54 protein-coding genes, 4 tRNA genes, 1 pseudogene and 1 riboswitch (1 of these 60 running past the window's edge) are annotated in these 55059 nt (G+C 61.4%); of the genes and pseudogenes, 32 read left to right on the forward strand and 27 right to left on the reverse strand.

Annotation, left to right across the window (positions count from 1 at the left end; genetic code table 11):
• Together PG879_RS03560 and dapA are read right to left on the reverse strand one after the other, a co-directional pair.
• On the reverse strand, nucleotides 1–628 hold the beginning of the coding sequence (locus PG879_RS03560; RefSeq protein WP_270829757.1) for a sensor domain-containing diguanylate cyclase. It extends 1019 nt beyond the left edge of the window; only the first 628 of its 1647 coding nucleotides appear in the window; its start codon is at nucleotides 626–628; its stop codon lies off the left edge, out of view.
• Nucleotides 629–723: 95 nt separating this feature from the next.
• Entirely contained in the window at nucleotides 724–1596 is an 873-nt protein-coding gene (gene dapA, locus PG879_RS03565; protein WP_039040606.1) for a 4-hydroxy-tetrahydrodipicolinate synthase, read from the reverse strand.
• Nucleotides 1597–1873: 277 nt separating this feature from the next.
• Between dapA and rsmC the strand changes: the two genes are divergently transcribed.
• The 8 genes and pseudogenes from rsmC to PG879_RS03605 all read left to right on the forward strand — a co-directional run bounded on the left by rsmC (nucleotide 1874) and on the right by PG879_RS03605 (nucleotide 6724).
• Complete coding sequence (gene rsmC, locus PG879_RS03570) at nucleotides 1874–2902, forward strand: 16S rRNA (guanine(1207)-N(2))-methyltransferase RsmC (RefSeq protein ID WP_270829758.1); 1029 nt, start codon at nucleotides 1874–1876, stop codon at nucleotides 2900–2902.
• A gap of 147 nt (nucleotides 2903–3049) precedes the next feature.
• Nucleotides 3050–4270: pseudogene (glgC, locus tag PG879_RS03575) on the forward strand (glucose-1-phosphate adenylyltransferase); the annotation flags it as partial.
• Complete coding sequence (glgA, locus tag PG879_RS03580) at nucleotides 4260–5720, forward strand: glycogen synthase GlgA (RefSeq protein ID WP_104452232.1); 1461 nt, start codon at nucleotides 4260–4262, stop codon at nucleotides 5718–5720. The pseudogene glgC and the gene glgA, both read left to right, overlap by 11 nt.
• 116 nt (nucleotides 5721–5836) lie before the next feature.
• A tRNA-Leu gene (locus tag PG879_RS03585) sits at nucleotides 5837–5922 on the forward strand.
• A gap of 55 nt (nucleotides 5923–5977) precedes the next feature.
• Nucleotides 5978–6063 (forward strand) — tRNA-Leu (locus PG879_RS03590).
• Between the two features lie 45 nt (nucleotides 6064–6108).
• A tRNA-Leu gene (locus PG879_RS03595) sits at nucleotides 6109–6194 on the forward strand.
• A 71-nt stretch (nucleotides 6195–6265) separates the two neighbouring features.
• Nucleotides 6266–6351, forward strand: a tRNA-Leu gene (locus tag PG879_RS03600).
• Between the two features lie 100 nt (nucleotides 6352–6451).
• Nucleotides 6452–6724, forward strand: a complete 273-nt coding sequence (locus PG879_RS03605; RefSeq protein ID WP_029314828.1) for a late competence development ComFB family protein — start codon at nucleotides 6452–6454, stop codon at nucleotides 6722–6724.
• Here PG879_RS03605 and PG879_RS03610 read toward each other — a convergent pair.
• Nucleotides 6721–6930 (reverse strand): hypothetical protein, encoded by a 210-nt coding sequence (locus PG879_RS03610; protein ID WP_010675758.1) that lies wholly within the window; start codon nucleotides 6928–6930, stop codon nucleotides 6721–6723. The genes PG879_RS03605 and PG879_RS03610 overlap by 4 nt on opposite strands.
• A gap of 299 nt (nucleotides 6931–7229) precedes the next feature.
• Here PG879_RS03610 and nhaC point away from each other — a divergent pair, with 299 nt between their 5' ends.
• The 7 genes from nhaC (at nucleotide 7230) to PG879_RS03645 (ending at nucleotide 15444) form a co-directional block, all read left to right on the forward strand.
• Complete coding sequence (gene nhaC / locus PG879_RS03615; RefSeq protein WP_010675759.1) at nucleotides 7230–8639, forward strand: Na+/H+ antiporter NhaC; 1410 nt, start codon at nucleotides 7230–7232, stop codon at nucleotides 8637–8639.
• Nucleotides 8640–8744: 105 nt separating this feature from the next.
• Nucleotides 8745–9668: a LysR family transcriptional regulator gene (locus tag PG879_RS03620; RefSeq protein WP_270829760.1), complete on the forward strand. Its 924-nt coding sequence runs from the start codon at nucleotides 8745–8747 to the stop codon at nucleotides 9666–9668.
• A 196-nt stretch (nucleotides 9669–9864) separates the two neighbouring features.
• Nucleotides 9865–11010: an ABC transporter substrate-binding protein gene (locus tag PG879_RS03625; RefSeq protein ID WP_039039701.1), complete on the forward strand. Its 1146-nt coding sequence runs from the start codon at nucleotides 9865–9867 to the stop codon at nucleotides 11008–11010.
• Nucleotides 11011–11182: 172 nt separating this feature from the next.
• Nucleotides 11183–12196 carry an ABC transporter ATP-binding protein gene (locus tag PG879_RS03630; protein WP_270829761.1) on the forward strand — a complete coding sequence of 338 codons (1014 nt, stop codon included), beginning with the start codon at nucleotides 11183–11185 and terminating at the stop codon, nucleotides 12194–12196.
• A complete protein-coding gene (locus tag PG879_RS03635; protein WP_045522103.1) occupies nucleotides 12193–13161 on the forward strand; it encodes an ABC transporter permease in 969 nt (322 codons plus the stop codon). The genes PG879_RS03630 and PG879_RS03635 overlap by 4 nt, the downstream gene beginning before the upstream one ends.
• 7 nt (nucleotides 13162–13168) lie before the next feature.
• Nucleotides 13169–13984: an ABC transporter permease gene (locus PG879_RS03640; protein ID WP_103259500.1), complete on the forward strand. Its 816-nt coding sequence runs from the start codon at nucleotides 13169–13171 to the stop codon at nucleotides 13982–13984.
• A gap of 29 nt (nucleotides 13985–14013) precedes the next feature.
• Nucleotides 14014–15444: a gamma-aminobutyraldehyde dehydrogenase gene (locus PG879_RS03645; protein ID WP_113069019.1), complete on the forward strand. Its 1431-nt coding sequence runs from the start codon at nucleotides 14014–14016 to the stop codon at nucleotides 15442–15444.
• 126 nt (nucleotides 15445–15570) lie between these two features.
• Here the strand turns inward: PG879_RS03645 and cyoE are convergent, their stop codons facing one another.
• The 4 genes from cyoE to PG879_RS03665 are packed head-to-tail and all read right to left on the reverse strand — an operon-like array spanning nucleotide 15571 to nucleotide 18687.
• On the reverse strand, nucleotides 15571–16476 hold the full coding sequence (gene cyoE / locus PG879_RS03650) for a heme o synthase (RefSeq protein WP_270829762.1): 906 nt from the start codon (nucleotides 16474–16476) through the stop codon (nucleotides 15571–15573).
• Nucleotides 16473–17483: a COX15/CtaA family protein gene (locus PG879_RS03655; protein WP_270829764.1), complete on the reverse strand. Its 1011-nt coding sequence runs from the start codon at nucleotides 17481–17483 to the stop codon at nucleotides 16473–16475. Before PG879_RS03655 ends, cyoE begins: the two co-directional genes overlap by 4 nt.
• A gap of 59 nt (nucleotides 17484–17542) precedes the next feature.
• Nucleotides 17543–18025, reverse strand: a complete 483-nt coding sequence (locus PG879_RS03660) for a hypothetical protein (protein WP_270829765.1) — start codon at nucleotides 18023–18025, stop codon at nucleotides 17543–17545.
• Entirely contained in the window at nucleotides 18022–18687 is a 666-nt protein-coding gene (locus tag PG879_RS03665) for an SURF1 family protein (RefSeq protein ID WP_270829766.1), read from the reverse strand. Before PG879_RS03665 ends, PG879_RS03660 begins: the two co-directional genes overlap by 4 nt.
• Before the next feature lie 78 nt (nucleotides 18688–18765).
• Here PG879_RS03665 and PG879_RS03670 point away from each other — a divergent pair, with 78 nt between their 5' ends.
• On the forward strand, nucleotides 18766–18972 hold the full coding sequence (locus tag PG879_RS03670; RefSeq protein ID WP_039039709.1) for a DUF2909 family protein: 207 nt from the start codon (nucleotides 18766–18768) through the stop codon (nucleotides 18970–18972).
• Nucleotides 18973–18980: 8 nt separating this feature from the next.
• On the opposite strand, the gene PG879_RS03675 is transcribed toward PG879_RS03670, so the two are convergent.
• From PG879_RS03675 to PG879_RS03700, 6 genes are all read right to left on the reverse strand, one after another.
• Nucleotides 18981–19862, reverse strand: a complete 882-nt coding sequence (locus tag PG879_RS03675; protein WP_270829767.1) for a cytochrome c oxidase subunit 3 — start codon at nucleotides 19860–19862, stop codon at nucleotides 18981–18983.
• Nucleotides 19863–19864: 2 nt separating this feature from the next.
• A complete protein-coding gene (locus PG879_RS03680; RefSeq protein ID WP_045522117.1) occupies nucleotides 19865–20419 on the reverse strand; it encodes a cytochrome c oxidase assembly protein in 555 nt (184 codons plus the stop codon).
• 9 nt (nucleotides 20420–20428) lie between these two features.
• Entirely contained in the window at nucleotides 20429–22027 is a 1599-nt protein-coding gene (gene ctaD, locus PG879_RS03685; RefSeq protein ID WP_270829768.1) for a cytochrome c oxidase subunit I, read from the reverse strand.
• 9 nt (nucleotides 22028–22036) lie between these two features.
• On the reverse strand, nucleotides 22037–23167 hold the full coding sequence (gene coxB, locus PG879_RS03690) for a cytochrome c oxidase subunit II (RefSeq protein WP_270829769.1): 1131 nt from the start codon (nucleotides 23165–23167) through the stop codon (nucleotides 22037–22039).
• Between the two features lie 368 nt (nucleotides 23168–23535).
• Nucleotides 23536–25608 carry a tRNA(Met) cytidine acetyltransferase TmcA gene (locus PG879_RS03695; RefSeq protein WP_270829770.1) on the reverse strand — a complete coding sequence of 691 codons (2073 nt, stop codon included), beginning with the start codon at nucleotides 25606–25608 and terminating at the stop codon, nucleotides 23536–23538.
• Nucleotides 25605–25919, reverse strand: coding sequence for an HlyU family transcriptional regulator (locus tag PG879_RS03700; RefSeq protein ID WP_048208524.1), 315 nt, complete (start codon nucleotides 25917–25919; stop codon nucleotides 25605–25607). Before PG879_RS03700 ends, PG879_RS03695 begins: the two co-directional genes overlap by 4 nt.
• A gap of 138 nt (nucleotides 25920–26057) precedes the next feature.
• Here PG879_RS03700 and PG879_RS03705 point away from each other — a divergent pair, with 138 nt between their 5' ends.
• From PG879_RS03705 to PG879_RS03715, 3 genes are all read left to right on the forward strand, one after another.
• A complete protein-coding gene (locus PG879_RS03705) occupies nucleotides 26058–26264 on the forward strand; it encodes a bacterioferritin-associated ferredoxin (RefSeq protein ID WP_039039715.1) in 207 nt (68 codons plus the stop codon).
• A 131-nt stretch (nucleotides 26265–26395) separates the two neighbouring features.
• Nucleotides 26396–26875, forward strand: a complete 480-nt coding sequence (gene bfr, locus PG879_RS03710; RefSeq protein WP_010675778.1) for a bacterioferritin — start codon at nucleotides 26396–26398, stop codon at nucleotides 26873–26875.
• A gap of 250 nt (nucleotides 26876–27125) precedes the next feature.
• Nucleotides 27126–27584 (forward strand): methylglyoxal synthase, encoded by a 459-nt coding sequence (locus tag PG879_RS03715; protein WP_041211864.1) that lies wholly within the window; start codon nucleotides 27126–27128, stop codon nucleotides 27582–27584.
• Nucleotides 27585–27648: 64 nt separating this feature from the next.
• On the opposite strand, the gene PG879_RS03720 is transcribed toward PG879_RS03715, so the two are convergent.
• Entirely contained in the window at nucleotides 27649–28236 is a 588-nt protein-coding gene (locus PG879_RS03720) for a superinfection exclusion B family protein (protein ID WP_041213974.1), read from the reverse strand.
• Nucleotides 28237–28427: 191 nt separating this feature from the next.
• Nucleotides 28428–28535, forward strand: a riboswitch (yybP-ykoY riboswitch).
• An 88-nt stretch (nucleotides 28536–28623) separates the two neighbouring features.
• Between PG879_RS03720 and PG879_RS03725 the strand changes: the two genes are divergently transcribed.
• Complete coding sequence (locus PG879_RS03725) at nucleotides 28624–29610, forward strand: sodium:calcium antiporter (RefSeq protein WP_270829771.1); 987 nt, start codon at nucleotides 28624–28626, stop codon at nucleotides 29608–29610.
• A 94-nt stretch (nucleotides 29611–29704) separates the two neighbouring features.
• Here PG879_RS03725 and ansB read toward each other — a convergent pair whose 3' ends face one another.
• The 3 genes from ansB to PG879_RS03740 form a co-directional block, all read right to left on the reverse strand.
• Nucleotides 29705–30763, reverse strand: coding sequence for an L-asparaginase 2 (gene ansB / locus PG879_RS03730; protein ID WP_010675782.1), 1059 nt, complete (start codon nucleotides 30761–30763; stop codon nucleotides 29705–29707).
• Nucleotides 30764–30892: 129 nt separating this feature from the next.
• Nucleotides 30893–31087 carry a heavy-metal-associated domain-containing protein gene (locus tag PG879_RS03735; RefSeq protein ID WP_042015137.1) on the reverse strand — a complete coding sequence of 65 codons (195 nt, stop codon included), beginning with the start codon at nucleotides 31085–31087 and terminating at the stop codon, nucleotides 30893–30895.
• A 111-nt stretch (nucleotides 31088–31198) separates the two neighbouring features.
• Complete coding sequence (locus PG879_RS03740) at nucleotides 31199–32149, reverse strand: AEC family transporter (RefSeq protein WP_270829772.1); 951 nt, start codon at nucleotides 32147–32149, stop codon at nucleotides 31199–31201.
• 134 nt (nucleotides 32150–32283) lie between these two features.
• On the opposite strand from PG879_RS03740, the gene treR reads away from it, so the two are divergent.
• The 4 genes from treR to PG879_RS03760 all read left to right on the forward strand — a co-directional run bounded on the left by treR (nucleotide 32284) and on the right by PG879_RS03760 (nucleotide 37221).
• Nucleotides 32284–33231: a trehalose operon repressor TreR gene (gene treR, locus PG879_RS03745; protein WP_041211765.1), complete on the forward strand. Its 948-nt coding sequence runs from the start codon at nucleotides 32284–32286 to the stop codon at nucleotides 33229–33231.
• 186 nt (nucleotides 33232–33417) lie between these two features.
• A complete protein-coding gene (gene treB / locus PG879_RS03750) occupies nucleotides 33418–34848 on the forward strand; it encodes a PTS trehalose transporter subunit IIBC (protein ID WP_039039721.1) in 1431 nt (476 codons plus the stop codon).
• Nucleotides 34849–34936: 88 nt separating this feature from the next.
• The gene (gene treC / locus PG879_RS03755; RefSeq protein ID WP_270829773.1) at nucleotides 34937–36601 is read left to right on the forward strand and encodes an alpha,alpha-phosphotrehalase; all 1665 of its coding nucleotides are present in this window, start codon (nucleotides 34937–34939) and stop codon (nucleotides 36599–36601) included.
• The gene (locus tag PG879_RS03760) at nucleotides 36601–37221 is read left to right on the forward strand and encodes a sugar O-acetyltransferase (protein WP_029314833.1); all 621 of its coding nucleotides are present in this window, start codon (nucleotides 36601–36603) and stop codon (nucleotides 37219–37221) included. The genes treC and PG879_RS03760 overlap by 1 nt, the downstream gene beginning before the upstream one ends.
• 87 nt (nucleotides 37222–37308) lie before the next feature.
• On the opposite strand, the gene PG879_RS03765 is transcribed toward PG879_RS03760, so the two are convergent.
• Nucleotides 37309–37767: an Lrp/AsnC family transcriptional regulator gene (locus PG879_RS03765; RefSeq protein WP_039039724.1), complete on the reverse strand. Its 459-nt coding sequence runs from the start codon at nucleotides 37765–37767 to the stop codon at nucleotides 37309–37311.
• Nucleotides 37768–37872: 105 nt separating this feature from the next.
• On the opposite strand from PG879_RS03765, the gene PG879_RS03770 reads away from it, so the two are divergent.
• Nucleotides 37873–38739, forward strand: coding sequence for an EamA family transporter (locus PG879_RS03770; protein ID WP_270829774.1), 867 nt, complete (start codon nucleotides 37873–37875; stop codon nucleotides 38737–38739).
• Nucleotides 38740–38791: 52 nt separating this feature from the next.
• On the opposite strand, the gene PG879_RS03775 is transcribed toward PG879_RS03770, so the two are convergent.
• Entirely contained in the window at nucleotides 38792–40285 is a 1494-nt protein-coding gene (locus tag PG879_RS03775) for a histidine-type phosphatase (protein WP_039039726.1), read from the reverse strand.
• Nucleotides 40286–40668: 383 nt separating this feature from the next.
• On the opposite strand from PG879_RS03775, the gene PG879_RS03780 reads away from it, so the two are divergent.
• Nucleotides 40669–41001: a hypothetical protein gene (locus PG879_RS03780; protein WP_270829776.1), complete on the forward strand. Its 333-nt coding sequence runs from the start codon at nucleotides 40669–40671 to the stop codon at nucleotides 40999–41001.
• A 111-nt stretch (nucleotides 41002–41112) separates the two neighbouring features.
• Here the strand turns inward: PG879_RS03780 and PG879_RS03785 are convergent, their stop codons facing one another.
• The 3 genes from PG879_RS03785 to PG879_RS03795 all read right to left on the reverse strand — a co-directional run bounded on the left by PG879_RS03785 (nucleotide 41113) and on the right by PG879_RS03795 (nucleotide 44101).
• A complete protein-coding gene (locus tag PG879_RS03785; protein WP_270829777.1) occupies nucleotides 41113–41712 on the reverse strand; it encodes a Yip1 family protein in 600 nt (199 codons plus the stop codon).
• Nucleotides 41713–41949: 237 nt separating this feature from the next.
• A complete protein-coding gene (locus tag PG879_RS03790) occupies nucleotides 41950–43293 on the reverse strand; it encodes a potassium channel family protein (RefSeq protein WP_270829778.1) in 1344 nt (447 codons plus the stop codon).
• Between the two features lie 226 nt (nucleotides 43294–43519).
• Complete coding sequence (locus PG879_RS03795) at nucleotides 43520–44101, reverse strand: YjaG family protein (RefSeq protein WP_042864483.1); 582 nt, start codon at nucleotides 44099–44101, stop codon at nucleotides 43520–43522.
• Between the two features lie 161 nt (nucleotides 44102–44262).
• Here PG879_RS03795 and PG879_RS03800 point away from each other — a divergent pair, with 161 nt between their 5' ends.
• Nucleotides 44263–45207 (forward strand): D-2-hydroxyacid dehydrogenase, encoded by a 945-nt coding sequence (locus tag PG879_RS03800; RefSeq protein ID WP_039039728.1) that lies wholly within the window; start codon nucleotides 44263–44265, stop codon nucleotides 45205–45207.
• A 63-nt stretch (nucleotides 45208–45270) separates the two neighbouring features.
• Here PG879_RS03800 and mepM read toward each other — a convergent pair whose 3' ends face one another.
• Nucleotides 45271–46608 (reverse strand): murein DD-endopeptidase MepM, encoded by a 1338-nt coding sequence (mepM, locus tag PG879_RS03805; RefSeq protein ID WP_010672809.1) that lies wholly within the window; start codon nucleotides 46606–46608, stop codon nucleotides 45271–45273.
• Nucleotides 46609–46878: 270 nt separating this feature from the next.
• Here mepM and PG879_RS03810 point away from each other — a divergent pair, with 270 nt between their 5' ends.
• The gene (locus PG879_RS03810) at nucleotides 46879–48180 is read left to right on the forward strand and encodes a LapD/MoxY N-terminal periplasmic domain-containing protein (protein WP_270829779.1); all 1302 of its coding nucleotides are present in this window, start codon (nucleotides 46879–46881) and stop codon (nucleotides 48178–48180) included.
• Nucleotides 48177–49118, forward strand: a complete 942-nt coding sequence (locus tag PG879_RS03815) for a TAXI family TRAP transporter solute-binding subunit (RefSeq protein WP_270829781.1) — start codon at nucleotides 48177–48179, stop codon at nucleotides 49116–49118. The genes PG879_RS03810 and PG879_RS03815 overlap by 4 nt, the downstream gene beginning before the upstream one ends.
• Here the strand turns inward: PG879_RS03815 and PG879_RS03820 are convergent.
• Together PG879_RS03820 and znuA are read right to left on the reverse strand one after the other, a co-directional pair.
• A complete protein-coding gene (locus PG879_RS03820) occupies nucleotides 49113–49787 on the reverse strand; it encodes a transglutaminase-like cysteine peptidase (protein ID WP_042878306.1) in 675 nt (224 codons plus the stop codon). The genes PG879_RS03815 and PG879_RS03820 overlap by 6 nt on opposite strands.
• A 76-nt stretch (nucleotides 49788–49863) precedes the next feature.
• Complete coding sequence (gene znuA, locus PG879_RS03825; protein ID WP_010672805.1) at nucleotides 49864–50802, reverse strand: zinc ABC transporter substrate-binding protein ZnuA; 939 nt, start codon at nucleotides 50800–50802, stop codon at nucleotides 49864–49866.
• A gap of 94 nt (nucleotides 50803–50896) precedes the next feature.
• Here znuA and znuC point away from each other — a divergent pair, with 94 nt between their 5' ends.
• Both znuC and znuB read left to right on the forward strand, forming a co-directional pair.
• A complete protein-coding gene (gene znuC, locus PG879_RS03830; protein WP_270829782.1) occupies nucleotides 50897–51661 on the forward strand; it encodes a zinc ABC transporter ATP-binding protein ZnuC in 765 nt (254 codons plus the stop codon).
• A gap of 9 nt (nucleotides 51662–51670) precedes the next feature.
• Complete coding sequence (znuB, locus tag PG879_RS03835; protein WP_270829783.1) at nucleotides 51671–52450, forward strand: zinc ABC transporter permease subunit ZnuB; 780 nt, start codon at nucleotides 51671–51673, stop codon at nucleotides 52448–52450.
• A gap of 105 nt (nucleotides 52451–52555) precedes the next feature.
• Here znuB and PG879_RS03840 read toward each other — a convergent pair whose 3' ends face one another.
• Nucleotides 52556–53473: a LysR substrate-binding domain-containing protein gene (locus PG879_RS03840; RefSeq protein WP_042014956.1), complete on the reverse strand. Its 918-nt coding sequence runs from the start codon at nucleotides 53471–53473 to the stop codon at nucleotides 52556–52558.
• A gap of 91 nt (nucleotides 53474–53564) precedes the next feature.
• Here PG879_RS03840 and PG879_RS03845 point away from each other — a divergent pair, with 91 nt between their 5' ends.
• Nucleotides 53565–54416, forward strand: coding sequence for a DMT family transporter (locus tag PG879_RS03845; RefSeq protein ID WP_104455200.1), 852 nt, complete (start codon nucleotides 53565–53567; stop codon nucleotides 54414–54416).
• Here PG879_RS03845 and PG879_RS03850 read toward each other — a convergent pair.
• Nucleotides 54413–55003 carry a uracil-DNA glycosylase family protein gene (locus PG879_RS03850; RefSeq protein WP_010672800.1) on the reverse strand — a complete coding sequence of 197 codons (591 nt, stop codon included), beginning with the start codon at nucleotides 55001–55003 and terminating at the stop codon, nucleotides 54413–54415. The two genes, PG879_RS03845 and PG879_RS03850, sit on opposite strands and share 4 nt — an antisense overlap.
• Nucleotides 55004–55059: the final 56 nt, after the last annotated feature.

Genomic DNA, 55059 nt, shown 5'->3' on the forward strand with positions numbered 1-55059 from the left:
CCGCGTCGTGCAGCAGACGATCCTCGCTCTCGCAGCGGGAGAGCTTGACCCCCACCTGATGCAGCGCCTGCAGCATGCTGAGGAAGGAGTCCTGCAGGGCCTGGCTGCGCATGAGGTCTGCCTGGGTGTGGAGCCGCTGATCCCGCTCCAGATCCACCTGTCCCGCGAGTCGCCGACTCTCGAGCTCGGCGGCGAGATAATGCATGAGCAGCTGGATGCTCTGCTGCTGGCGTCTTGGCAGGCGATCGAGACGACGGCGGGTTTCCAGATAGACCACGGCCTCCAGCCCCTTGTGACGCTTGAGGGGGAAGCTGGCGCGCAGGCGCGGGATCTCGGGTTCGACGCTCTCCCGCTCCCAGATGGCACGGGTCGGCGCGATGGGCTCCACCAGCAACTGGCCGAGCGCAAGGGAACGTTCGATGAAGAGGATGGGCAACTCGAGGGAAGAGAGGATGTCGGCGCTCAGGCAGAGCAGACCCTGTTCCGGGCGATAGTGATAGAGCTGGGGCGTCGGAGCACGCAGCCACAGATAGATCTGTTCAGCCTCTGTTTTTTCCCTGACCGCAGACAAGGTCACTTCACAGAGATGTTCAAAACTGGTGAAGTGCTCCGGATCCCATTCTTCCATGCCAAATCATCCTTGGTTGTATCCAAGCGAGTATATCGGCAAAGCCCGGCCATTAATTGACCGGGCAATCAAAAGCGAGATCCAGAGCCCAGTTTTTACAACAGATTCAATGCCTGCATGGCACTGCGGATGCGCTCGCGGGTGGCCTCGGAGAGCGGCATCACCGGCAGACGGCACTCTTCGCTGCACAGACCCAGCAGGGAGACCGCATACTTGGCCCCTGCGGGGCTCGGCTCGGCGAACATGGCCTGGTGCAGCGGAATGAGCTTGTCCTGCAATTCGCGGGCAGCTTGCCACTCACCGGCCAGCGCCAGGTTCTGCACCTCGGCCACCAGCTTGGGGGCCACGTTGGCCGTCACCGAGATGCAACCCTGGCCACCACCGATGTTGTAGGCCACGGCGGTGGCGTCTTCACCGGAGAGCCAGGCAAACGGCTTCTTGATGAGCTGGCGTTCAACCCAGGGGCGGGCCAGATCACCGGTGGCATCCTTCACGCCGGCAATGCGCGGCAACTCGGCCAGACGGGCCAGGGTCGCCGGCTGCACGTCAACGATGGCGCGGGGCGGAATGTTGTAGACGATGATGGGTTTGGTGGTGGCGTCGTGCACCGCCTTGAAGTGGTGGTAGAGCCCTTCCTGATTGGGGCGGTTGTAGTAACCGGCCACATGCAGGGTGGCATCCGCTCCCATCTGCTCGGCATAGCGGGTGTATTCAATGGCTTCAACCGGGTTGTTGGAGCCTGCACCTGCGATCACGGGAATGCGCCCGGCCACCAGCTTGACCACCAGCTCCACCACGCGGCAATGCTCATCGTGGGTCAGGGTCGGGCTCTCCCCGGTCGTGCCGACCGGCACTATGCCATGGGTTCCCTGCTCTATGTGCCACTCCACCAGGCGAGCCAGTGCGGCCTCGTCCAGCTGGCCCTGTCGAAATGGGGTGATCAGGGCAACTATCGAACCTTGAAACATGGGATTTCCTTCTCCTAAACAGATGGATTGGTCAATAAAAAGCCCCGGTACGGGAGTCGCTACCGGGGCTTGAATCGTCTCAGGGATGAGAGGTTACGCGCGCACGCCAGCAGGCCCGATTGTCAGGCTATGTTTATGCTTTCGTTTCGATACGCATGACCGCATTGCATCATCTCTGGGTAAATAGGCGTCTGGGCATATTTCGGGAACACGGCATAAATGTCAAGGCGAAAGCGGCCATGTATAATGGCCGCCCAAAAATGCGTGGAGAGACCCAATGAGCCGTCCTGTCAGTGCCCTCAGTCAGATGCTGGAACGTAACCAAGCCCTCTTTGTCGGCAAGCGGCTGTTGGTGTGCGGTGCCCTGGAGGATGATTATCCTCGTCAACTGGCCGAGCTGGCACAAAGCCTGACCGTCTTCACCACGGATTACTGCTATTACCGCAGCCAGCAGGCCGCTCTGGGAGACGCCATCCTGTTCGATCACCAGCTGGGTGGCGCCCCCCGATTCGATGCCCTGCTGCTGCTGATGCCCAAGGCCAAGGCCGAGGCGCAATACCTGCTGGCCATGATGACGCCGCTGCTCGAAAGCGGGGCCGACCTGTTCCTCGCCGGCGAGAACCGGGGCGGCATCAACGGGGCAGACAAGCTGCTGGCACCTTATGGCGAGAAACCGATCAAGCGCGACTCTGCGCGCCGCTGCTCTCTCTACCACGGCACGCTCGACAAACCGGTCGTCCCTTTCGAGCTGGACACCTGGCTCAGTCGCTATGAGTGCCAGGCGGGCGACACCACCCTGACCGTCATGGCCCTGCCCGGGGTCTTCAGTGCAGACGGCCTGGATCTCGGCACCCAGATGCTGCTGGCGAGCCTCCCCCCCGTGACGGGCAAGCTGCTCGACTTTGGCTGCGGCGCCGGCGTCATCGGTTCCGTGCTGGCCAAGCGCAACCCGGCCCTGGCCGTCACCATGGTGGATATCAATGCCCTGGCACTGGAGTCCAGCCGCCGAACCCTGGCGGTCAACGGTCTGAGCGGACGTGTTCATGCCTCCGATGTCTATTCCGACATTGCCGAAACATTCCAACAGATTGTCTCGAATCCCCCCTTCCATGCCGGGCTCAAGACCTTCTACGCCGCCACCGAAACCTTCCTGGCAAAGGCACCTGAGTACCTGACCGCAAATGGCGCCCTGACCATAGTCGCCAATGCCTTCCTGCGATACCAGCCTATACTGGATGCGCACTTCAAACAGACCGAGGTGATCGCGGGCGATGCCAAATTCAAGGTGTATCTGAGCAAAGCTTAAAGAAGTGCAACGGTTGTAATAAAACAAGTAGAGAGTGCCAGACGGGATCTGTTAAGGTACCAAGAAAACGTTTACCACCCCTTTAGGGGTGTTTTTTTCGCAGCGACATGAAAACCTTTTCAACATCATGATCTCAGGGAGAGAACGACGATGGCAGGCATACTCACCATGATACTGGCAGGCGGTGAAGGTACCCGACTGCAACCGCTGACCACCACCCGCAGCAAACCCTCCGTGCCCTTTGGCGGCAGTTACCGGTTGATCGACTTCGTGCTCAACAACTTCGTCAACGCCGACTTCCTGCGCATCTATGTACTCACCCAGTTCAAGTCCCAGTCCCTTTACCTGCACATGAAGAAGGGCTGGAACATCGTCGGCATCACGGATCGCTTCATCGACCCCATTCCGGCCCAGATGCGAATGGGCAAACGCTGGTATGACGGCACCGCAGACGCCATTTACCAGAACCTGCGCTTCATCGAGATCTCCGACCCCGAACATGTCTGCATCTTCGGCTCCGATCACATCTACAAGATGGACGTGAGCCAGATGGTGAGCTTCCACAAGCAGAAAGCGGCCGCCCTGACCGTCGCGGCCCTGCGCATGCCCATCGAGGAAGCAAGCGCCTTCGGGGTGATCGAGGTGGATCAGGAAGGGCGCATGATTGGCTTTGAAGAAAAGCCCCGTCACCCGAAACACATCCCCGGCGACCCCACCCAGGCCCTGGTCTCCATGGGCAACTACATCTTCGAGACCGAGGCCCTCTATCGGGAGCTCAAGCGGGATGCCGCCGAGGAGAACTCCAGTCACGATTTCGGCAAGGACATCATTCCCAGCCTGTTCCCCCGTGCCCCCGTCTATGTCTATGACTACAGCACCAACGTGATCCCGGGCGAGAAGCCCAACGTCTACTGGCGCGATGTGGGGACGCTCGACTCTTACTGGCAGGCGCACATGGACCTGGTGGCCGACGATGCCCCCTTCTCTCTCTACAATCGCAAGTGGCCGCTGCACACCCATTACCCGCCCCTGCCCCCCGCCACCTTCATCGATACCGACGACTGCAAGGTCAAGATCGCCAACTCCCTGATCTCCGGTGGCTGCTTCATTCAGGGCAGCCAGATCCAGCGATCCATACTGGGATTTCGCTGCAACATAGGCCCCTGCAGCCACATCAGTGAATCCGTGCTGCTGGGGGATGTGAAAATCGGCGAAGGTTGCTCCATTCGCCGCGCCATCATCGACAAAAACGTTGAAATTGCACCCGGCACCGTGATCGGTGAGAATCTGGACCATGACAGAGAGCGGTTTACCGTATCCGAAGGCGGTATCGTCGTGGTACCTAAGGGAGCAAGAGTTGGCTATTAACCCACTGAAAATCCTGTTTGTAGCCTCGGAGGTTGAGGGGCTGGTGAAGACCGGGGGCCTGGCGGATGTGGCCAAGGCCCTGCCGCAGCATCTCGCCCGTCAGGGGCACGATGTGCGCATCATTATGCCCTTCTACAAGACCATCAAGCGCCGGGACGAGGCCACCCTCCTCGCCTCGCGCTGGCTCCCCACCCCCCAGGATCGCAGTGATATCAGCTATCGCATCCATCAGCTGGAACTGGACGGGATCTGCGTCTATCTGCTCGATTGCCCGCACTATTTCGACCGCCCCCAGCTTTATGCCGAGAACAACCAGGCCTATCCCGACAACGGTGAACGCTTTGCCTTTCTGGCCGCGGCGGCCCTGCATGCGTGCGAACAGCTGGGTTTCGCTCCCGACATCGCCCACTGCAACGACTGGCACACCGGTCTGCTGCCGCTGCTGCTGAAAACCCGTCATGCCCACAACCCCTTCTTCCAGCGCACCCGGTCGGTCATCAGCATTCACAACGCGGCCTTTCAGGGCGTGTTCGATCGCCAGCAGTTCTGGGCCGTGCCGGAAATCCACGACTACGAGCAGCGCATCAACTACGACTATGGTCACATCAATCTGCTCAAGTGCGGTGTGCTCTACGCAGACAAGATCAATGCGGTCAGCCCCAACTACGCCAGCGAGCTGCTGACACACCTGGGCGCTCACGGCATGGCCAGCGTATTCCAGCAGCGGGCAGCTGACCTGCGTGGCATCCTCAACGGCTGTGACTATCAGGACTGGGATCCCGCCTTCGATCCCCTGTTGCCCGCCACCTATGATGCCGACAACCTGGATGGCAAACACACCTGCAAGCGCATCCTGCAGCAGGAAACGGGGCTCCCCGTTGGCAACCTCCCCATCTATGGCATGGTGTGTCGACTGACCGAGCAGAAAGGAGTACACCTGCTCATCCCTGCACTGGACAAATTCTTGCAGCACCAGGTTCAGGTAGTGATCGTGGGCTCCGGTGATCCCTCTCTCGCCGCCCAGTTGCAAAGCATTGCCCAGCAGCATCCCGACAAGTTTGCCTTCATCAATGCCTATGACGACCGTCTGGCCCACCTGGTGGAGGCTGGCGCCGACTTCTTCCTGATGCCTTCTCTGTTCGAGCCATGCGGGCTCAACCAGATGTACAGTCTGGCCTATGGCACACTGCCCCTGGTGCGGGCCGTCGGCGGATTGAAAGATACCGTCGTGGACTGGGATGCTGACCCGGCGCACGCGACCGGTTTCTGCTTCAACGATCCCACTGCCAGCACCTTGCTCGATGCCATGCGCCGCAGCCTGCTCCATTATCTGCAGGAACCGGCACGCTTTGCCCGTGTGCAGCACCACGCCATGAACACCCGCTTCGACTGGGCAGACTCCGTCATCCTGTACGAACAGATGTATCAGGATGCGCTGGCCACCGTCTGACGCCGATTGCTGAAGTTTTATGCCCTTGGCACGCCTTTATCCGTCAACAGCGAAAAAAGTCCCCTTTGGCTGTTGACGCCCCCCCAAAACTCTATAGAATCCCCCACCGCAGTGATGCGAAGGTGGCGGAATTGGTAGACGCGCTAGCTTCAGGTGTTAGTGTCCCACGGATGTGAGGGTTCGAGTCCCTCTCTTCGCACCATACTGCAACATGCTCTTATCAGACGGCATGTAAATTCAGACTGATAACCCGATGTGCGAAGGTGGCGGAATTGGTAGACGCGCTAGCTTCAGGTGTTAGTGCCCCCCGGGTGTTAGGGTTCGAGTCCCTCTCTTCGCACCATGCTTTTGTCAGACAGCATGTAAATCCAGACTGATAACCCGATGTGCGAAGGTGGCGGAATTGGTAGACGCGCTAGCTTCAGGTGTTAGTGCCCCCCGGGTGTGAGGGTTCGAGTCCCTCTCTTCGCACCATGCTTCTGGCATGTAAAACACAGAAAATGCGCTCCAACCGCATTTAAAAACCAGCTGGAGAAAATCAGTGTGCGAAGGTGGCGGAATTGGTAGACGCGCTAGCTTCAGGTGTTAGTGTCCCACGGATGTGAGGGTTCGAGTCCCTCTCTTCGCACCATCATTCTGCAAAGGCCCGTTACGAGAGTAACGGGCCTTTTGTGTTTTCATGCCCCATGGCTATGCTGTTGAAGATGCTGCGCCACCACGGGGGTTTTCTCATGATCCTGGATACCGATATTCACAACTTCTATGAGCATCTGGTGCTCAAGGAGATAGAAAAACAGGGGTTGGCTCGAACATTGACCCCCTATCAGCTGGCAGACCTCTGCTGCCTGACACTCAACCAGCTTCCTTCCCACTACATCCGCCACGATGTCGACATGATCTACTTCACGACAGACGCCGAACGCAGCGAGATGGAGAAGAAGGTCATCGCCTCCCTGCGCCAGGCCTACGACAAGATCCAGGCCGTCCCCACTCGCCAGGCTTAATGCCAGCCCTGCTGCCAGAGCAGAGTGACGACCCCTGTCATTCCCGCAACCGGCAGCAGGATCAACACCGGTCTCAGCCTGGGTTCCAGCATGACCCAGGCAGCCAGCAAGAACCCCAGACTCCAGAACCCGTATTCCTTCTCCTGACCCCAGACCAGCACCGCCAGAAGGGCGGCCAAGAGCAGAGCGCGTGCTATCCAGTTCATTGGCATTAGTCCGAAAAACATTAATGATAACCATTATCATCTTTGGTGTCGCCATCTGCAATCGAACTTGCCTATGGATCTCCGGCTATCAAACGGTGTCGATTGAACAGTGAAAAATGCCGATTAGATCAACTATTTTGTGGGATTTTAAAATTTTAAAGCTGTTTTGCCGAATGAGCAGGGATTTTACACCTCCGCTTTATGGTAGATTGCGCCCTCTTTTGGTAAGCCTCTCGGGATCGACGCATCCGCAGGACGAGAGGGGCTGACCTTGGCGAGCAAGAGTTTAGGGAGCGTCTATGCAAAACCAACAACACCACATCCGATTGCCGGGCATGTCGCAAGTATTTGCCTGCCTGGCCATTTTCCTGGCCCTGGCCTTCTCCTTCACCAGCGTGCTGGATCTGCCAATCCAGCTGGCACTGTTCATCGCCTGGTTCGTCATCATGGGACTCGGCATCAAGCTCGGCCACGATTACAAATCCCTGGAACAGGCGGCAGTCGACGGCGTCGCCAAGGGGATGGGGGCCATCCTGATACTGATCTCCGTCGGTGCCCTGGTGGGCACCTGGATTGCCGGCGGCATCGTCCCCAGCATCATCTACTTCGGCCTCAAGGTGATACACCCCTCCATCTTCCTGCTGGCGACCCTGATCATCTGCTCTCTCACCTCGCTGGCCACCGGCACCTCCTGGGGCTCGGCGGCCACCGCCGGCATCGCCATGATGGGCATAGGCCACAGCCTGGGGGTACCCGCGCCGCTGGTAGCCGGTGCCGTGCTCTCCGGCGTCTACTTCGGTGACAAGCTCTCCCCGCTCTCCGACTCCGTGGTGCTGGCCTCGACCATGTCCAACGTCGACGTGATGGAACACATCAAGGGGATGCTGCCCATCAGCCTGTTCTCCTACGTCATCACCGCCGCCCTGTTCACCGTGGTCGGCATGCAGTACTCCGGCAACGTCAGCCTGGAGCAGGTCAACCTGGTGATGGACGCCCTCGACAAGCAGTTCAACATCACCCCCATGGCCATAGTGCCCGTGGTGCTGGTGCTGGGCCTGTTGGCCAACCGCAAGCCCGCCTTCCCGGTGATAAGCTTCGGCGCCTTGCTGGGTCTTGTCTGGGCCATCGTCTTCCAGGACATGGATCCGGTGAAGGCGATGCACTCCGCCTACAGCCCGTTTGCCATCACCTCCGGCGTCGATTTCATCGACAACATCCTGGGCCGTGGCGGCATGGAGTCCATGCTGGGTTCCGTGGCCGTCATCATCTTCGGCTTGGGCTTCGGCGGTCTGCTGGAGAAGGTCGGCATCCTGGAAGTGATCGCCAGCGCCTTCGAGAAGCGCATCAACAGCGCCGGCAGCCTGACCAGCCACACCATAGGCACCGCCTTCCTGGCCAACGTGTTCGGTTCCGCCATGTATGTATCGCTGATCCTGACCCCCAAGATCATGGCCAAGAACTACGACCGGCTGGGGCTTGCGCGCAAGAACCTCTCCCGCAACGCTGAGTTTGGCGGCACCCTCACCTGCGGCATGGTGCCCTGGAGCGACAACGGCATCTTCATGGCCGGGGTACTGGGGGTGGCGACCCTCGACTACCTGCCCTACATGTGGCTCAGCTTCACCTGCATCATAGTGACCATCACCCTCGCCTATCTGGGCAAGGGAGTGAACCGTGTACCGGTCACAGAGGCGGTGACAGCCCGCTAATTTCCGTAAAAACAACGACAAAGGCGCCATCACGGCGCCTTTTGTCTGGGTATGATTCGAGGTTAAGCTGGCACTCACCTTGATCGCACGTGGCAGGACGCCCAGATGAACTTCACCTTTCGCCAGATCCGCTATTTCGTGGCGGTGGCCGACAGCTTCTCGGTCAGCCGGGCAGCCGCCGAGCTGCACATCTCCCAGTCGGCGGTCACCAGCGCCATCCGCGAGCTGGAGACCGAGCTCGGCGCCGCCCTGTTCGAGCGCAATCCGCGCGGGGTCAGCCTCACCACTCAGGGCCACCAGTTTCTGCTGCACGCCCGTCGCATCCTAAGCGCCATGACCGAAGCCGGCCAGTCCCTCAAGGCGGTGGCCCAGCAGGATCAGGGGCGGCTTACTATAGGCGTAACCACGCTGGTGGCAGGCTACTACCTCTCGGAGGCCCTCGGCCGCTTTCGCCGCGCCTTCCCGGCGGTACAGATCGAGGTGAAGGAGGATGAGCAGCCCTATCTCGAACACCAGATCGTCAACGGCGAGGTGGATGTGGGGATCCTGATGACCAACCGCACCATCCGCCAGGAGGCGTTCGATACCGAGCTGCTGACCCGCTCGCCGCTGCGGGTCTGGCTCGCCGCCAGCCACCCCCTCTGCGCCGAGTCGACCCTCTCCCTCAAGGCGCTCGGCGAGGAGCCCATGATCTCGCTGACCGCCGACCAGCTTGACCAGATCATCGGCGGCGGCCTGCGCCGCTACGGCATCGCGCCGCGCATCGTGCTGCGGACCGCCTCGGTAGAAGCGGTGCGCAGCCTGGTGGCGAGCCAGCTCGGGCTCGCCCTGCTGCCGGACTTTGCCTACCGCCCCTGGTCGCTGGAGCAAGAGCGGGTCGAGGCCCGCGCCATCAAGGAGCCCATCCCCGCCATCGACATCGGTCTGGTGTGGCGGCGCGGCTCGCGCCTTGACTGGGCCGCACGCGAGTTCATCGACATCGCCAGAGATCAGAGCCGGCTACGGGCCCGCCAGCACCTCCCCCGCTAGGACTGAGCCTGAACAGCCGTGACTCCGGCAAAAAAATCAGATTCATCCGCACTCGATATCGATTTTACAGATACCCAAGCCGTTAAAAATTGAAATTCTCATTGCTCCCGGCTTCTCCTACGCTCATGACTGGTTAACAGGATGTTAATGCCTACTGTGGCGCCGCCACGGTTGCCAATCATGCAAGGAGAGCAAGATGAAATTGACCCCTCTGACCCTGGCCCTGATCCCGGCGCTGCTGGCAAGCCAGGTCCAGGCTGCCCCCACCACCCTCGGCAAGGGTGAAGGCCAGCTCAACATCGTGGCCTGGGCCGGCTACGTGGAGCGCGGCGAGACCGACAAGAACTACGACTGGGTGACCGGCTTCGAGAAAGAGACCGGCTGCAAGGTCAACGTCAAGACGGCCGCCACCTCGGACGAGATGGTGGCGCTGATGAACGAGGGGGGCTTCGATCTGGTGACCGCCTCCGGCGACGCCAGCCTGCGTCTGATTGCCGGTGGCAAGGTGCAGGCACTCAACCTGGCGCTCATCCCGAGCTACGGCAAGATAGACCCCCGCCTGCAGAATGCCCCCTGGCACACGGTGGACGGCAAGCACTATGGCGTGCCCTACCAGTGGGGCGGCAACATATTGATGTACAACACCAAGGTGTTCCCCAAGGCGCCCGACTCCTGGAACGTGGTGTTCGAGGAGCAGACCCTGCCGGACGGCAAGTCCAACAAGGGTCGGGTGCAGGCATTTGACGGCCCGATCCACATCGCCGATGCCGCCCTCTATCTGATGAGCCACCAGCCGGCGCTCGGCATCAAGGATCCCTACGAGCTGAACGAGGATCAGTACAAGGCCGCCCTCGACCTCCTGCGCCAGCAGCGCAAGCTGGTGGGACGCTACTGGCACGACGCCTTCGTCCAGATCGATGACTTCAAGAACGAGGGGGTGGTGGCCTCCGGCTCCTGGCCGTTCCAGGCCAATACCCTGATCGCCGACAAGCAGCCCATCGCCACTACCGTGCCCAAGGAAGGGGTCACCGGCTGGGCCGACACCAGCATGGTGCACAGCGAGGCCAAGAACCTCACCTGTGCCTACAAATGGCTGGAGCACTCCCTCAACAACAAGCTGCAGGGGGATCTCGCCTCCTGGTTCGGCTCCGTGCCGGTGGTGCCGGCCGCCTGCGAAGGCAATGCCCTGCTCGGAAAAGAGGGGTGCAAGACCAACGGCATCGACAACTTCGATCGGGTTCACTTCTGGCGTACCCCTGTCTCCCAGTGCAAGAGCCAGGGAACCTGCGTGCCCTACTACCGCTGGGTCTCGGACTATATCGCTATTCTGGGTGGCCGCTGATGCTGGTAGAACAAGGCCATATCCCAGCGGCAGGGGACCTGCGTGTCCTCTGTGCTACCGCTGGGTTTCGGACTATATCGCCATCCTGGGTGGTCGCTGAGGTGCCTCAGTAAATGCCGATATGGGGCCGGACAGGAGTCCGGCCCGCTTCCCACACAGACAAGGACGCCCCATGAATGCCGTACAATTTGACCGGGTCAGCCGCCACTATGGCGAGGTGAAGGCGGTCGACGACATCTCCTTCCAGATCCCGTCCGGAGAATTTTTCACCCTGCTGGGGCCGAGCGGTTCCGGCAAGACCACCTGCCTGCGGATGATTGCGGGCTTCGAATACCCGAGCGAGGGGGAGATCCGGCTGTTCGGCGAGCCCTGCTCCACCGTGCCCCCCTACGATCGCAACCTCAATACCGTGTTTCAGGACTACGCCCTGTTTCCCAACATGGATGTGCGCGACAACATCGGCTATGGCCTGATGCTCAAGGGCGTCGCCAAGGCGGAGCGTTACCGCAAGGTGGACGAGATGCTGGAGCTGGTGCGTCTGCCCGGCGTCGGCAACCGCAAGCCGGGCCAGCTCTCCGGCGGCCAGCGCCAACGCATCGCCATCGCCCGGGCACTGATCAACCAGCCGCGCATCCTGCTGCTGGACGAACCGCTCGGGGCGCTCGACCTCAAGCTGCGCGAGCAGATGCAGCTCGAACTGAAAGCCTTGCAGCGCCAGCTCGGCATCACCTTCATCTTCGTCACCCACGATCAGCAGGAGGCGCTCTCCATGAGCGACCGCATCTGCATCTTCAATCAGGGCAAGATCGAGCAGATCGCCGCGCCGGATACTATCTACGACGCCCCCGCCACCCCCTTCGTCGCCCGCTTCGTCGGCACCGTCAACCTGTTCGAGGGGGAGCAGGCCAGGCGTCTGTGCGGCGATGAGCGCCAGATGATGGTGCGCCCGGAGCGGATCCGGCTCGCCGAGGCCGGCACGCCCGGCTGGTCAGGGGAAGTGCGCGAGGTTGAGTACCTCGGCCCCTTCGTGCGCTACCGGGTCGATCTCGGCGAGCAGCTCGAGCTTATCGTCAACTACCCCAACGAGGGCCAGGCCCGTCTGCCCCGTGGCGCCCGGGTCAGCCTCAGCTGGCCGAAGCAGGCGATCCATCGCCTGCACACCGCCCCTCAGGGAGCTCAACCATGAGCGCCCCCCACAGTGCGAGCCTTGCCATGAGCCAACCCACTGCCCCCCTCTCCTATCGGCCGCTGCGGCGCCTCTCCACCCTGCTCTACGGGCGGCCGGGTCTGTTGCTGGCCATCCTGCTCGGGCCCCCCCTGCTCTGGCTCGGCATCATCTATGTCGGCTCCCTGCTGATGCTGCTCTCCAACGCCTTCTTCGGGCTGGACGAATTCAGCGGCCAGATCCGCCACGAACTGGGCCTACAGAACTTCGTCGCCCTGCTGCGGGCGGAGAACCTGGACGTGATCCTGCGCACCGTCGGCATGTCGCTGCTGGTAACCCTGGCCTGCGCCCTGCTCGGTTTTCCGATCGCCTACTACATGGCGCGCTACACCAGCGGCAAGACCCGGGCCCTGTTCTACGTCGGCATCATGCTGCCGCTCTGGTCCAGCTATCTGGTGCGGGTCTACGCCTGGAAGCTGATCCTGGCCAAGGAGGGGGTCATCAGCTGGCTGGCAGATACTCTGGGACTGGACTGGCTGCTGGACGCCATCCTCTCGCTGCCGGTGATCGGGGGGCCGTCGCTCTCGTTCTCGCGCATCGGCACCTTCATCGTGTTCGTCTACGTCTGGCTGCCTTTCATGATCCTGCCCATCCAGGCGGCGGTGGAGCGGATCCCGCGCTCCCTGCTGGAAGCGAGCGGCGATCTCGGCGCCACCCCGGCCCAGACCTTTCGTACCCTGATCCTGCCGCTGGCCCTGCCCGGCGTGGTGGCGGGCTCCATCTTCACCTTCTCCCTGACGCTGGGGGACTACATCATCCCCGGCATCATAGGCAACTCCACCATGTACATAGGTCAGGTGGTCTACATGCAGCAGGGCACGGCGGGCAACCTGCCCTTCGCTGCCGCCTTCTCGCTGGTGCCGATCCTCATCATCGCCATCTACCTGACCATCGCGAAACGCTTGGGGGCCTTCGATGCGCTCTAATACTTCCATGAAACGGGACCATGGCAGCCAGCCCTCCGGCCTGCTCAAGTACGCGGCCATCGGCGGCCTCCTGTTCCTGCACTTTCCGATCCTGTTCATCTTCCTCTACGCCTTCACCAGCGAGAGCAAGAGCTACCAGTTCCCGCCCCCCGGGCTCACCTTCAAGTGGTTCGAGGTGACCCTCAACCGCCCCGACGTATGGCGCGCCATCCAGCTGTCGCTGGAAGTGGCCGGGCTCGCTACCCTGGTGGCCATGGTGCTCGGCACCCTGGCGGCGGGAGCCATCGCCCGCAGCCGCTTCTTCGGCCAGGAGGTGGTGTCGCTCTTGCTGGTGCTGCCCATCGCCCTGCCCGGCATCGTCACCGGTATCGCGCTGCGCTCCGCCTACGGGGTGATGGAGATCCCCTTCAGCTTCTGGACCATCGTGATCGGTCACGCCACCTTCTGCGTGGTGGTGGTCTACAACAATGCCCTGGCGCGCTTTCGCCGCACCAACCAGAGCCTCATCGAGGCGTCCATGGATCTCGGGGCCGACGGCTTCCAGACCCTGCGCTACGTGATCCTGCCCAACCTCGCCACCGCCCTGCTGGCGGGGGGCATGCTGGCGTTCGCCCTCAGCTTTGACGAGGTGATCGTCACCACCTTCACCGCTGGCCAGCAGACCACGCTGCCGATCTGGATGTATCAGGAGCTGATCCGGCCACGGGACAGGCCGGTCACCAACGTGGTGGCGCTCATCATAGTGGCCTTCACCACCATTCCCATTCTGCTTGCCTACTACCTCACCCGCGACGGCCAGGACGTCGCCGGCAGTGGCAAATAACGACTCAACGCGTGCGCAAGGATGCAACCATGAAACTCTCTACCCAACTTTTGATCGACGGTCAGTTCGTCACCGGTGACGGCCAGGCCGAGCCCATCCTCAACCCGGCCACCGGCGAGCTGCTCGCCTCGGTGCCCGAAGCCTCGTTCGAGCAGGTGAACCGGGCGGTGAACGGCGCCCAACGCGCCTTCGCCCAGTGGAGCCGCACCACGCCAGCCCAGCGCAGTACCCTGCTGCTGCGCCTGGCCGATGCCATCGAGCGCCACGCCGAGGAGTTTGCGGCGCTCGAATCCCTCAACTGCGGCAAGCCCTATCTGGCAGTGCTCAATGACGAGCTGCCGGCGGTGGTTGACTGCTTCCGCTTCTTCGCTGGCGCCGCCCGCTGCCTGCAGGGGCCGCTGGCGGGGGAGTATATCGAGGGGCACACCAGCATGATCCGCCGCGATCCCATCGGTGTGGTGGGCAGTATCGCCCCCTGGAACTATCCGTTGATGATGGCGGCCTGGAAGATGGCCCCGGTGCTCGCCGCCGGCAATACGGTAGTGCTCAAACCCTCCGAGCAGACCCCGCTCACCGCCCTGCGCCTGGCGGAGCTCGCCAGCGAGCTCTTCCCCCGCGGCGTCATTAACATCGTCTGCGGCCGGGGCGAGAGCGTGGGGGCGCCGCTGGTGGAGCACCCGCTGGTGCGCATGGTGTCGCTCACCGGTGACATCGCCACCGGCCAGAAGATCCTGCAAAGCGCCGCCCGCACCATGAAGCGCACCCACCTGGAGCTGGGGGGCAAGGCGCCAGTCATCATCTTCGACGATGCAGACCTGGAGGCCGTAGTGGCCGGCATTCGCACCTTCGGTTTCTACAACGCCGGCCAGGATTGCACCGCCGCCTGCCGCATCTATGCCCAAGGCAAGATCTACGACAAGTTCGTCGCCGCCATGACCGAGGCGGTCGCCTCCATCAAGGTGGGCGGTCCGCGCGAGGAGGGGGTGGAGATGGGGCCGCTCATTTCGGACCGGCAGCGCAACCGGGTGGCCAGCTTCGTGGAGCGGGCCCAGAGCAGCGGCCACGTGGAGGTGACGGCGGGAGGCAAGATCCGCCCCGGCAACGGCTTCTTCTTCGAGCCGACCCTGATCGCCCATGCCCGTCAGGAGGATGAAATCGTGCGCCGGGAGGTGTTCGGCCCGGTGGTGTCGGTGACCCGCTTCGGCGACGCCGAGCAGGTGGTGCAGTGGGCCAACGACTCGGATTACGGCCTCGCCAGCTCGGTCTGGACCCGGGATCTCGGCCTTGCCAGCAAGGTGGCCAGCCACCTGCAGTACGGCTGCACCTGGATCAACACCCACTTCATGCTCACCTCCGAGATGCCCCACGGCGGCATGAAGATGTCAGGCTACGGCAAGGATCTCTCCCTCTACGCACTGGAGGACTACACGGTGCCGCGCCATATCATGGTCAAGCTCTAGGCTCCACTCCGTCCCCCTGAAAACAAGATGGCCCCTTGGGGCCATCTTGTTTTGCATCAGGTCTGTGCATCCCTGCTGTGCACCGACGCAGCGTCACCATTCACCCGACCTCGACCCGCATCAACGTCATGACAACCGCCACAGCCAGTGGTGATCCAAAATAAGCAGACCAAACAGCAGCATCAGGTGATAGATGGAGAAACGGAAGGTGCGCATCGCCTGGCCGGGGCGCTCCTCATATTTCAACAACCAGCCATGCCAGCAGAATCCAAGGTTCAGCCCCAGACTGCCGACCAGGTAGACAAGCCCCGACATACCGATCAGATAGGGCAGCAGGCAGACGAGCGTCAGGATCAGCAGATAAAGCAGGATGGCGGTCTTGGTGAAATCGGTGCCGTGGGTGACGGGCAGCATGGGAATGTCGGCACCGGCATAGTCATCGCGCCGGTGGATGGCCAAAGACCAGAAATGGGGCGGCGTCCAGGTAAAGATGATCATCACCAGCAGCCAGGGCTCGGGCGAAAGCTGCCCCGTGATACTGGTCCAGCCCAAGAGCGGTGGCATGGCTCCCGCCAATCCGCCGATAACGATATTCTGCGGCGTGGCCCGCTTCAGCAGCAGGGTATAGATGACCGCATAGCCGAACAGGCTGGCCAGAGTTAGCCAGGCAGTCAGGGGATTCACGCCCCAATGGAGCAGAACAAACCCCGACAGTGCCAGACAGATCGCAAAATTCATCGCCTGCCCCGGCGAGATCCGTCCCATGGCGACCGGGCGCCAGCGCGTTCTGCGCATCCGGGCATCGATGCCGCTATCCAGAGAATGGTTCATGGCCGCCGCCCCGGCAGCGAGCAGCCCAATCCCCGCCAGGCCCAGTATCATCTCGTCCAGAGAGGCGCGTGTCGGCTCGGCCAGCAGCATGCCCACCCAGGCGGTCAGGAGCAGCAGGGCGACCACCTTTGGTTTGGTCAACTGACAATAATCGTGCACCCGACGGAGGGCAAAGCGCTGTGCCCACCCTCTCCCATTCATGTCCGGCTCCTGACCATCCCAGGGGGTCGCAAGGGGTCGTGATGAGGCAAAGAGAGTCTCCCGCGCGCCAGCACACAACAGGCCAGCAGGTGGGCGGCCACCAGATTGTGCGCAAGGGCGTTGGCCAGCGGCAGGGCCAGATGGACGTTCGCCAATCCCAAGGCAATCTGCACGGTCAGCAGACCCAGCAACAACCAGCCAAACCCTCTCAGGGGGGTCCGCTGGCGGAGCAGCGCGAGGGCGAAAGCCCCCACCAGCAAGGCCGTGGTCAGCGCTCCCAGGCGATGGGCGATGTGAATGGTCTGGCGCGCCTCCTTGCCCAGCACGCCGAACTCATAGCTGGCGTGCCCCAGAGGGAGATGAAAGGCTTGCGCCCAATTCAGCTCTGCCTGCCAGTTGCCCTGGCACAAGGGAAACTCCACACACGCCATGGCCGCATAGTTCGCCGATGTCCAGCCCCCCAGCGCGATCTGCAGCAGCAGCACGCCACAGGCCATGCTGCCAAGCCAGGTCACACCCTGGTGTACGGGCGGGGATACAGTGAAGCCTGCCAATTCGGCCCGATAGAGCCAAAGCAAGGCCAGGATGGCGAAGCCGCCCAGCAGATGAGTGGTCACCACCAGGGGATGCAGGGCCAGGGTCACCGTCCACATACCCAGCGCCGCCTGGCCTGCAACCAGCACCAGCAAGATGAGCGAGAGGTGACGCAGTCGGCCGCCTGTACGCCAGCCCAAGCCGGACAGGAGCACAATCACGCCTCCCAGCACCCCGGCGAAGTAGCGATGCACCATCTCGCTGCGCGCCTTGTGAGGAACAAGCGGGCTGGCCGGATAGCGCTGTGCGGCCAGTTCCGCATGCTCGGCGCGGGGAATGGCAAGGGAACCATAGCAACCTGGCCAATCGGGGCAAGCCAGCCCGGCATCCGTCAACCGGGTATAAGCACCGAGCGCGATGACCAGTACTGCCAGCGCAATGGCTACGGAGGCCAGCCTCTTGTGCATCTTCATATGCCGCCTCGTTGACCGTGCAGTCACCAGAAGATGCGAGTTCCATGCCGGCGGCATCGTTACTGCACCCCACGCTGATATTTGAGCAGTTGCTGCAGATCCGACAGTACCGCCTTGCCAAGCAATGGCCAGGTCGTCGTGCTGCCGGGTACCTCGTAACGCAAGATAGCCAGCCCGCGGGCGTCCACCAGCAGTATATCCCCCTCCCTCATTTCACTGTTTGCCTCGTGAGGTGGCGTCAACTGGACCAGCTCCAGCTTGTCCAGATTACGGCCAAGTGCGGCCTGGATACGTGCCATCAGCGCGGGGACCTGCCGGCATTGCCCCTCGCAGCGAGAGGCCACCAGATAGACCAGTCGCCATTGGTGCTGATGGGCAGGAAGCGGTTGCAACAGGTAGATCTCCTGGTGCAGCCAGTGCCCCTTGCTGCGCGTGCCGGGCTCATACCAGCCCTGGTGAAGCGTCAGAGCCGCCAGCACCACAGGCAGCAGGATCACCGCAGCAAAGAGCACTGGCACCCGCCAGCGTCGCCATCCGCTCATGGGGAGCACCTCCTTGTCAGCATGACCCCCCCTGACAGAACCACCAGCGCCAAGCCGAGCCATTGCACCGCATAGGCCCGGTGTTTTTCGGGCGGCATGACATTGTGCTGGTAGTGATAGAGGAATGGGGTTCGTCTTTGATACAACACGGCGTCTGCAAGCGGGGCTCCGATTGCCTGTCGCAGGGTCTCGACCCTGATGGATTGCAGCCGGTTCGGGTAGGGGCCTGGTTCTATGTTCTGTCCCAACAGGAAGCCGCCGGGAGCCATGCGCAGAACACCTTCAAGGGTCATTGCGGCGGGAATGGCGGGATTGGGCAATTGCGACCTGTCGGATGGCGCGGGCACCCATCCCAGGTTGACCAGCAACTGTGAGGATCCCTCCTCTCTGCGTACCGGGATGAGCACGTCATAGCCAACCTCCCCGTTGACGATCTGGTTGTCCAGCAACCAGACATAAGGGCTGACCCACTCGGCTTTCCCTTGCAGAGGCTGGCCATCCAGTGACTCCGGGTGTTGCCAGTCGATCTGGGCCAATGTCCTTGGCCCGGCCTGCTGCATCTTTGCCATCTGCGCCAGCCAGGCCGTTTTTTCTATTCCGCGCTGCCACTGCCAGAACGCCAGCTTGCACAAACCGGCCGTCACCACCAGAGTGAACAACAAGACGAACCAGCGTCTGTGATGCCATGGTCGTCGCTTGTCTCGTGCAGCCGAATCGCGCATATCGAGGAGGATCCCAAGATGTTGATCAAGGTCGTGCTGGTACTCATGCTGCTGCTCATCATCGGCCAGCTGTTTCACGCCCTCTGGCTGATGCTCAGTGCAGGCAATACGCAAAAGATGTCGGTACCTCTGGGCCGGCGCGTCTTCTTCTCCCTGCTGGTGGTCATCATACTGCTGCTCTCTCTCGCGATGGGCTGGCTGGAGCCCAACCCGCGTCCCTACTGAGCTCGGCATCAAAGCAGGTAGACAAAGATGAACAGACAGAGCCAGACCACATCGACGAAGTGCCAGTACCAGGCCGCAGCCTGGAAAGCGAAATGACGCTGTGGGGTGAAATGATCCCTCAACATGATTCGCAGCCAGATGATGGTCAGGAAAAGGGTGCCCAGCAGCACGTGCAGTCCATGGAACCCGGTCAGAATGAAGAAGGTATTGCCATAGATGCCGGAATCCAGCCGCAGCCCGAGATCCCGATAGGCATGCAGATACTCATAGCCTTGAAACCACAGGAATATCAGCCCGAGCACCACGGTGGCCAGCAACATCCCCTTGAGCCGCATGCGTCTGCCGTTTTCCAGACTCATGTGTGCAAACAGCAGGGTCACGGAGGAGCCGAGCAGGATCAGGGTATTGATGAGGGGGATCCCCTGCCAGGGCATGGCCTGGGTCGTGGTCCCGCCGGGTGTCTTGAGCAGAGGCCAGTGAGCGGTGAAATCCGGCCACAGCAGCTGGCCCGTCATCACCCTGTGGCCCGCACCATCCAGCCAGGGCACCGCAAGCTGGCGTGCATAGAACAGCACTCCGAAAAAAGCCAGAAAGAACATCACTTCAGAAAAGATGAACCAGACCATGCCCTGCCTGAAGGATCTGTCCATCTGGGCGCTGTAGAGCCCGGTCATGGACTCCCGGATGATGTGACGGAACCAGCCAAACAACATGAATGCCAGCAGGGCGACACCGGCCATCATCAGATACCGGCCGAAACCGGTCTGCCCACTCGCCACTTCATTGACCAGATGTCCCGCCCCCAACGCCAGGAAAAACAGTGCAATGGCACCAATGATGGGCCAGCGACTCTGGTCCGGGACATAATAGGTCTGGTTCACCTTGGCCATGGTCATTTCCTCTGTGCGAGTGCCGGTGCAGGTACGGACTCCGTGATGTCATAGAGCGAGTAGGAAAGCGTGATGGTATTGATGCTGTCCGGTAGTGCCGGATCGATATAGAACTTGAGCGGCATCAGCTTGCTCTGCCCTGCCCTCAGCTCCTGGCGATTGAAGCAGAAACACTCCACTTTCTTCAGATAGGCTGCGGCGGGACCGGGAGAGACCGACGGGACCGCCTGACCCACCATGGCCCGCTCCGTGGGATTGAACACCCGAAAGTTGACCATTTTCACCTCCCCCGGCCGCACCGACAGCCGAGCCGTTTCACCACTGAACTCCCACGGCATCCGGGTATCCGCATGAGCAAGAAACTCGATCTGGATGCTCCGCTTGCTGTCGATCACCGCCCGCTCCGTACTGGCCGCTTGATCAGACGTCTTGCCATTGAGGCCGGTGATCCGGCAGAAGACGTCATAAAGCGGCACCAGCGCAAAGGCAAAACCAAACATGACGAGCACGACCAGAGCCAGTTTTCTGAGCAAGGGGGCATGACTGACCTGGGTCATATGACCTCCCTAACGCTCTTCCGACCGGACATCCGGCGGAGTCTGGAAACTGTGATAAGGAGGGGGAGAAGAGAGCGTCCATTCCAGCCCCTCGGCCCCCTCCCATACCCGATCGCTCGCCTTGGCTCCGCCTCTGATGCATTTGACCACGCCCCAGACAAACAGCAGTTGGGACAGGCCGAAGGCAACCCCCCCCAAGCTGATCAGCATGTTGAAGTCGGCAAATTGCAGGGCGTAATCGGGAATGCGGCGAGGCATGCCCGCCAGCCCGACAAAATGCATGGGGAAAAACAGCACATTGACCGAGACGAGCGAACACCAGAAATGCCATTGGCCGAGCCGCTCGTCATACATGTGTCCCGTCCATTTCGGCAACCAGTAGTAGGCCGCAGCCAGGATCGAGAAGACGGCACCGGTCACCAGCACATAGTGGAAATGGGCCACTACGAAATAGGTGTCGTGATACTGAAAATCAGCCGGCGTCATGGCCAGCATCAGCCCGGAGAAACCGCCAATGGTGAACAGGGTGATGAAGGCGATGGCAAACAGCATGGGGGTCTCGAATGTCAGAGAACCACGCCACATGGTGGCAAGCCAGTTGAATACCTTTACCCCTGTCGGCACCGCGATCAGCATGGTGGTGTACATGAAGAACAGCTCCGCCACCACGGGCAATCCGGTGGTGAACATGTGGTGAGCCCAGACCATGAAGGAGAGCAAGGCGATGCTGCTGGTGGCATAGACCATGGAGCGATAACCGAACAGCTTCTTGCGGGAGAAGGTCGGAATGATGCTGGAGACGATGCCGAAAGCCGGCAATATCATGATGTAGACTTCCGGGTGCCCGAAGAACCAGAAAATGTGCTGAAACAGGACAGGATCCCCCCCACCGGCCGCATCGAAGAAACTGGTCCCGAAATACTTGTCCGTCAGCACCATGGTCACCGCAGCCGCCAGCACCGGCATGACAGCGATGAGCAGAAACGCCGTGATGAGCCAGGTCCAGACAAACAGCGGCATCTCCATCCAGCCCATGCCCGGCGCCCGCAGGTTGAAGATGGTCACGATGACGTTGATGGCCCCCATGATGGAGGAGATCCCCATGATGTGAATGGCAAAGACAAACAGGGCCGTGCTGTTGCCGCTGTACTGGGTAGACAGGGGGGCATAGAAGGTCCAGCCAGAACTGGGGCCGCCTCCCTCCATAAACAGGCTCGACAGGAGGATGAGGAAAGCAAACGGCAGGATCCAGAAGCTCCAGTTGTTCATGCGGGGCAGTGCCATGTCAGGGGCCCCAATCATGATGGGGATCAGCCAGTTGGCGAGGCCGGTGAAGGCGGGCATGACGGCACCAAAGACCATGATGAGGCCGTGTACTGTGGTCATCTGGTTGAAAAACAGGGGTTCCACCAGTTGCAGTCCGGGCTGGAACAGTTCTGCCCGGATCACCATGGCCATGGCGCCACCAGTAAAGAACATGGTGAGGGCAAAGCACAGATAGAGGGTACCGATGTCCTTGTGATTGGTGGTGTAGAGCCAGCGCCTCAGACCGGCCGCTGGCTGGTGGACATGTTCGCTGTGCGGGGTATCCGTGATTCCATCACTCATGCCGACGCCTCACTTGTCCTTGTCCGGATTGGCCGGGTTGAGAAGGGACTGCACCTCGGCTGGCTGCACAAGGTCACCGGTCTTGTTATCCCAGGCATTGCGTTCATAGGTGATGACGGCGGCCAGTTCCTGCGCCGTCAACTGTTTGCCAAAAGGTTGCATCGCCGTACCACTCCGGCCGTGCAACACCGTATCCAGATGCTGGGCACGATGCTCAGCCTGTGTGGTCACCTTGCTGCCATTGAGCGCCGGGAAGATGCCGGGCAATCCGGTACCCGCGGGCTGATGACAGGCCGCACAGTGGCCCAGATAGACTTTCTCCCCCAGCGCCATGGCTTGTGGCAACGTCATGGTCTCCGCTGCCTGCGCCTGTTGCTGTGACTTGGCGGTTGCCTGCTCGTCTCCCTTCCTGGCAATCCACGCCTCGAACTCCTCTGCGGATTTGGCCACCACAACCACGGGCATGAAACCGTGATCCTTTCCGCACAGCTCGGCGCACTGCCCACGATAGGTGCCCGGCTTGTCGATCCGCGTCCAGGATTCGTTGATGTAGCCAGGATTGGCATCTTTTTTCACGGCGAAGGCGGGAACCCACCAGGAGTGGATGACATCGTCCGAGGTCATCAGGAAACGGATCTTCTTGCCGACCGGCAACACCAGAGGGTTATCCACCTCCAGCAGATAATTGCCGCCCTTGGGGGCATCGCCCGAGATCTGCTGTTTGCTGGTCGCCAGCAGGGAATAAAACGCCACCGGATACTCGAGGTATTTGTAATGCCATTTCCATTGCGAGCCCGTGACGAGGACGGTGAGATCGGCCTTGGAGGTATCTTCCATCTTCAACAGGGTCGAGGTTGCCGGTGCCGCCATCGCGATCAGTATCAACACGGGGATGGCCGTCCACAGCAACTCGATGCGAGTGCTTTCGTGAAACTGGGCGGCTTTGGCACCGCGCGATTTTCGATGGTGCACGATGGACCAGAACATGATGCCGAAGACGAGCAGACCGATGACGCAACAGATATAGAAAATCGTCATGTGCAGGTCATAGACCTGCTGGCTGATGGCGGTCGCCCCGCGCGTCATGTTGAACCGGATCTCATTGGCAAAGGCGCTGCTGCTGATGAACCACATCATCATTCCGGCACCTGCCTGAGCTGCATCGTTTCTCACATTGCACTCCCTGTGCACGTTGGAGAAGATGGCCTGCATTCCATACACCAAAAGCTAACCATCTGAAAATAATGCATTTATTAAAATTCATTTCACATTCAAGTATTAGTCCATATTCAGAAAAAACCAAAATGCAGACAGCCCTGACCAGGCTCATCAGAGCAGTGGCAATAGGCAAAACGCGAGCAGGGAAGAGGGAGAAACGGGTCCCGGGGTGGCCACGTCTTGAACGGGGAGAGCTTCAGCCATGGTGAGTCGAATCGATGTGCAGAACCCGGGAGGGGCCATGGGTTCCTCCCGGGCTCCGCGGTTTTCTGCCGTGCCAGAGGCGGGTGTCAGCCCGCTGGTGCTTGCTGAGCCAGCAGTCTGGCCAGCAGGGAGCGCAATGCTTTTATCAGGGCGGGTTTGCCCGCGACACCCTGTCGGGCAGCCAGCTCTGACCAGGGCGCATATTGCCAGATGGTGGCGATCAGCAACCGTCGTTCGTCCTGACTCAACGCATCCAGCATCATCACTTGCCGGAGCAGCCAGCGTTGCAGTGTCGCCTGGCACAATTCGAATGGCTTGTGATGGTGGGCAAAGCAATCGAGTTCCCGATGCTCGAATTCATCCAGATCCGGCACATGAGTGACAGGTCCGCCCCTGAGGGATAGCCAGACCAGTTCGGTATCCAGCCTCTTGAGCTCACCCGCCAGCAGGGCCGGCAACTGGCTCATGAAACGCTGTCGCCATTGCGCCAGCTCGGCGTGATATTCCGATTGCAACGGCATCAGCAGCAAAGCTGCATGACTGCCGCTGGCCGCATCGCGCTGCAGACCAAGACGCAGCACCTTCAATCCCGCCTTGAGCCAGAATGGCAGCAGATCTGGACTGGCGGAGAAGGCAGATCCCAGATAATCGACCCCTAATGCCCGATAATGTGAAACCAGCTTGTCCAGCAACCAGGACCCCAGCCCGAGACGATGAAGGGCAGGATGGATGGCGATGCGCATCACCCTGGCATAAGAGCGCTCTCCCGCCGTCACGAAACCGGCGTGGGCCAGCAGCGACTGGGGCAACAGATGTCCACGAGGGCGCCTTCGTCCGGCCCAGATCGCGTGCGCCAGATCAGGAGGTATCTTGCCCTCCCGCGCGACCAGCGCCACCCCGAGCAACTCCTGTCCCTGCTCCATCAGATGAATGTCGAGATCCGGCCCCTCCAGCAAATACCGCAGATCACTGGGGCTGGTCTGGTAGTGAGCCAGAACGAGCAGGCCGAACACCCGATTGAGCAGCGCGTCATCACGGGCCAGGTCATCTTGTCCGACCAGGCGCCAGCTCGGTGATGTCGGGGGATGAGGTGCCGATATGTCGGCATTCAGACCAAGGAGCCGGAAGATCAGAGGCTCCAGCGGATCGCTCAGGCTCCAGCGAATGGGCTCCACCAGGCGCAGCTCCTGCCAATCCGGGGTTTGCTCATCGAGTATCCGCTTGAAGCGCAGATGAAAGCCGCGCCCCGTCCCCTCATAGCCGTGCTCCGTTGTAGCGAAGACAATGCGACTGTGGCGGGCCAGCATGACCTCCAGCAGTGGGGTCGGGATGGCGGCGGCCTCATCTACCAGCAGCAGATCCGCCAGCACGTCTCCTTGAGCCACCCGATCAGGGGACACATAGCTCAGACCGGCCAGCCGCTCAGGCATCTCTGCCAGCGCGCGCTCTGCATGGGCAAAAAGTGTCGCCACTGTGGCGTGGGAAGGGGCCGTCACCGCTATCCTCAAGGCCGGATCCCGACTCAGCAAGTCGGCGCTCGCCAGCCCCAGCACGGCGCTCTTGCCACGACCGCGATCGGCGCTCAGCACCAGGGGGCGACGGCGATGGCCGTGCAACACGTTGTGGATGGCGGGCAGCGCACGGGCCTGATCCGCGCTCAGCGGCCGGTCTCCGTCGAGAGGCTGCCAGGTCATATCACAAGAGGCAGGCGTCAGATCTCGCGCTGGATCTTCTTCCAGCAACCGTACCAGACGGGAGATGAACCCCTGCCCGGCACGATCGGCCTCCTCTGGCTGGGCGACCAGCCTCTGACGATCAGGGTCTGGGTAGGTCGGCCATGCCTCACGCGGCGGGGTCAGCAGAAGCAAGAGCCCCCCAGCCCTCAATGTCCCCGCCAAGGCACCGAATGCATCGGGGTGAAAACCGCTGAAGGCATTGAATACCAGGGTGTCACACTCCTGACCGAGCCGTTGAAGCGCCTTGGCGGCAGGCTGCGGAGCATGACGCTCAGGACCCTGCCCCAGCCAGAACACGGCCCCCCACAGCAAGGATTCGGCACGAACGATGCAGTCATCCTCCTCCCCTTCCAGCCAGATCAGACGCCGCTCGCCGGCATGAGCGATAGCGTGGCGCAAGGCGAGCAGCTCAGCTGACATCATGGAGCTGGGCTGGCGTCTGGCTTCACGCGGGGTTCAAACATGCGCTCCCCCATCTGGTCGATGAAGGTATGGGCCTTTTGCACCATGAAGCGCTCGGCATCCGCCGGATTGGCAAAGAGATCGGAGCGGATGAAGCGATGGGTCTGTAATTGCCCGTCGATCTCCCTGGTGATGCGACCTGCCAACCTGTATTGCCCCCCTTCCGCCATGGGCTCGGGATAGATGAGATAGCCCATGTATTCGATGGGCTCAACCTCGGGGCTCTGGGCGATCTCTCCCTTGAACAGGGCATTGAATAGTCTTTTGAACATGTTCGCATCCTCTCTGATGAAGGCATTCTCCCCAAGGGTGGAATCACTGGCAAGCTCGGGATCTTATTACCATTCGTTCTTTGCACTACGAACCATTCTCATTTAGATTTCATCTCATTCCAGCATGAGGTCCAGATTATGTACGTGTGTTTGTGCCGCGGCATCACAGATAACCAGATCCGCAAGGCGGTACAGGCAGGCAAGACTGAATTCCGACAGTTGAAACAGTCGCTGGAAGTCGGTACTCAATGTGGTAAATGTGTGCGCATGGCGATGGAGATCATCGCTACCGAAATCGACAAGATGGAGTCAGAGCAGGCACCGCTCTATTACGAAGTGGCGTAAAACCGCCGACTTCTCGTCTTCATCTCTCCTTCTGCCCTCCAGGGGACGACTTTCCCCATCACGTTATGGTCATGTTTCTGGACTAAGCTCTAGTGATCGTTGCCTAGGCTCGAACACGAGGAGTAATGTCGATGAAAGGAGATCCCAAAATCATTGCCCACCTCAACAAGGTGCTGGCCAATGAGCTGGTTGCCATCAACCAATACTTCCTGCATGCCCGCATCTATGATGACTGGGGCCTCAAGGGGCTGGGGCACAAGGAGTATCACGAATCCATCGATGAGATGAAACATGCCGACGAGCTGGTCAAGCGGGTGCTGTTTCTGGAAGGGCTGCCCAACTTGCAGGATCTGGGCAAGCTGCGCATCGGTGAGACGGTGGAAGAGATGCTGCGCTGTGACTTGTCTCTGGAGATGGACGCCATCCCCGACCTGAAAGTCGCCATCACCTATGCCGAGTCCGTGCAGGACTACGTCAGCCGCGACCTGTTCCAGGAGATCCTGGAAGATGAAGAGGAGCATGTGGACTGGCTGGAAACCCAGCTCGATCTCATCGCCCGTATCGGTCTGGAAAACTACCAGCAATCCCAGCTCCACGCCGAGTCATCCTGAATCGCGATGACATCAAGAGACAATCCCAACCCGCCCAGGCGGGTTTTTTCATGGCGACAGCGGCAGAGATCTTGCCCAACGATACGGTAGCCGACTAGGTTGCTGACAAGGCAGGCCAAAGGCTGTCAGGATGGCAGGCGCCGGATTGAACCACCTCAGGGATCACAGTTACGATGCATGGGGCAGCGGCAGGCGCCGCTTTCGATTAGGATACGACCCCATTCCCATCATTTTGCTACGGATGACCTCCATGGAACTGATTGCACGCGAGATGGCGCCCCACAAACGGGTTGCCCTGGTGGCTCACGACAACATGAAAGCCCCTCTGCTGAACTGGGTGCTGCGCCGCAAGGAGGAGCTCAAGCTCCACCATCTCTATGCGACCGGCACCACGGGCACCCTGCTCGGCAAGAAGGCACAGCTGCCCATTACCTGCCTCTTCTCCGGCCCCATGGGAGGGGATCAGCAACTCGGCGCCCTCATCGCCGAAGGGAAGATAGACGTGATGATCTTCTTCTGGGATCCCCTCAATCCCGCCGCCCACGATCCTGACGTCAAGGCCTTGCTGCGCCTCGCGGCCGTCTGGAACATCCCGGTCGCTACCAACGAGGCGACGGCGGACTTCATCATGGACAGCCCGCACATGCAGCAGGCATTCAGCGTCCAGGTGCCCGACTACGCCGGCTACCTCAAGGCCAGAACCGAATAAGCAACGCCAGACAGCAAAGAGCCGGAACAGATGTCCGGCTCTTTTCTTTCATGGGTGGAGAAGGTCAGCGCTGGAGGCTTTTCTGCGCGAATTTGGGCCTGGCATTCATGATCTGCTCCACCTGCTCGTCGCTCATCTTGCCCCGCGACAGCCCCAGAACCTTGTAGGTCAGCAGAGGGCGAGCCGGCAGGGCGATCATCAGGGCGCGGATCTGGTTCTCGTCCTCCTTCTCTCGCGCCGGCTTGCCGTAGGCGTAGGTGAGCACGCCGGCATCCATCAGGTTTTTGACGGCGGGTTCGGTGATCGGCAGGTTTATGACGCTTTTCCGTTGCAGTACGAACTCCCGCAGCACCGCCTTCTCGTTGAAGTCGAGGAAGCCAATCATCTGGGCCAGTTGATCCTGCTGGCGGCGGGACTGCCACTCGTCACAGGCCCACTCCCAGGCGATCAGGAAGCCCTGACTGCAGAAATAGGAGATGGCGATCAACATGCCGACCCCAAGCCAGGCCGCATGAGCCGTGGCCCACTGGCTCACGGCACCTTTCATCAATCCGGCCGGAAACAGCAGGATGATGCTGCAGCAGAGCAGCAGCCAGACCATCAGCCAGTTGAGGCGATTAAGCTGGTAAAAATGTTGGATCCACCGTTTCATCGTTCACCCTTCCCAAGTCAATGTGGACAGTAGCCAACTCGTAGCAATCGCTGTGCCAGCACAAGGATCCCCGTAAAAAGATCAGGATCCCGGACGGGAGAGTCGAGGGGGTTGTCACATCCTTTTACAACTTGTCGCGCGGATCATCTCCTGTTGGCCTTGCGCCTCACCGAGCCACTTGGTAAAAAGCCCGCACTGTCACTGGGGAGTAGCAACCCGCCCGAAATCCGGGCAGGGCCCATGTCAACACTCTTGGATCCGCAGATCCATGGCATGGGCGGCGATAGCACCTGTCGTCCTGCAAGACCTTTGGCCTCGATATGCACGCCAGCCGGGCGAGCCGTATCGGGTCCATCGGTTGTTCTGCTCGCCTGGCGGTTACTCATCATGCTGATCACCCTGCTGTTATTTCTGATCTCTGCCGTCACCATCTATCTGGCCTGCGGATACTTCGTCAACGGCATCGAATGGACCGGCCATCATTTCAAACTGTCCCAAAGCGCCACCGGTTCTCTGCTGGCCGCCCTCGGCACGGCCCTGCCCGAATGCATCGTCACCCTGACCGCCCTGCTGATGGGGGATGCCCCCGCCCAGCAGCAGATAGGCATAGGTGCGGCCCTCGGCGGCCCGCTGGTGCTGGCTACCATAGGCTATGCTGCCGTCGGCGTGACCCTGCTGCTGTGCATGAGCCGGGAGCACAGAGCCATCAGTGGCGAGGTGCAGCGGGAGATAGGCCGCGATCAGGCCTGGTTTGCCGGCATCTTCCTGTTGGCCGTGCAGCTTGGCATGGTGGCCTTCACCGGTAAAACCTGGCTGGCCCCCCTGTTCGTGCTGATGTACCTCCTCTATGTGCGACGTGAGCTGAAACAGACCGACAGCCACGATGCCGAATTGCCCTCCCCCCTCAAGCTGGATCCGCACGCCAGGATCCCGGCGCTCGGCAAGGTGCTGGCGCAGACCCTGGGAGCCCTGGTGGTAGTGGCGCTCGCGGCCCAGCTGTTCGTTCACCAGCTGGAGAACATGGGCGAGCTGTTCGGCCTCTCGCCGGTAGTGGCCGCCCTGCTGCTGAGCCCGGTGGCCACCGAAATGCCCGAGCTGATGAACGTGCTCATCTGGGTGCGGCAGGGCAAGCACCGGCTGGCACTGGCGAATATCTCCGGCGCCATGATGATCCAGGGCACCATTCCCAAGGCGTTCTGCCTGCTGTTCACCCCCTGGCTGCTGGACAGCACCATGATGGCCTCCTCCCTGGTGACGCTGCTGGCGGTCGCGCTGCTGTGGAGGGGGTTCAGTCGGGAGCGGATGACGGCGGGCAGGCTCGCCCTGGTGGGACTGGTTTACCTGGGTTTCTGCGGCTGGCTGATGATGAGCTGAGGGCCGGCCTCTGCCTCTGGCGCAACAAGAAAGGGCAGGATCCCATCCTGCCCTTCATCTCACGGGGTAGTGTCAATCAGACCGATCCGAGGTCTCAGAACTGCTGGAACCAGCGCTGGATCTGGGCCGGATCCTTGCTCTGGGTCAGGGCGAGCATCAGCAGCACCCGCGCCTTCTGCGGGTTGAGGGTCTCGGCGGCGACGAAGCCGTACTTGGCATCATCGATCTCCGCATCCAGGGTGGTAGAGCCGGTCGGCACGCGGGCGGAACGCACCACGCGAATGCCGTCCTTGCTCGCCTTGGCCAGGGTGTCGAACAGGGTGTGGTAGAGGTTGCCGTTGCCCACCCCGGCGCTGACGATGCCGTCAAACTTGGCATCCACCAGGGCCTTGGCCGGCAGGTCCGAGGCGTTGGCGTAGCTGTAGACGATGCCGACCTGGGGCAACTTGTCGAGCTTGCTCACGTCGAACGGGGTCTTGCTGGTATGCAGACGGGCCGGGCTGCGCTGGTAGTCGATCTTGCCGTTGTGGATGTAGCCGAGCGGGCCGAAGTTGGGGGAGGCGAAGGTCTGCACTCCTGTGGTGTTTGTCTTGGTGACGTCGCGGGCATCCAGCACGGTGTCGTTCATCGCCACCATGACGCCACGTCCCTTTGAGGCGGGGTCGGAGGCAGTCACCACAGCGTTGTAGAGGTTCATCGGGCCGTCGGCGCTCATGGCGGTGGAGGGGCGCATGGCGCCCACCAGCACCACCGGCTTGTCGCTCTTGACGGTCAGATTGAGGAAGTAGGCGGTCTCCTCCATGGTGTCGGTGCCGTGGGTGATGACGATGCCGTCCACGTCATCCCTGGCCAGCAGCGCGTTGACGCGCTTGGCGAGCGTGAGCCACACCTCGTCGTTCATGTCCTGGGAGCCGATCTTGACCACCTGCTCACCCTGCACGTCGGCCACGTTTTTCATCTCGGGCACGGCGGCGATCAGCGTCTCGATGGCCACCTTGCCGGCCTCGTAGTTGGACTGGGTGGCGGACTGGCCCGCCCCGGCGATGGTGCCCCCGGTGGCCAGAATGTGCACGCTGGGCAGCGCCATGGCCATCGGGGAGAGGGTCAGGCCGAGCACGGCGGCGATCAGGGTCTTGCGAATGGGAAGGGTCATGCTGCAATCCTTTTGGATGAGGGAATTGCAGCATTTTTATTCTTTTTAAACGGGATTTAAGTGATCACTCTCACCAATAAAAAGAAGTAAACAGAATATTAGTCTGATTTATACCAATTAAGTGATAATTCACTCTACCTGAAAGCCTCTCGCCTCGATCAGGGCGATCAACTCGGCTTTGCTCAGCTCGCTCTCGATGACGGCCTGGCGGCTGGCAAAGTCGACCGTGGCGGTGCGGACTGCTGGCTGGGCCAGCAGGGCCTTTTGCAGGCTGGCAGCGCAACCGCCGCAGGACATGCCGGTAACGGTGAGTTCGATGGTCATGGGCTCTCTCCTCTGTCGATGTGACATCAGCCTAAAGCTGCCGCCTCCGGCAAGGTCAAGGGTGAATGCCGATCCCGTCAACCCCGGGTCGTGCATCATGGCGGCGCCCCATCACCCCATCAGTCCCAGGTAGTTCATCAGGGCGGCCCCCAGGCTGGTGGTGACGAGCGAGCCCAGGGTGGTGGTGGCGATGATGTTGGCCGCGAGGGCGCTGTCACCGCCCATGGCGCGGGTCATCACATAGCTGGCGGCGGCGGTGGGGGTTGAGCTGATGAGAAACAGGATGCCGAGGGCCTGAGGGCTGAAGCCGAGCGCCCAGGCCCCCAGCACCAGCAGCACGGGGATGCAGCACAACCGGTTGACCGTGGCCCAGCCGGTCAGCATGGCGCCGCCGCGCAGGGCCTTGAGGTTGAGGCTGGCGCCGGTGCACAGCAGGGCCAGCGGCAGGGTCATGTTGGCGAAATAGTTGCCCGTGCTGATGACCAGCTGGGGCAGTTCGATGCCGAGCAGACCGAAGGGCAGGGCCGCCAGAATGGCGATGATGAGGGGGTTTTTGACGATCCCCTTGAGTATGGGGGCGAGCCCCTTTCCGCCCCCCAGGCTGCGGGTCAGGGTGATCACCGCGAGCACGTTGTAGAGCACAGTGATGGAGCCCACCAGCAGGGCGGCGGCCCCTATCCCCTCCGGGCCGTAGGCGTTTTGCACATAGGCCAGCCCCATGATCCCCATGTTGCCGCGAAAGCTGCCCTGCACGAAGATGCCCCGCAATTTCTGCTCGCTGATGAAACGGGCCGCCAGTACCTCCAGCACCAGGAAACCGGCGAGGGTGCCGAGCAGGCCGTAGAGGATGAGCCAGGGGCTCGGCATGGTGGAAAAATCGGTGCGCACCATGCTGAGAAACAAGAGAGCTGGCAGGGTGACCTGGAACACCAGACGGGAGGCGGACTCGACGAAGCTGTCGGGCAAGAGACCCAGCCGCTTGAGCCAGATGCCGAGTACCAGCACCAGACAGATGGGGCCCGTGATGGAGAGAGAGAAGTGCAGACTTGCCAACAGATCCATGATGCGCGTCCTGTGCAACGGCGAAGAAAGTCGCCTGGGAAAGGGCATTCTAACGCCATGGGCTTGTATTCACAGGAGTTAATCACAACAATGTCTGCATCCCGGTTGTCGCCCTCCCCTGTCACGGATCCCCCATGGAAAAGAAACTGACCATCCTCGATATCGCTCGCCTCAGCGGGGTCGGCAAGTCGACCGTCTCCCGGGTGCTCAATCAGGATCCCAAGGTCAATGCCCAGACCAGGGCCAGGGTTGAATCGGTGATCGCCCAACACGGTTTCGTCCCGAGCAAATCGGCGCGGGCCATGCGCAGCCAGAGCCAGCAGGTGGTCGGCATCGTGGTGTCGCGCCTCGACTCCAGCTCCGAGAACCAGGCGGTGCGCGGCATGCTGGAGACCCTCTACCAGCGTGGCTACGACGCCGTGCTGATGGAGAGCAAGTTCTCCCCCGCCAAGGTGAGCGAGCACCTGGCGGTGCTGGAGCGGCGCGGGGTGGACGGCATCATCCTGTTTGCCTTCAACGATCTGGACTATGCCGCCATGGCGCCGCTCAGGGAGAAACTGGTGCTGATGGCCCGCGAGCGCCCCGGCTTCTCGTCGGTCTGCTTCGACGATGACGGGGCGGTGCGCGCCGTGCTCGCCCACCTCGGGGAGCGTGGCCTGACCGAGGTCGCCTATCTCGGGGTGGAACGCAGCGATCTCACCACTGGGCTGCGTCGGCATCAGGCTTACCTCGACTACTGTCGGGAACAGGGGCGCACACCCCGCAGCGCCCTCGGGGATCTCGGTCTGCAAAGCGGCTATCGGCTCGCGGCCGAGCTGCTCACCCCCACCACCCAGGCCATGGTCTGTGCCAGCGACACCCTGGCCATCGGCGCCGCCAAATACCTGCAGGAGCAGGGTCGCACCGACATCCTGGTGAGCGGCCTTGGCAGCAATCCCATGCTGACTTTCCTCTTTGCCAACACCCTCAGCCTGGATTTCGGCTACAAGGACGCCGGCATCCTGGCCGCCAGACAGCTGCTCGACCAGATTGAAGAGGGGCAGCCCCCCAGAGCGACCATCGCCCCCTGTCAGCCCCTGTAGTCTATCTTTTCCTCCATTCCCGGCGTTTTGCGCTTTTTGTGACCAGCGCCACGAATTGGGAACGTTCCCATTGCCGATACCAGCCACTGGCTTCATGCTGATTGGGAACGATACCAATAAACGGGCGGTCCTTGGCCAGCCGGTAAAGACACGACCATTATTCATGGAGTCACAGAGGGAAGGCTCATGTCAAAAGTCAACACACAGCATCTGGCGCAGCTGATCGAGCGGATCGGCGGCAAAGAGAACATCACCACTGTCAGCCACTGCCTGACCCGGCTCAGGTTCGTGCTGGCCGATCCGGCCAAGGCCGATCCCAAGGCCATCGAGACCATCCCTTCGGTGAAGGGGAGCTTCACCCAGGGCGGCCAGTTCCAGGTGGTGATCGGCAACGAGGTGGATCAGTGGTACAAGGCGCTCACCCAGGAGATCGGCGTGAGCGGCGGCAGCAAGGAGGCCGCCAAGCAGGCCGCCCGCCACAACATGAACCCGTTGGAGCGCGGCATCTCCCACCTGGCCGAGATCTTCGTCCCCCTGCTGCCCGCCATCATCACCGGTGGTCTGATCCTGGGCTTTCGCAACGTCATCGGCGACATCAAGATGTTCGACGACGGCACCCACACCCTCACCGAGATCAGCCAGTTCTGGGCCCAGGTGCACGCCTTCCTCTGGCTGCTGGGTGAAGCCATCTTCCACTTCCTGCCGGTGGGTGTCTGCTGGTCTGCGGTGAAGAAGATGGGCGGCTCCGAGATCCTCGGCATCGTGCTGGGTATCACGCTGGTGTCGCCGCAACTGATGAACGCCTATGGCATCGGCCAGCAGACCCCGGAAGTGTGGGACTTCGGCCTCTTCGTCATCCAGAAGGTAGGGTATCAGGCCCAGGTCATTCCGGCCCTGCTGGCGGGTGTCTTCCTCGCCTGGGTGGAAACCAGCCTCAAGCGCATCATCCCGGCCTATCTCTACCTGGTGATTGTGCCCTTCATCTCCCTGCTGCTGGCGGTGATCGTGGCCCACGCCCTGATCGGTCCGTTCGGCCGCTGGATTGGTGACGGCGTCGGCTTTGCCGCCAAGGCGGCCATGACGGGTTCGTTTGCCCCCATCGGCGCAGCCCTGTTCGGCTTCCTCTATGCGCCCCTGGTCATCACCGGCATCCACCACACCACCAACGCGGTGGACCTGCAACTGATGCAGAGCATGGGCGGCACCCCCATCTGGCCGCTGATCGCCCTCTCCAACATCGCCCAGGCGTCTGCGGTCGTCGGCATCATCCTGATCAGCCGCAAGGAGAACGAGCGGGAGATCTCGGTCCCGGCCGCCATCTCCGCCTATCTCGGGGTGACCGAGCCAGCCATGTACGGCATCAACCTCAAGTACAAGTTCCCCATGCTGTGCGCCATGGTGGGCTCAAGCTGTGCGGCTCTCATCTGCGGCTTCGCCGGTGTGATGGCCAACGGCATCGGGGTGGGCGGCCTGCCGGGCATCCTCTCCATCCAGCCGCAATACTGGGGCATCTACGCCATCGCCATGCTGGTGGCCATCGTGGTCCCCGCCCTGCTGACCCTGCTGGTCTACAAGCGCCAGCAGGCTGCCGGCAAGCTGGATCTGGCCACGGCCTGATCCACACAACCTCGGCGGAGCCCTGGCTCCGCCCTTTATCGTTGCCCTGTTCCAACTAATCCGGTTTCAACCAATGAGCGAACCAACCATGACACAGACACCCTGGTGGCAAAGCGCCGTGATTTACCAGATCTACCCCAAGAGCTTTCAGGATTCCGGCGCCCGTGGCACCGGTGATCTCAAGGGGATCATGGCCCGCCTCGACTATCTCAAGACCCTCGGCGTCGATGCCCTCTGGCTGACCCCGGTCTATGTCTCCCCCCAGGTGGACAACGGCTACGACATCGCCGATTACCTCAACATAGATCCCGCCTACGGCACCATGACCGACTTCGAGGCCCTGCTGGGCGCCGCCCATGCGCGCGGCATCCGCATCGTGATGGACATAGTGGTGAATCACACCTCCACCGAGCACGCCTGGTTCAAGTCGGCGCTGGGGGACAAGCACAGCCCCTATCGCGACTACTACATCTGGAAAGATCCGGTGGACGGCGGCGTGCCCAACAACTGGCAATCCAAGTTTGGCGGCAGCGCCTGGGAGCTGGACCCGGCCACCGGCCAGTACTACCTGCACCTGTTTGCCCGCGAGCAGGCGGATCTCAACTGGGAGAACCCGGCCGTGCGCGCCGAGGTGAAGAAGATCATCCATTTCTGGGCGAAGAAAGGGGTGGACGGTTTCCGCCTCGACGTCATCAACCTCATCTCCAAGGATCAGGCATTCCCTGACGACGAGGTGGGGGATGGCCGCCGCTTCTACACCGACGGGCCGCGCATCCACGAATTTTTGCAGGATGTGAGCCGCGACGTCTTCGCCCCCGTGGGAGCCATGACGGTGGGCGAGATGTCTTCCACCAGCCTGGAACACTGCCAGCGCTATGGCGCGCTGGATGGTTCCGAGCTCTCCATGGTGTTCAACTTCCATCACCTCAAGGTGGATTACCCGGGCGGCGACAAGTGGACCAAGGCGCCGTTCGATTTCCTCGAACTCAAGCGCATCTTCAACCACTGGCAGAGCGGTATGCATGGCAAGGGGTGGTCGGCGCTCTTCTGGTGCAACCACGATCAGCCGCGCATCGTCTCCCGTTTCGGTGACGAGGGCGAACAGCGGGTAGTGGCCGCCAAGATGCTGGCCAGCACGCTGCACGGCCTGCAAGGCACCCCCTACATCTATCAGGGGGAGGAGATCGGCATGACCAACCCCGGCTATCAGCGCCTCGATGACTATCAGGATGTGGAGAGCCGCAACATCTTCGCCATCAAGCAGGCGGAAGGGATGAGCGAGGCCGAGATCCTCGCCATTCTCGGCGCCAAGTCCCGGGACAACTCGCGCACCCCGATGCAGTGGAGCGCCGCCTCCAACGCCGGTTTCACCAGCGGGACGCCCTGGCTCAAGCCCGCCGCCAACTATTCCGAGATCAATGCCGAGGCGGCGCTCGCCGACCAGCACTCGGTGTTCTGGCACTATCGGGATCTCATCGCCCTTCGCAAGGCGTACCCCATCTTCACTCAGGGGGATTATCAGGAGCTGCTGACCGGGCACCCGCAGATCTGGGCCTATGTCCGCCGCGCCAACGGTCAGACCCTGCTGGTGGTGAGCAACTTCTATGGCAAGCCGGCGGCCTTCGAGCTGCCGGCCGAGCTGGCCGGTGGCAAGGGGCAGCTGCTGCTTGGCAACTACCCGGATAGCCCGGCCCGCCCGCAATCCTGCAAGCTGCGCCCTTACGAATCCCTGATCTGGCTGATGGAGCAATGATGACTGACGCAACGACAGTGCAGCGGCCCGCCGTGCGTGGCCCCGAGTGGCAGAAGATGGTGGCGGGAGCGCCCTATGATGCAGGGGACCCCGAACTGCGGGCTGCGCGGGAGCAGTGCCGCGCCCTGCTGGGAGAACTGAACCGGGAGCGAACCGATGCCCCTGGTTGGGATGAGCGCCTCACCCGCCTGCTGGGTGGCCGCGCAGAACGCTGTTTCATCACGCCCCCCTTCTTCTGCGACTATGGTGCCAACATCTTTGTCGGCGAGAATTTCTACGCCAATTTCAACTGCACCATCCTGGATGTGTGCGAGGTACACATAGGCGACAACGTGCTGCTGGCCCCCGGAGTGCAGATCTACACCGCTACCCACCCGGTGGCGGTAGCGCCGCGCATCAAGGGGGTCGAGTTCGGCAAGCCGGTGCGCATCGGCAACAACGTCTGGATTGGGGGCAGCGTCGTCATCTGCCCGGGCGTCACCATAGGGGACAACAGCGTCATCGGGGCGGGGTCCGTTGTCACCAGAGACATTCCGGCAGGCGTGGTGGCGGTCGGCAATCCCTGCCGGGTCTTGCGCCCCATGACGGCAGAGGAGCTGGCGCCCGGGGAACCTGGCTGACACAGAAGGGGCAGGCCGTACCTGCCCCTGTTCCTTTCCCTGACGGCGCTCCCGCAATGCCGGCAAGGCTTCGGCGCAACCCCCTCTTTACCCGGGCAGCAAGGCGCCGCAACGCTTGTGCTGTCCCATGACCACCAGAGTCTTGAAACTGCGCACCTGGTCCCTGGCATGGAGCACCCGACGGGTGAACTGCTCGTAACTTTGCATGTCCCTGGCGGCCACTTGCAGCACGAAGTCCTGCTCCCCCGTCACATACCAGAGATCCATCACCTCGGGTTCCCGCTGCAGGCTGGCGATCATCTCATCGACGATGCGGCCATGATCCCGCTCCAGGGTCACCAGCACCAGCATGGTGATGGGCCAGCCCATGGTGGACGGTGCCACCAGCGCCACTTCCCGCTCGATGAGACCGGACTCCCGCAAGGCGCGGACGCGGCGGTAGCAGGCTGGGGCGGAAAGACCGACCCTGTGGGCCAGCTCCGGCGTGGGCAGACGGGCATCCTGTTGCAGCTCGGCGAGGATGAGCAGATCAAATTTGTCGGTCATGGGGTTCATTTGATAAAAATTATCGCACAAGGCCAGTATTAGACCGGTTTTACCCAAGTCTCCAGATATATTTTACTGCCCATCGTCCTGCTCGGTATCAATACCATGCAACCCAATCCCAATGCCCTCTCCTCTCTTCTGGCCGTCCTGCTCGCCATGCTGTCGATCACCCTCGGCGCCTCCCTGGCCAAATCCCTGTTTCCCCTGCTCGGAGCCGCAGGCACGACCCTGTTCCGGCTGGGGTGCGCCGCCCTCCTCCTCTCCCTGGTGTTTCGCATCTGGCGTGCCCCCCTCGACCGACGCACCCTGCTGGGCGCCATCCCCTACGGCCTGTCGCTTGGGGCCATGAACCTGCTCTTCTATCTGGCCATCGCACGCATTCCCCTCGGCGTAGCCCTGGCCATCGAGTTCATCGGCCCCCTGACGGTGGCCCTGCTCTCCTCACGCCACCGGGCAGACTTCATCTGGCTGATACTGGCCATCGCCGGGCTGCTGCTGCTCTTGCCCCTGCGGGCAACACAGCAGGCCATCGATCCCCTGGGGGCCGCACTGGCTCTCGGGGCTGGCCTCTTCTGGGGGCTCTATATGCTCACCGGAAAGCGGGCAGGAGCCTTGCTGGGCGCACAGGCTCCGGCGCTGGGCATGTGGGTGGGCACCCTGCTGGTATTGCCCTTCGGGCTGGAGGGTGCGATCGAGGCGTCATTCACCGTCCCCGTGATCCTCACCATCATCGGGGTGGGGCTGCTCTCGAGCGCCATCCCCTACTCTCTCGAGATGTTTGTCCTGCGCCGCCTTCCCCTCAAGAGCTACGGCATTCTCACCAGCGGTGAACCGGCCATGGGAGCCTTGATGGGACTGGTATGGCTGGGTGAGCAGTTGCCCCCGTCCCAGTGGCTCGGGATAGCCGCCATCATCGCCGCCTCCATGGGCACCACCTGGCAGGCGGGTCGTCGACAAGCGGGCTCCGCCTGAACCAAAAAAATCGGGGCCGGCGATGACCGGCCCCGGGGATGGCACGAGCGCGTCAGGACGAGTAGTCGTAACAGCGTTTGAGCTCGCCGAAGTCATAGAAGAAGCTACCCACCGCAATGGGGGCGCAACCTGCCTTGAAGGCGAGCTCCTTCTCGTTGTAAAGCATCTTCACCAGCACCCGGCCGGCCTCGTTGCGGTAGACATCCCACTGGATGTTGGCCGCATAGGGAGAGACCCAGCCGCCACGCCATTCGTTGTTTTCCTGGCTCATCAGCACGCCAAGCTGGGCGCTCTGGCGGCTCCCTTCCAGCTCCATCAGGGCCGCCAGCGGGATCAGGGTCTCCGCATGGGCGAAGCGCAGCTTGGCGACATGCTCACCCGCCTCTTCCACCACCTGGGTCTGTACCTCGTTGAAGAGGCCGTCAAGCAGGGGCTGGGCCACGGCGTAGGTGGCGCTCTGGCTGGCAAGACTCGGCCCCTTCTCGTAGAAGTCCTCGGCATCGGAGAGGTAGGAGAACCAGGCAGACTCCTCTGGCGTGATGAACTGCTCGAGATCCCAGGATCCGCCTTGTGCCTGCGCCTCCCGGATCATCCCCGGGCCGATGATGAAGAGGTTGTAGAGCATGAGGGCGGCGTCCACCTCGTCGCGCACATGGGTCTTGCCACCATCCTCCGGATTCACCGCCACATAATCCACCCCGGCGGCCAGCTCGTCGACGAAGGCCTTGCTGTAGAGACGCTCGAGCATCTCGCGGGCCATCACCCGGGTCCTGGGCAGGGCCTTGAGCGCATCGAGGGCCTCGGTCAGTTCGGGAGCAGGAGCCACCCCGTTCTCTTCGTCCCCGACAAAGGCCTGATAGGCCTGGAAGGTGGGCAGATACCGGGTGTACTCCCCCTGCGGCTCGGTCTTGTGGAAGTAGAGCTCGAACTTGTTGCGCAGCCCCTTGTCGATCTCGGAAGGGTTCTCCTGGCTGACGTAACAGTCGGGGCTGTCCGTCACCAGAGAGACCCGTTTGGCCAGGCTCTGCATGAAGAAGTAGGCGCTTTCGTTGGCGCGATCCTTGCCCGATGTCTCGACCTTGAGGCAGAGGGGAGTCGATTCAGTGGTCAGCAGGGTGGGCAGCCGTTCGGCGAGCCGGGTCGCCAGGTTGGCGTGCTCCTCCTTACCGAGCGCACTCAGCAGGCCATAGCCGAGGGTCTGGTTGGCGGCCGTGACGGCGTCCACCTTGGCGCCGAGCCGTTGGCCCAGCTCGGTCAAGGCCCCCTGTCTCGCAGCCTCCTCCCACACCAGCTTGGTCAGCACATCGTATTTGGGGCTGGACAGCGAGCGGGAGCCATGGCGTGCCACCAGTTCGGTGAAGACGGGACTAAAGCCTTCAGGGGCAACCTCATAGCTGTTCATTGCCTGACGGGCGGCATAGACCGCCTTGGTGCTGTATTGATAGTCGCCGACGGCGGGCGAGGAGGAGTCATTGCCCGAATGGCAGCCGCTCAGCAGGGTGGCCGCCACGCAGGCGGCAAGGGAAGAGACGCGAAACATAGTCATCCTTGAACCAGTGTGAAAATGAAGTCGCACAGTACGCACCGGATGTGACAATCCCGTGTCAGGTCTGGGACATGCACCTCTCTCCTGAAGGGTGACTCCCCTCCAACCTGCCTGCTTCCTCCCCACAAAACATCATTCATATTTTTTGAACGTGTAGGCCAGTTTATCTCGCTAACAATGACCGGGTGAGGCGCTTAATATTCACACATCGCTTAGGCAGGAGCGCCAAGCCGCAAAACAACTGGTCGTTCATGGCAGTCCCCCATACACATGGGTGACAAACATCCGTGACAAAACAACACACCATTTGAATGACCTCTTGCAAGGATGCATTGATACAGGCCTGTCAGGCCTTGCCAATGACATAAAAACCAAGAGAGTGAATGAACATGAAAAACGTGATCAAGATGCTGGCCGTGGCAGGCCTGATGAGCGCCGGTGTTGCCCAGGCTTCCATCCCCGCCGACTTCAATGCCACCCCGGGTGTGCTGTTCGTGAACTGGCATGCCAGCGCCGCCATGGCCGGCAAAGCCAACCCCATGCTGGAGGTGCGCGATGAATCCGGTGATCTGGTGGCCTCCGTCCACGCCAACCTGATGGGTACCCAGCAGGTACAGATCCCGAGCCGCGCCCAGGGCAACCTGACCGTCAGCCTCGGCGATCAGAGCAGCGATTACCGCATCCCGTTCGGCATCGGCAGCGGCAATCCCCGCTGATCAACGCAGACGACTTCCCTCCCGGGTCTGGCAAAGACACGCCGACCAGAGAGAGCAACGACAAGGGCGCCATCAAGGCGCCCTTGTCGTCGTTGCCGTCGGCATACACGGCTACTGGGTGAAGACGGGACCGAAGCCGGATCCCCACAGGATGGCCGTGGCAGCCAGCACGCAGACCAGCAGCACCAGGCCGACCGTCACCACTGAGCTGGCGTAGATGAATCCCTGCTCCTTGGTGATGTGCATCAAGATGGGCACGCCGATATAGAGCAGGTAGACGGAATAGGTCAGCCCGACCAAACCGATGAGCATCACGAACCAGAGATGCGGGAAGAAAGCGGAGAAGCCCACCATGAAGAGTGGCGTGGAGGTGTAGGCCGCCAGCTCCAGCGAGGTCGTGTAGCTGGGATCCGAGCCGAAGGTATGCCCCATCCAGTGCACCAGATAGGAGAGTGCCAGCACGCCGATGATAAGGGTCACGTACATGGCGACCGACAGCTTGAATGCGCTGGTGGCGGTCAGGGTGATGGGATCGCCGACCCCGATGCTCCAGCCGATGTGAACGGCGGAATAGTAGGCGCAGATGGGAGGGATAAGGGCCACGAGCAGGATGTGGGTCAGACTGTTTCTGAAGCTGTCGTGCCGCTCGTCTATGGTATGCCATTCGGTGTGGGGATGGGCATACAATCCCCATAAGTGATTCAATATCATAGCGTTATTCCTTCTCTACATCGGTGGTTGGCGGATCGATACCGGGCTTTCTCCTCTGATTGCGTCATGTCCGGGCGCTGGTGGCGCCATCGCTTGCCATGGCATGCGATGACTTTAAATAAAGTCGCTCCACCGCCGCTGCGTCAAGCGAGGTCGCCGGGACAGCCGGGAGGGATGGGAAGACAGCAGGAGGGCACCGGAGGCGGGCACTGATGGCACCCGCCGCCGGCACTCCCGTCAATACTGCTTGGTTTTCGAGGCAAAACCCGCGAGGAATAGACCGGTCAGGAACATGCCGCAGAAGGCCTCGATGGCCGACAGCAGTTGCAGCGGCGAGGAGGTCTGGGAGATGTCCCCATAACCCAGGGTCACGAAGGTGACGATGCTGAAATAGAGAGAGCGCCCCAGATGGCCGTGGGTTGCAGACTCCGGCGCCAGGAAATAGGTCAGGGTCGCCAGCAGGATCACCCCCATCGACATCAGCAAGCTTCTGATGGGACGCTCCCCAAACCCCCAGGTGATGAAGCTGATGAACTTGCCCGCGCACTTGAGATAGCACAGCAGGGAGAGCCAGCACTTCGTCATCGGACCGCTTCGCAACCAGCGCTCCCGGAACAGCTCCCGCGGGCTCGCCAGGGACTTCATCTCGTGCAGCTTCTCCTTGTAGTAACACTCGCCGGCGTCGACGGTGTCACCCACGCTGGAGAAGAGGCGCTTGGCATTGCGATAGAGTTTGCTCGCCTCGTTGTGGTCGATCCGCCCATTGTGGTTGTAGACCACCTCCACCTTGTCCAGGTTGGTGTGCTCCATGGTGGCATCGAAGTTCTTGGCGCTGACGCTGAAGTTTTTCAGCACCGCCCGGGAGGAGTGGAAGCGGATCTCCTCGCACTCTATGGTGAAGTCCTGAAAGACCCCGTCCTCCAGCGCCAGCTCCCGCTTCTTGGCCCAGGCCCTGTGGTCCCACAGCAGGGAGTCGAACAGATCGAGCCCGATCACCCCGCCATTGACCCTGACCCCCTTGGCCGAGCAGTGCCACAGATAAACCTTGGAGTTGTTGACGGCCCCATCGAGAGAGAGCTCGTCGAGACAGGTAAAATCGAGCAACCGGCCGGAGATGATGGGGCTTTTGAGGGTAACACCGCCGATGTTGAGCAGACGATGCTTGCCCAGCACCTGGGCCTCCCCCTTGTTGTTCTCCGAGACCGAGAGCAGGCTTTGCACCCGTTTCACCTCGTCATTGCCATGTTTTCCCGCCAGCCACATGCTGTAAGGCTCGAAACGGGTCTCCGAGCGGATGAGGCCGCTCTTGCGCAGGGATTCCAGTGCACTCGAGGCGCTCTCATACAGGCGGACCTTGTCGTCGCTCATGTAGACACAAAGGCTCAGCACGCAGCGGGAGCTGATGAAGCGGGCGATGCCGATCTGGAAGATCACGCTTTTTTCTATCTTCTGCTCCGCCATCCAGTCGTCGAAATGGGGCAGCGACGCCACCAGCAGCGCCCAGATACGGGGATAATCGTTCTCACGCCGCCACTCGTTGAATTGCTCGGGGGAAAGCTGCCAAAGCTCTGTTGCATTCATAGATGACCTCAGTAATGGAGATGTTCTCGTCGGTGATTCTCTGTCAAGTGCAACCAATAGAAGCGAGCTTACAACAGCAACGAATGGCCCCTAAGAATCAGGAGAAAAAAAGTTAACCATTTGAAAAAAAATGCATAAATGCTTTCTCACACACCAAAAAATGAACGCTCAGAGATAAAAAAAGCTCCCGACCGGGAGCTTTTTTTATGGGCAGTACGCGATGGCGTTACGCCTCCAGGCTGATGCCGATGTTGGAGACGCCGTCCTGGGCCGCGAAGGCGCGGATGGCAAGGATACGATCGCTGTCCCGTTCATGGGCCACCCGCTTGAGCAGTTCGACCTGGAACTCCAGCTCCGCCTCCATGTACTCGTGCTCATAGAGCTCCTCATCGCTGAGATCCCGCTCTTCCAGCATCTCGATGAAGCCGGCGACCGTGCCGACAGACGCATGGCTGGCGTCGTTGGCCTCTTCCCCCACCCGGCAGATCACCGAGTTGTAGGCACAACCCAGCGCCACGCAGGCGTCCAGTGCCGGATAGGCGCCGTAGGATTCAAACTTGCGGGGATCGGGAATGTAGACTTCAAACGCTTCCAGAATGGCACCAAGATTGACGCGGGATCCCTTGACCGTCAGGTAGTTCCACATCTGATCCAGCGCGTGACGGAATGCCCTCGCATCCCCGAAACCGGAAGCCTGGGTAAAGAGCACATAGTTGGGGTACATGCGCTCTGCCAGCGCCAGGGTATAGACGGTTTGCTGCCAGGGCTGCAGCTCGGCCAGTCGCTTATAAAACTTGTCACCAAACACTGGAGTCGGATCCTTTGCAAAATGTGGGGCAGATTGTAGCCCACGAGGGCCCCGTCTAAAAATGAAAAAGCGCCCTGCTCGACTATCTTGCCCGATCAACTGGGGTAAGATGGAGACAGCATCCCTCTCGCCTTGCCATAAACACGATAAGGAACAAGAGTATGAGCCAACGTACCCTGCTGCTGTTGAGTCAGGACAACAGCCACTATGAACGCCTGCTCAAGGCGGCCCATCTTCCCCATCTGCACATTCTTCGGGCCGACAATCAGGCCGAGGCCGAACAGCTTATCGGTGACGCTCATATCCTGATGGCCGAGCCTGCCCGGGCCAAGCCGCTGCTGGCCAAGGCCGGCAAGCTAAGCTGGCTCCAGTCGACTTATGCCGGGGTCGATGTGCTGCTGGACGCCAGTTGCCGCCGCGACTACCTGCTCACCAATGTCCGCGGCATCTTCGGCCCCTTGATGAGCGAGTATGTGTTCGGCCATCTGCTCAGCCTGACCCGCCAGTTGCCACTCTATCGCGAGCAGCAGCAACAGGGCGTCTGGCAGAGCCATCCCTACCAGGGCTTGAAGGGAAAGACGCTGCTGCTGCTCGGCACCGGTAGCATAGGGCAGCATATCGCCCACACCGGCAAACATTTTGGCATGAGGGTGCTCGGCATCAGCCACAGTGGCCGTGAACGTGCCGGGTTCGATCAGGTGTACCAGTTGCCGGCACTCAACAAGATGCTGGCCCAGGCCGATGTCATCGTCAGCGTACTGCCCGCCACCCGAGAGACACGCCATCTCTTCACCGCCGAACGCTTCAGCCACTGCAAACCGGGCGCCATCTTCTTCAACGTCGGCAGGGGCAATGCCGTCCATGAGGGGGACCTGCTGGCGGCACTGCAAGCCGGCAAACCCGCCATGGCGGTGCTAGATGTGTTCGAGCAGGAACCCCTGCCCGCTGACAGCCCACTCTGGCACCAGCCCAATCTCATCGTGACGCCCCACAACAGCGCCTACAGCTTCCCGGAAGATGTAGCCCAGATCTTCATCCGCAACTACATCCGCTTCATTGATGGTCAGCAGCTGGACGGCCGGATCGACTTTGACAAGGGTTATTGAAGCCGTTCTGCAATGAAAAGGCCCCGCCAGTTGGCGGGGCCTTTTTCGTCAGGAGGGCGCCGTTCAGCCCGCCTCCATCTCTTTGCGGTAGCTCTTCACCTTGGCGAGGAACTGACGCTTGTCCTTGCCGGAGAGCGGCTCCGCCATCGGCAGCTTGATCTTCATGGGATCCACCGGCCGGTTGTTGATGCGTACTTCGTAGTGCAGGTGAGCACCGGTGGAACGGCCCGTGTTGCCGGAGAGGGCTATCTTGTCGCCCATTTTCACCTTCTGCCCGGGTTTCACCAGCAGCTTGCTCAGGTGCAGGTAACGGGTCATCAGGGTACGACCGTGCTTGATCACGACATAGGTGCCTGCCAGCGGGTGGCTGGTTGCCTTGAGGACCACACCGTCACCGGTCGCCATGATGGGCGTGCCTACCGGCAGGGCAAAGTCGGTCCCCTCATGGGGCCGGACCTGCCCGGTAATGGGATGACGGCGATTCGGGTTGAAACTGGAGCTGACCCGGTAACGGCTGTGAGTCGGATAACGGCGGAAGCCGCGCTCCAGGCTGTTTGCCTGACCGTCATAATAGTTGCCATCTTCCGACAACCAGGCTGACACGGCCTTGCCCTGGCTGAACACCTCGACCCCCAGCAACTGGGTATTGCCCGTACTCTTGCCCTCGACCGTCTCCTGGCGGACCAGCACCTTGAACTTGTCACCTTTTTTCAAATCCTTGGCGAAGTTGAGGCGCCACTGGAACAGGTTGGCAATCTTCTGGATGTGGTTGGCCGGGATCCCGGCATTGCGGGCGCTGACGTAGAAGCTGCCGTTGATGACACCGTCATAGCTCTTCTGCTGCCACTCCACCTCTTCATTGAGCATGTTGGCGCTATAGGTGTCGTCGGTACGCTCCAGCACTAGGGTCTGCTTGATGTTCAGACGGATCTTCAGCTGCTGCAGAATGTTGTCCTGATCGATCAGCAACTCGATGGTCTGACCGGGTTTGAGACGCGCCAGGTTGTTCTTGGCATCCGCATCCAGCACCTTGTAGAGGGTGGTGGTGGACAGCCCCAGGTTATTGAAGATGGTGGTCAGGTTCTCGCCGTTGCGTACCCGGTAATCCTGCCATTGAGGCGTGGCATCCGCCGGGATGTCGTCTTCGGGAGCAGCTGACTCGACCAGCTCGTGATCCGGAATGTCGTTGAAGTCGGTGTTGTCTTCGTTGGTTGCGGTGCCCGTGGTGGCGATCGGCAACTCCAGACGCAGTGGCCGCTCCAGGATGTCACCGGGAGCTGGCAATACGGCTACTGCTGACAGCGTCATGGCCGTGAGCAATAGCATGGCATAGAAATGCTTGCGGGGAACCGGGGGTTCCCAATTGGCAGCCTGAGCTACCAAGGGACGGAGACGTTTCATCCGCTATCCTGTTATTAGATCTAAGGGTGGTGGTTGTGGGTCTGTTTTTATGAGTTTTTATTATGAAAACCGAATATCTGGCTTTTAGACCTAAATACTTACAAAAAGTTCATAGCTCCATGCACGAAACTCACATTTTATGCATAACCTTCCAGCATGGGCAGAAATGATCGTCATTTTCAGCCATTTTTTTCTATTTTTAAGAACCAAGTCCGGTTGTGGTGCTCTCCGGCCCAGAAAATGTTGCAAAAACATCTCCATGGAGTGGGTATGTCATTGGCAAAATTGTTAAATGTAATCATTCTGATCCTCTTCACCATCGGCGCCGCGCTGCTGCTCGTGCTGGAGATCACCACGGTACGACAGTCTATTCTCGACCAGATGTCGGCCAACCTTGAAACCGCCATCACCGCGCTGGGGCTGGTGCTGCAGGGTACCTTGCTCAACGATGACAAGGTCCTTGCCGAGACCATAGTGAACGCCATGTTCGACGGAGGCTTCGTCAACTCCGTCGTCCTGCTGGATCCGGATGGCCAGGTGCTGTTCCAGAAGGTGTTCCACACCGCACAGCAAAATATTCCAGGCTTGCTCCCCTCAGTTATCGACATGCCACCGGTCAAGATTGAGCAGGAGTTGACCGACGGCTGGCGCATTCTCGGTACCCTCACGCTCGAGGGACACAAGGGTTACGCCTACCAGCATCTGTGGAACGCCATCAGTCGTACCGGACTTGCGCTGCTCGCCGGCCTGCTGGTGTTCAGTCTGGTGATCACCTGGGTGTGCCGCCGCCTGCTACGCCCCCTCGAACAGATCAGTCTGCAGCTGACCCGGATCCGCAAACGCCAGTTCAGCGGCAACCTGCCAACCCCGTGGCTTCGCGAATTGCAGGAAGTCGTCGTCTCCATCAACCAGCTGGTCTCCGAACGCAAACGGGACCTGCTGCAACAACGGCTGAAGATCACCCAGCTTGGCAAGCACGACGCCCTCCCGACCCACCAGAAGCTCGTTGGTCTGGTCGACACCGATGGCAACACCTATCAGCAGCATTTCTTCTCCACTCAGGGGAGTATCAGGCTCTACAGCCGCCTGTTACCCAAGCACCCCCCCACCACGGACAGCTCGCCGGATGAAATTCGGGCGCTGCTCAACGACTGGCTGACCCAGAAGGCGGAAGGGCTCCAGCTACCTCTCAGCCTGCTCGGCCATCCAGACTGGGCGCAGTTTGCCCCCGTGCTGGCCAGCGCTCGTGGCAAGACGCTGGACTGGCGCTGGGATCTGGCTATCTTCCCCCCCCTGGCCGAGGAGCGACTGACTGCACTCCAGTCCCAGGGGATTGAGCTGGCGTTCAGCAACATCCCGATGAACAACGACAATCTGGCCAGACTCGACCCCATCAGACCCGTCTTCATCAGTTGCCAGCTCACCCAGTCCCCCCTTTATTGGAACCTGCTCTCCCAATGCCTCCATGCTTCCGGCTACACCTTGCTGGCGGAAGCCGGCGACGTGAGCGATGTGGACATGCTGCGCAGTTGGGGCATCGATGGTTATGCCACTCAGGAGAATGCATCATGAGGATCCCGCTGCTGCTGCTTGCCCTGCTGTGGCAACCGACCCTGTACGCGACCACCATGACCATAGGCACCGGGGGGGAGCAAGGCATCTATTACCAGGTCATCAAGGAGTTCTGCAGACTGGCCAAAAAAAGTGACCCCACGATGCCCTGCAAACTGCAGGCCAGCTCCGGGTCCATCGAGAATCTCCGTCAGCTGAAAGCGGGAGAGGTCCCCTATGCCCTCGTCCAGTCAGACTGGCTCTATCAGGCCAGCCAGGGCACGGGGCCTTTCGTTGCCCAACCACAACGCGAGCTGAGGGCTCTCTTTGCCACCCACGCCGAACCTTTCACCATAGTGGTGCGAGCCGATGGGGATATCACCACCCTGGAGCAGCTCAAGCTGGCCCCCATCGACATGGGCCTGAAGAGTTCAGGGACTCGGCAAACGGCATTGGCCCTGTTCAATGTTTTGGGTGCAAAGGAGCAGGATCTTGATTTGAAGAGCGTCGCCAATCTCTCCGAAGCACTGTGCAGTAAACAGATCGATGCCTATGGCCTCGTCATGGGTCATCCCAACCGTATCGTGCTCGACACCGCCAAGCGCTGCGACGTGCGCTTCCTGGCGATCGAGGGGCCCGTCAGGGACCAGCTGCTCAAGGGGGTCAGGTATTATCAGCGCAGCCAGGTGCCGGCACGCATCTACCCGGGCAACCTCAAGGCAACCCCGACCTTCGCCATCGCCGCCACCCTGGTGACCAATGCCGCCACACCGGATGACGAGGTCTATCGGCTTACCCGGGCCATGCTGAGCCAGCAAACCAGTTTCAACGAACAGACCTATGGCTATGCGAACCTGTTTCACAAGGCGCGCAACAAGATAGGCCCGGTGCTGAGTGTCGAACAGCATCCGGGCGCGGCAAAATATTTCGAGGAGTTGAAGGCGGCGGACAAGTTATAGCTGGCGACGGGGGGAGCGCAAATGCTCGCTGGAGAAGCGGCTCTGCATCGAGGTCCACTGGGCCAGGCGATCGGCGCTCCCCGCCAGGGTTCCCTCGCGACGAGATTTCATGATCCAGATGCTTTTGGCATCGAAACTGTAAACCGGCTGCAGATCATTGCGCTTGCTCCCCGGCAGGATGCGGCCATTGATGTTGTCCAGCACCAGGGGATCTGACTTGATGGTCGGGAAGTACAACGTCACCATGTGGAACTGGTTGTAACGAATTGCCTTCACATAGGCCAGCCGCAGCTTCTTCTCGTCGACCCCCAGCTCCATCAGGGTGTAGTACTTGGCGATGCTGTAGTCCTCGCAATCCCCTCCTCTCGCCCCGATGAACTCCAGCGGATTGGCCCAATAATCATCATCCCCCCACAGTCTGGGATCCTCGCTGTAGGTCAGGTTGTTGAAGTAGTTATTCACCAGCTCCAGCTTCTGCTGGTCCGTCGTTCCGGCCCTTGGCGTCAGCAGACGAGAGAAGGCCTCGGACCGCTGGATCGCTCTGGCGCCATAGACCGCCTGCATTTTTGCCCTGAGTTCCGGGCTGGCGATGTGTTCGGAAAGACCGGATGCCTGTATGCCGGATCCCAGCAGGGTCAGCGTGCAGACAGAGACGAGCAACCATTTCATGACTGACACTCCATATCAGATGCTGGAGGTCAGTATAGTTGGCCGCGCCGCCTCTATCGTCAATGTCGGGCAAGGCCTAGCGGCACTGGGCGAAGGCGTCCGCCAATTGCTGCATGAATTGCGGATAACCGTCCGGACCGAGCGGCACCTGCTCGCCGACTTCGTCCAGCAGCAGCACCTTGGCCCCGGTATTGCGGGCAACCGACTCGATCACCGCCGGGGAGAACTGCGGCTCGGCGTAGATGCAGCTCGCCTTTTTCTCTTCCAGCGCCTTGCGGATATCAATCAGCGTCTTGGCTCCCGGGCGACGCTCCGGACTCACGGTGAAGTGTCCCTTGGAGCTCATGCCGTAGTGACGCTCCCAGTATCCATAGGCTTCGTGGAACACGAAGTAGCCCTTCTGATCCACCGCCTCCATCTGCACGGCGATCACCTTGTCCAGGGCGTTCACCTTGCCCTCGAAGGCCGCGAGATTGGCGGCATAGCGCGCCTGGTTGGCAGGGTCCAGCTTGCCCAGTTCGGTTGCAATCGCCTTGGCAATCACCTTGGCCTGGGTTGGACCCAGCCAGATGTGGGGATCCACCCCTTCGTGGTGGTGCCCTTCATGGCCCTCGTCGTGCGAGCCGTGGTCATGGGCGGCATGGTCATGATCCTTGTCATCATGGTGATGATCGTCATGCTCCCCCTGGGTCGCATAGTTGTACAGCGACATGCCGGGAACCTGGGTCAGGGTCAATACATGAGGATGCCGGGCAAGGGGTTTGGCCATGAAGCCTTCCAGCTCCGGACCGACCCACACCACCAGATCGGCCTCGTTGATGCTGCGAATATCGGAAGGGCGCAGGGAAAAATCGTGGGGCGACGCGCCAGTGGGCAGCAGCACCCCGGGCTCGCTCACGCCATCGGTGATCGCCGCCGCGATGAAGCCCAGGGGTTTGATGGTGGTCAGCACCTCGAGGGCACGGACAGGCAGACTCACCGCCATCAGGGCAGTGATCAGAGCAAGAATTCGCATAGAGGTCTCGTCAGGGAGTATGTGTGTGATAATATAACAAACCAACGTCGCTGTTATATTATAACTCTCACAGGCTGTAAACCCCGGAGCTGTCATGACCCAACTGGTGGAGCTGAAAAAGGTCTGTCTCTCATTTGACGGACGACTCGTGCTCGACAAGGTCTCCTTTACCCTGAACAAAGGCAAAATCACCACCCTGGTCGGCCCCAACGGGGCGGGCAAGAGCACCCTGAGCAAGCTGGTGCTGGGTTTGCTCCGCCCAGATTCGGGGGACATCGTCCGCCGCCGCGATCTGCGGGTCGGCTATGTACCCCAGCGCCTCTATCTGGACCCCACCCTCCCCCTGACGGTGCGCCGCTTCCTGCAACTTGGCAAGAACAGCCGCCTCTCCATCGAGGAGGCGCTCAATCGGGTCGGTGCCCAGGATCTGCTGGACAACCGGATGCAAAAGCTCTCCGGTGGCGAGATGCAGCGGGTACTGCTGGCCCGCGCCCTGCTGGTCAAGCCCGAGCTACTGGTGCTGGACGAACCGGTGCAAGGGGTAGATATCACGGGCCAGATCGAGCTCTATGCCCTCATCAGCCAGCTGGCCGCCGAGTTCCACTGCGCCGTGCTGATGGTCTCCCACGATCTGCACCTGGTGATGGCCAGCACTCACGAGGTGATCTGCCTCAATCGCCACGTCTGCTGCCACGGCGAGCCACAGAGCGTGGCCCGTCACCCGGAATTTGCCCGCCTGTTCGGGCGACCGGAGCGGGAGGTGCTGGCGGTCTATACCCACCATCACCACTGCGATGGCGAACACCATCATCATGAACCGCAGGCTCCCGTCATCCGCCTGCCCTCTCGCAACAACTAGGATCTTCACGTGGACAGCTTTCTGTTATACGCCCTCGCGGCCGGACTCGGCATCTCCCTGCTGGCCGGGCCGCTTGGCAGCTTCGTGGTGTGGCGCAAGATGGCCTATTTTGGCGACACCCTCTCCCATGCCTGCCTCTTCGGCATCGCCCTCGGCATCCTGCTGCAGGTGGACCTCACCCTGGCGGTCGTGGTCTGCTGCCTCGCCATGGCGATGCTGCTGGTGATCATGAGCCGCAACCAGCAGGTGGCCACCGACACCCTGCTCGGCATTCTGGCCCACAGCGCCCTGTCGCTGGGTCTGGTCACCCTGAGCTTCATGGACAACGTGCGGGTGGATCTGATGGCCTACCTGTTTGGCGACCTGCTCTCGGTGCAGCCCATGGACCTGCTCTGGATCTACGGCGGCGGCGCCCTGGTGCTGCTCACCCTGTGGCGGCTCTGGGATCCCCTGCTCTCCATGACCATCTCGGAAGAGCTAGCCCGGGTGGAAGGGGTGCGGGTGGATGTGCTGCGCTGCGTGCTGATGTTGCTGATAGGCCTGGTCATCGCCGTGGCCATGAAGTTCGTCGGGGCGCTCATCATCACCTCCTTGCTGATCATTCCCGCCGCCACCGCCCGCCGCTTCAGCCAGACCCCGGAGCAGATGGCCGGCTTTGCCGCCCTGACAGGCTGTCTCGCCGTGCTGGGGGGCCTTGCCCTCTCCTGGTATCAGGACACCCCGGCCGGTCCCTCGGTCGTAGTCTGCGCCACCACCCTCTTTGTACTGAGCCAGTTCAAGCGCACCTGACCCGCTCCTGATGGCCCTGGTCTCGCCAGTGCCATCAGGCCCCCCCGAAGCAGACTCCTGCGTCGTGGGCTGCGCCATCCATTCTGCATAGGGCACCCAGCCCGTTCAGACACGCCTGAGAGGCTCGTTTTCCCCGGGTCTCAGGCTCGCCTGCGACTCCTGCCACAGCCACTGACGCAACCGGCTGATGGCGGGTTCATGGGCGCGCGAGCGCTTGAAGACGAAATAGAAGTTGTCGCCGGTCTCGAGGGCGTGCAGGGGCAGCCGCACCAGACGCGGATCCTCCGGCTGCAACATATAGTCGTTGATGAGCGCCATTCCCTGGTCCCAGTTCGCCGCCTCCAGCGCGAGCAGGATATGGCTGAAATGGTGCACCCTCGCCTCGGGGGGAATGGTCAGCCCCCCCATTTCGGCCCAGCGCCGCCAATCTTCCCCCTTCTCGCGGTAGATAGCCTGGATGGAGAGCAGCGGCAACTGCCACAGGGTGGCGGGCCACTCCCCTTCCACCTGCTGCCACATCCGGCGACTGCACACCGGCATCAGCCGCTCCCGATAGAGCAGATCGTGCATGTAGCCCGGCCCTTCGGGGGAGACGGTGATGAAACCGTCCGCCACCCTGTCGGAAAGCTCGGGATCTTCCGCCACCATCTCCAGGCTGAGATCCAGCTCGGGATAGAGCTGGCGCAGCCCGGCCAGGCGCGGGATCAGCCACTTCACCGCAAAGGAGCTGTAGACCGCGAGCCGCACCCGCATCTCGCCGCCGCCGCGCAACTGCTCGCTGCTCTGGGCAATCTGGACTAGCCCGGCGGCGATCCCCTCGAAATAGATCTCCCCCTGGGGCGTCAGGGAGAGCAGCCGCCCCTGGCGCAGCAGCAGCCGCTCCCCCAGAAAATCCTCCAGCAGACGGATCTGGTGACTGACCGCACTCTGGCTGACATTGAGCTCCAGGGCGGCGCGGGAAAAACTCAGCAGGCGGGCAACCACCTCGAAATATTGAACGGCGCGCAGGGGGGGCAGCTTCATTATCCAAATTTCTCATGCGTGATGATTTTTTATCATTTTACTGGATAACAGGCCGTGGGCTACCCTCCCCTCATCTGAATCTGGAGGTGGTATGAATGCAGTCGGGATAGGCATCCTCTATCTGGTGCTCGGCAACATGGTGGCGGTCTTCTCCGATGCCCTGGTCAAGGTGCTGGAGCCGGACCAGCCCATTTTCCAGTTTGTCTTTTTCCGCCAGCTCTCCGCGGCCCTGCTGCTCGCCCCCTGGCTGCTCTGGTCCTGGCGGCGCAACCCGCCGGTAGCCCTCAAGTGGCACCTGCTGCGGGCCCACATCTGGGCCGTCGGCGTCTGCCTGATGGTGGTCGCCCTCACCCGGCTGCCGCTCGCCACCGCCAACGCCCTCTTCTATGCCGCCCCGCTGCTGATGGTGCCGCTCGCGGTCTGGCTGGCGGGGGAGGCACTCTCGCGCCAGAAGGTGCTGACGGCGCTGCTCGGCTTCGTCGGGGTGCTCATCGTGCTGCGCCCGACCGAGGTAAACTGGGCCGCCCTGGCGGCGCTCGGGGTGGCGCTCTCCCTGGCGGTCAACAACCTGCTGATCAAGCGCATCCCGCTCCAGCAGCCCATCGCCCAGACCCTGTTTTTCACCAATGTGCTGAGCATGCCCTTCATCCTGGCGCTGGCCTGGTGGGAAGGGGGCGAGTGGCAATGGCAGATGTGGTGGCCCGCCTTCGGCTCCTCGGCGCTCATCATGGTCTACGCGGGGCTGTGCGTGATGGCCTATCGCAAGGCGGAGGCGAGCAAGATCGCCTCGGCGGAGTACACCGGGCTGCTGATGGCGGTCGCCATCGGGGTCTGGCTGTTTGACGAACAGCCAGGGCTGCCGCTGCTGCTGGGGTGCCTGTGCATCATACTGCCGCTGGTCGCCATGGCCCGCAGCAAGCCCCAGGCCGAGCCGGCGCTCTAGCCTGCCGGGTCAAGCAGGGGGGCGACCCTCTGCTGCAGATGGGGGATCACCGCCTGCTCGAACCAGGGGTTCTTCCTGAGCCAGAGGGTGTTGCGCGGGGACGGGTGCGGCAGCGGCAACCAGGCCGGGCCATAGTCCGCCCAGTGTCGCACCGTCTCGGTGAGCGATCCTTTCGCCGCCGCCCTCAGGTAGTAAGCCTGCGCATACTGGCCGATGAGCAGGGTCAACTCGATGTTGGGCAGCAGCATCAGTACCTTGTCGTGCCAGGTGGGGGCACATTCCGGGCGCGGCGGCAGATCCCCCGACTTGCCCCTGCCCGGGTAACAGAGCCCCATGGGCATGATGGCGATGCGGGATTCATCGTAAAAGGTGGCCTTGTCCACCCCGAGCCACAAGCGCAGCCGATCGCCGGAGGGATCGTCCCAGGGGATGCCGCTGGCGTGTACCCGGGTGCCGGGGGCCTGGCCGATGATGAGCAGACGGGCGCGCTCGTTGCCGCGGATCACCGGCCTTGGGCCGAGCGGCAGGTGGGCCTCGCACAGGCGGCAGGCCCGGATCTGTTCAAACAGGGGATCGAGTCGGTTCATGGGCCCGATAGTACCAGAGTTTTCTCCCCGCTCCCGCTTGTGAAAGGAGCGGCGGA

The sequence above is a fragment of the Aeromonas sp. QDB63 genome (assembly GCF_027707425.1).
Classification (GTDB): domain Bacteria; phylum Pseudomonadota; class Gammaproteobacteria; order Enterobacterales; family Aeromonadaceae; genus Aeromonas; species Aeromonas caviae.

What these genes read in the sequence shown, in the direction of transcription:
- PG879_RS03700 (WP_048208524.1), bottom strand. Translation starts at nt 25,919, where the DNA reads ATGTTCAAAAGACTATTCAATGCCCTGTTCAAGGGAGAGATCGCCCAG.
- PG879_RS03610 (WP_010675758.1), bottom strand. Translation starts at nt 6,930, where the DNA reads ATGAACTGGATAGCACGCGCTCTGCTCTTGGCCGCCCTTCTGGCGGTG.
- PG879_RS03640 (WP_103259500.1), top strand. Translation starts at nt 13,169, where the DNA reads ATGAAACGGGACCATGGCAGCCAGCCCTCCGGCCTGCTCAAGTACGCG.
- PG879_RS03775 (WP_039039726.1), bottom strand. Translation starts at nt 40,285, where the DNA reads ATGACTATGTTTCGCGTCTCTTCCCTTGCCGCCTGCGTGGCGGCCACC.
- znuC (WP_270829782.1), top strand. Translation starts at nt 50,897, where the DNA reads ATGACCCAACTGGTGGAGCTGAAAAAGGTCTGTCTCTCATTTGACGGA.
- PG879_RS03715 (WP_041211864.1), top strand. Translation starts at nt 27,126, where the DNA reads ATGGAACTGATTGCACGCGAGATGGCGCCCCACAAACGGGTTGCCCTG.
- PG879_RS03620 (WP_270829760.1), top strand. Translation starts at nt 8,745, where the DNA reads ATGAACTTCACCTTTCGCCAGATCCGCTATTTCGTGGCGGTGGCCGAC.
- PG879_RS03765 (WP_039039724.1), bottom strand. Translation starts at nt 37,767, where the DNA reads ATGACCGACAAATTTGATCTGCTCATCCTCGCCGAGCTGCAACAGGAT.
- PG879_RS03705 (WP_039039715.1), top strand. Translation starts at nt 26,058, where the DNA reads ATGTACGTGTGTTTGTGCCGCGGCATCACAGATAACCAGATCCGCAAG.
- PG879_RS03735 (WP_042015137.1), bottom strand. Translation starts at nt 31,087, where the DNA reads ATGACCATCGAACTCACCGTTACCGGCATGTCCTGCGGCGGTTGCGCT.
- PG879_RS03780 (WP_270829776.1), top strand. Translation starts at nt 40,669, where the DNA reads ATGAACATGAAAAACGTGATCAAGATGCTGGCCGTGGCAGGCCTGATG.
- treR (WP_041211765.1), top strand. Translation starts at nt 32,284, where the DNA reads ATGGAAAAGAAACTGACCATCCTCGATATCGCTCGCCTCAGCGGGGTC.
- treB (WP_039039721.1), top strand. Translation starts at nt 33,418, where the DNA reads ATGTCAAAAGTCAACACACAGCATCTGGCGCAGCTGATCGAGCGGATC.
- coxB (WP_270829769.1), bottom strand. Translation starts at nt 23,167, where the DNA reads ATGATGATGTGGTTCATCAGCAGCAGCGCCTTTGCCAATGAGATCCGG.
- PG879_RS03800 (WP_039039728.1), top strand. Translation starts at nt 44,263, where the DNA reads ATGAGCCAACGTACCCTGCTGCTGTTGAGTCAGGACAACAGCCACTAT.
- nhaC (WP_010675759.1), top strand. Translation starts at nt 7,230, where the DNA reads ATGCAAAACCAACAACACCACATCCGATTGCCGGGCATGTCGCAAGTA.
- PG879_RS03845 (WP_104455200.1), top strand. Translation starts at nt 53,565, where the DNA reads ATGAATGCAGTCGGGATAGGCATCCTCTATCTGGTGCTCGGCAACATG.
- PG879_RS03635 (WP_045522103.1), top strand. Translation starts at nt 12,193, where the DNA reads ATGAGCGCCCCCCACAGTGCGAGCCTTGCCATGAGCCAACCCACTGCC.
- PG879_RS03605 (WP_029314828.1), top strand. Translation starts at nt 6,452, where the DNA reads ATGATCCTGGATACCGATATTCACAACTTCTATGAGCATCTGGTGCTC.
- PG879_RS03645 (WP_113069019.1), top strand. Translation starts at nt 14,014, where the DNA reads ATGAAACTCTCTACCCAACTTTTGATCGACGGTCAGTTCGTCACCGGT.
- PG879_RS03720 (WP_041213974.1), bottom strand. Translation starts at nt 28,236, where the DNA reads ATGAAACGGTGGATCCAACATTTTTACCAGCTTAATCGCCTCAACTGG.
- znuA (WP_010672805.1), bottom strand. Translation starts at nt 50,802, where the DNA reads ATGCGAATTCTTGCTCTGATCACTGCCCTGATGGCGGTGAGTCTGCCT.
- PG879_RS03850 (WP_010672800.1), bottom strand. Translation starts at nt 55,003, where the DNA reads ATGAACCGACTCGATCCCCTGTTTGAACAGATCCGGGCCTGCCGCCTG.
- PG879_RS03840 (WP_042014956.1), bottom strand. Translation starts at nt 53,473, where the DNA reads ATGAAGCTGCCCCCCCTGCGCGCCGTTCAATATTTCGAGGTGGTTGCC.
- PG879_RS03655 (WP_270829764.1), bottom strand. Translation starts at nt 17,483, where the DNA reads ATGAAGATGCACAAGAGGCTGGCCTCCGTAGCCATTGCGCTGGCAGTA.
- ctaD (WP_270829768.1), bottom strand. Translation starts at nt 22,027, where the DNA reads ATGAGTGATGGAATCACGGATACCCCGCACAGCGAACATGTCCACCAG.
- ansB (WP_010675782.1), bottom strand. Translation starts at nt 30,763, where the DNA reads ATGACCCTTCCCATTCGCAAGACCCTGATCGCCGCCGTGCTCGGCCTG.
- dapA (WP_039040606.1), bottom strand. Translation starts at nt 1,596, where the DNA reads ATGTTTCAAGGTTCGATAGTTGCCCTGATCACCCCATTTCGACAGGGC.
- cyoE (WP_270829762.1), bottom strand. Translation starts at nt 16,476, where the DNA reads ATGAATGGGAGAGGGTGGGCACAGCGCTTTGCCCTCCGTCGGGTGCAC.
- mepM (WP_010672809.1), bottom strand. Translation starts at nt 46,608, where the DNA reads ATGAAACGTCTCCGTCCCTTGGTAGCTCAGGCTGCCAATTGGGAACCC.
- PG879_RS03820 (WP_042878306.1), bottom strand. Translation starts at nt 49,787, where the DNA reads ATGAAATGGTTGCTCGTCTCTGTCTGCACGCTGACCCTGCTGGGATCC.
- PG879_RS03695 (WP_270829770.1), bottom strand. Translation starts at nt 25,608, where the DNA reads ATGATGTCAGCTGAGCTGCTCGCCTTGCGCCACGCTATCGCTCATGCC.
- PG879_RS03790 (WP_270829778.1), bottom strand. Translation starts at nt 43,293, where the DNA reads ATGAATGCAACAGAGCTTTGGCAGCTTTCCCCCGAGCAATTCAACGAG.
- PG879_RS03675 (WP_270829767.1), bottom strand. Translation starts at nt 19,862, where the DNA reads ATGGCCAAGGTGAACCAGACCTATTATGTCCCGGACCAGAGTCGCTGG.
- PG879_RS03630 (WP_270829761.1), top strand. Translation starts at nt 11,183, where the DNA reads ATGAATGCCGTACAATTTGACCGGGTCAGCCGCCACTATGGCGAGGTG.
- PG879_RS03785 (WP_270829777.1), bottom strand. Translation starts at nt 41,712, where the DNA reads ATGATATTGAATCACTTATGGGGATTGTATGCCCATCCCCACACCGAA.
- PG879_RS03815 (WP_270829781.1), top strand. Translation starts at nt 48,177, where the DNA reads ATGAGGATCCCGCTGCTGCTGCTTGCCCTGCTGTGGCAACCGACCCTG.
- PG879_RS03670 (WP_039039709.1), top strand. Translation starts at nt 18,766, where the DNA reads ATGTTGATCAAGGTCGTGCTGGTACTCATGCTGCTGCTCATCATCGGC.
- PG879_RS03770 (WP_270829774.1), top strand. Translation starts at nt 37,873, where the DNA reads ATGCAACCCAATCCCAATGCCCTCTCCTCTCTTCTGGCCGTCCTGCTC.
- PG879_RS03740 (WP_270829772.1), bottom strand. Translation starts at nt 32,149, where the DNA reads ATGGATCTGTTGGCAAGTCTGCACTTCTCTCTCTCCATCACGGGCCCC.
- rsmC (WP_270829758.1), top strand. Translation starts at nt 1,874, where the DNA reads ATGAGCCGTCCTGTCAGTGCCCTCAGTCAGATGCTGGAACGTAACCAA.
- PG879_RS03810 (WP_270829779.1), top strand. Translation starts at nt 46,879, where the DNA reads ATGTCATTGGCAAAATTGTTAAATGTAATCATTCTGATCCTCTTCACC.
- treC (WP_270829773.1), top strand. Translation starts at nt 34,937, where the DNA reads ATGACACAGACACCCTGGTGGCAAAGCGCCGTGATTTACCAGATCTAC.
- PG879_RS03725 (WP_270829771.1), top strand. Translation starts at nt 28,624, where the DNA reads ATGCTGATCACCCTGCTGTTATTTCTGATCTCTGCCGTCACCATCTAT.
- PG879_RS03660 (WP_270829765.1), bottom strand. Translation starts at nt 18,025, where the DNA reads ATGAGCGGATGGCGACGCTGGCGGGTGCCAGTGCTCTTTGCTGCGGTG.
- PG879_RS03625 (WP_039039701.1), top strand. Translation starts at nt 9,865, where the DNA reads ATGAAATTGACCCCTCTGACCCTGGCCCTGATCCCGGCGCTGCTGGCA.
- PG879_RS03680 (WP_045522117.1), bottom strand. Translation starts at nt 20,419, where the DNA reads ATGACCCAGGTCAGTCATGCCCCCTTGCTCAGAAAACTGGCTCTGGTC.
- PG879_RS03760 (WP_029314833.1), top strand. Translation starts at nt 36,601, where the DNA reads ATGACTGACGCAACGACAGTGCAGCGGCCCGCCGTGCGTGGCCCCGAG.
- bfr (WP_010675778.1), top strand. Translation starts at nt 26,396, where the DNA reads ATGAAAGGAGATCCCAAAATCATTGCCCACCTCAACAAGGTGCTGGCC.